Origin of the sequence: Caballeronia sp. Lep1P3 (genome assembly GCF_022879595.1) — a bacterium.
Classification (GTDB): Bacteria; Pseudomonadota; Gammaproteobacteria; order Burkholderiales; family Burkholderiaceae; genus Caballeronia.
The window spans coordinates 1024289-1081959 of the sequence record NZ_CP084266.1 but is presented as its reverse complement, the minus strand read 5'-3'; the positions used below and the strand labels follow the sequence as shown (position 1 = coordinate 1081959).

The 57671-nt window shown below is 62.6% G+C and carries 43 protein-coding genes and 6 pseudogenes (1 of these 49 cut by a window edge); 17 read left to right on the top strand and 32 right to left on the bottom strand.

Translation table 11 applies throughout. The annotated features are described in order from the left end of the window. The 6 genes from LDZ27_RS19450 to LDZ27_RS19425 form a co-directional block, all read right to left on the bottom strand. Positions 1–63: the beginning of an FGGY-family carbohydrate kinase gene (locus LDZ27_RS19450; protein WP_244816496.1), read on the bottom strand. Its footprint begins 1566 nt before the window's first position; the window shows 63 of its 1629 coding nt (coding positions 1–63); its start codon is at positions 61–63; its stop codon lies off the left edge, out of view. Between the two features lie 69 nt (positions 64–132). Next, positions 133–861: an SDR family oxidoreductase gene (locus LDZ27_RS19445; protein WP_244816495.1), complete on the bottom strand. Its 729-nt coding sequence runs from the start codon at positions 859–861 to the stop codon at positions 133–135. A gap of 25 nt (positions 862–886) precedes the next feature. Continuing rightward, positions 887–2170 (bottom strand): sugar ABC transporter permease, encoded by a 1284-nt coding sequence (locus LDZ27_RS19440; protein ID WP_244816494.1) that lies wholly within the window; start codon positions 2168–2170, stop codon positions 887–889. A gap of 14 nt (positions 2171–2184) precedes the next feature. Continuing rightward, a complete protein-coding gene (locus LDZ27_RS19435) occupies positions 2185–2988 on the bottom strand; it encodes an ATP-binding cassette domain-containing protein (protein ID WP_244816493.1) in 804 nt (267 codons plus the stop codon). 71 nt (positions 2989–3059) lie between these two features. Beyond that, complete coding sequence (locus LDZ27_RS19430; protein WP_244816492.1) at positions 3060–4148, bottom strand: sugar ABC transporter substrate-binding protein; 1089 nt, start codon at positions 4146–4148, stop codon at positions 3060–3062. Beyond that, entirely contained in the window at positions 4132–5115 is a 984-nt protein-coding gene (locus tag LDZ27_RS19425; protein WP_244816491.1) for an AraC family transcriptional regulator, read from the bottom strand. The genes LDZ27_RS19430 and LDZ27_RS19425 overlap by 17 nt, the downstream gene beginning before the upstream one ends. A gap of 405 nt (positions 5116–5520) precedes the next feature. On the opposite strand from LDZ27_RS19425, the gene LDZ27_RS19420 reads away from it, so the two are divergent. The 3 genes from LDZ27_RS19420 to LDZ27_RS19410 are packed head-to-tail and all read left to right on the top strand — an operon-like array spanning position 5521 to position 9292. Continuing rightward, the gene (locus LDZ27_RS19420) at positions 5521–6000 is read left to right on the top strand and encodes a (2Fe-2S)-binding protein (protein ID WP_244816490.1); all 480 of its coding nucleotides are present in this window, start codon (positions 5521–5523) and stop codon (positions 5998–6000) included. After that, positions 6000–7028, top strand: coding sequence for a xanthine dehydrogenase family protein subunit M (locus LDZ27_RS19415; protein WP_244816489.1), 1029 nt, complete (start codon positions 6000–6002; stop codon positions 7026–7028). Before LDZ27_RS19420 ends, LDZ27_RS19415 begins: the two co-directional genes overlap by 1 nt. Then, positions 7025–9292, top strand: a complete 2268-nt coding sequence (locus LDZ27_RS19410) for a xanthine dehydrogenase family protein molybdopterin-binding subunit (RefSeq protein WP_244816488.1) — start codon at positions 7025–7027, stop codon at positions 9290–9292. Before LDZ27_RS19415 ends, LDZ27_RS19410 begins: the two co-directional genes overlap by 4 nt. Before the next feature lie 300 nt (positions 9293–9592). Here LDZ27_RS19410 and LDZ27_RS19405 read toward each other — a convergent pair whose 3' ends face one another. Then, complete coding sequence (locus tag LDZ27_RS19405) at positions 9593–10963, bottom strand: hypothetical protein (protein ID WP_244816487.1); 1371 nt, start codon at positions 10961–10963, stop codon at positions 9593–9595. Positions 10964–11251: 288 nt separating this feature from the next. Beyond that, entirely contained in the window at positions 11252–11572 is a 321-nt protein-coding gene (locus LDZ27_RS19400; protein WP_244816486.1) for a DUF4148 domain-containing protein, read from the bottom strand. Positions 11573–11860: 288 nt separating this feature from the next. Between LDZ27_RS19400 and LDZ27_RS19395 the strand changes: the two genes are divergently transcribed. Further along, positions 11861–13690: a hybrid sensor histidine kinase/response regulator gene (locus tag LDZ27_RS19395; protein ID WP_244816485.1), complete on the top strand. Its 1830-nt coding sequence runs from the start codon at positions 11861–11863 to the stop codon at positions 13688–13690. On the opposite strand, the gene LDZ27_RS19390 is transcribed toward LDZ27_RS19395, so the two are convergent. Continuing rightward, positions 13669–14391 (bottom strand): response regulator transcription factor, encoded by a 723-nt coding sequence (locus tag LDZ27_RS19390; protein WP_244816484.1) that lies wholly within the window; start codon positions 14389–14391, stop codon positions 13669–13671. The genes LDZ27_RS19395 and LDZ27_RS19390 overlap by 22 nt on opposite strands. A 461-nt stretch (positions 14392–14852) precedes the next feature. Beyond that, positions 14853–15161: pseudogene (locus LDZ27_RS19385) on the bottom strand (class II aldolase/adducin family protein); the annotation flags it as partial. 99 nt (positions 15162–15260) lie between these two features. Here LDZ27_RS19385 and LDZ27_RS19380 point away from each other — a divergent pair. The 4 genes and pseudogenes from LDZ27_RS19380 to LDZ27_RS19365 all read left to right on the top strand — a co-directional run. Then, positions 15261–15650, top strand: coding sequence for a phosphonate transporter (locus LDZ27_RS19380; RefSeq protein ID WP_244816483.1), 390 nt, complete (start codon positions 15261–15263; stop codon positions 15648–15650). Positions 15651–15655: 5 nt separating this feature from the next. Then, on the top strand, positions 15656–16927 hold the full coding sequence (locus LDZ27_RS19375; RefSeq protein WP_244816482.1) for a sensor domain-containing diguanylate cyclase: 1272 nt from the start codon (positions 15656–15658) through the stop codon (positions 16925–16927). A gap of 89 nt (positions 16928–17016) precedes the next feature. Beyond that, on the top strand, positions 17017–18900 hold the full coding sequence (locus tag LDZ27_RS19370; protein ID WP_244816481.1) for a bifunctional diguanylate cyclase/phosphodiesterase: 1884 nt from the start codon (positions 17017–17019) through the stop codon (positions 18898–18900). A gap of 140 nt (positions 18901–19040) precedes the next feature. Further along, positions 19041–19365 (top strand): annotated as a pseudogene (locus LDZ27_RS19365) (IS5/IS1182 family transposase); the annotation flags it as partial. Positions 19366–19690: 325 nt separating this feature from the next. On the opposite strand, the pseudogene LDZ27_RS19360 reads toward LDZ27_RS19365, so the two are convergent. After that, positions 19691–20317, bottom strand: a pseudogene (locus LDZ27_RS19360) (cache domain-containing protein); the annotation flags it as partial. Positions 20318–20507: 190 nt separating this feature from the next. On the opposite strand from LDZ27_RS19360, the gene LDZ27_RS19355 reads away from it, so the two are divergent. Then, on the top strand, positions 20508–21605 hold the full coding sequence (locus LDZ27_RS19355; protein WP_244814578.1) for an IS5 family transposase: 1098 nt from the start codon (positions 20508–20510) through the stop codon (positions 21603–21605). A 935-nt stretch (positions 21606–22540) separates the two neighbouring features. On the opposite strand, the gene LDZ27_RS19350 is transcribed toward LDZ27_RS19355, so the two are convergent. The 10 genes and pseudogenes from LDZ27_RS19350 to LDZ27_RS19305 all read right to left on the bottom strand — a co-directional run. Then, on the bottom strand, positions 22541–23269 hold the full coding sequence (locus tag LDZ27_RS19350; RefSeq protein WP_244816480.1) for a sulfite exporter TauE/SafE family protein: 729 nt from the start codon (positions 23267–23269) through the stop codon (positions 22541–22543). 490 nt (positions 23270–23759) lie between these two features. Beyond that, positions 23760–24164: a PPC domain-containing DNA-binding protein gene (locus LDZ27_RS19345; RefSeq protein WP_244816479.1), complete on the bottom strand. Its 405-nt coding sequence runs from the start codon at positions 24162–24164 to the stop codon at positions 23760–23762. 66 nt (positions 24165–24230) lie between these two features. After that, positions 24231–24608, bottom strand: a complete 378-nt coding sequence (locus tag LDZ27_RS19340; RefSeq protein WP_244816478.1) for a copper resistance protein CopC — start codon at positions 24606–24608, stop codon at positions 24231–24233. Continuing rightward, a complete protein-coding gene (locus LDZ27_RS19335; protein ID WP_244816477.1) occupies positions 24601–25518 on the bottom strand; it encodes a hypothetical protein in 918 nt (305 codons plus the stop codon). Before LDZ27_RS19335 ends, LDZ27_RS19340 begins: the two co-directional genes overlap by 8 nt. 94 nt (positions 25519–25612) lie before the next feature. Then, positions 25613–26011, bottom strand: a complete 399-nt coding sequence (locus LDZ27_RS19330) for a DUF2946 domain-containing protein (protein WP_244816476.1) — start codon at positions 26009–26011, stop codon at positions 25613–25615. Positions 26012–26059: 48 nt separating this feature from the next. Further along, positions 26060–26314 (bottom strand): annotated as a pseudogene (locus LDZ27_RS19325) (HoxN/HupN/NixA family nickel/cobalt transporter); the annotation flags it as partial. Positions 26315–26640: 326 nt separating this feature from the next. Then, positions 26641–27015 carry a DUF2934 domain-containing protein gene (locus tag LDZ27_RS19320; protein WP_244816475.1) on the bottom strand — a complete coding sequence of 125 codons (375 nt, stop codon included), beginning with the start codon at positions 27013–27015 and terminating at the stop codon, positions 26641–26643. A gap of 472 nt (positions 27016–27487) precedes the next feature. Next, positions 27488–29197, bottom strand: a complete 1710-nt coding sequence (locus LDZ27_RS19315) for a tannase/feruloyl esterase family alpha/beta hydrolase (protein ID WP_244816474.1) — start codon at positions 29195–29197, stop codon at positions 27488–27490. Positions 29198–29209: 12 nt separating this feature from the next. Continuing rightward, positions 29210–30355 carry a porin gene (locus tag LDZ27_RS19310; RefSeq protein WP_244816473.1) on the bottom strand — a complete coding sequence of 382 codons (1146 nt, stop codon included), beginning with the start codon at positions 30353–30355 and terminating at the stop codon, positions 29210–29212. Positions 30356–30401: 46 nt separating this feature from the next. Beyond that, positions 30402–30929, bottom strand: a pseudogene (locus LDZ27_RS19305) (MFS transporter); the annotation flags it as partial. Positions 30930–31015: 86 nt separating this feature from the next. On the opposite strand from LDZ27_RS19305, the gene LDZ27_RS19300 reads away from it, so the two are divergent. Beyond that, positions 31016–31833, top strand: a protein-coding gene (locus LDZ27_RS19300) for an IS5 family transposase (protein ID WP_244816175.1) whose coding sequence is annotated in 2 segments (ribosomal slippage) — positions 31016–31364 and positions 31364–31833 — 819 coding nt in all. Because the reading frame shifts where the segments join, the coding sequence is not laid out codon by codon here. An 11-nt stretch (positions 31834–31844) separates the two neighbouring features. On the opposite strand, the pseudogene LDZ27_RS19295 reads toward LDZ27_RS19300, so the two are convergent. Further along, positions 31845–32525: pseudogene (locus LDZ27_RS19295) on the bottom strand (MFS transporter); the annotation flags it as partial. 389 nt (positions 32526–32914) lie between these two features. On the opposite strand from LDZ27_RS19295, the gene LDZ27_RS19290 reads away from it, so the two are divergent. The 4 genes from LDZ27_RS19290 to LDZ27_RS19275 all read left to right on the top strand — a co-directional run bounded on the left by LDZ27_RS19290 (position 32915) and on the right by LDZ27_RS19275 (position 37810). Further along, positions 32915–33754, top strand: coding sequence for a p-hydroxycinnamoyl CoA hydratase/lyase (locus tag LDZ27_RS19290; protein WP_244816472.1), 840 nt, complete (start codon positions 32915–32917; stop codon positions 33752–33754). Positions 33755–33776: 22 nt separating this feature from the next. After that, positions 33777–35228 carry an aldehyde dehydrogenase gene (locus tag LDZ27_RS19285; RefSeq protein ID WP_244816471.1) on the top strand — a complete coding sequence of 484 codons (1452 nt, stop codon included), beginning with the start codon at positions 33777–33779 and terminating at the stop codon, positions 35226–35228. A gap of 111 nt (positions 35229–35339) precedes the next feature. Then, positions 35340–37238, top strand: coding sequence for a feruloyl-CoA synthase (locus tag LDZ27_RS19280; protein ID WP_244816470.1), 1899 nt, complete (start codon positions 35340–35342; stop codon positions 37236–37238). 74 nt (positions 37239–37312) lie between these two features. After that, positions 37313–37810 (top strand): MarR family winged helix-turn-helix transcriptional regulator, encoded by a 498-nt coding sequence (locus LDZ27_RS19275; protein WP_244816469.1) that lies wholly within the window; start codon positions 37313–37315, stop codon positions 37808–37810. A 268-nt stretch (positions 37811–38078) separates the two neighbouring features. Here LDZ27_RS19275 and pelG read toward each other — a convergent pair whose 3' ends face one another. Genes pelG through LDZ27_RS19240 form a run of 7 tightly spaced genes read right to left on the bottom strand, consistent with a single transcriptional unit; the run spans position 38079 to position 50950 of the window. Next, complete coding sequence (gene pelG / locus LDZ27_RS19270; RefSeq protein WP_244816468.1) at positions 38079–39449, bottom strand: exopolysaccharide Pel transporter PelG; 1371 nt, start codon at positions 39447–39449, stop codon at positions 38079–38081. Positions 39450–39470: 21 nt separating this feature from the next. Continuing rightward, positions 39471–41045, bottom strand: coding sequence for a GT4 family glycosyltransferase PelF (gene pelF / locus LDZ27_RS19265; RefSeq protein ID WP_244816467.1), 1575 nt, complete (start codon positions 41043–41045; stop codon positions 39471–39473). Next, positions 41042–42097, bottom strand: a complete 1056-nt coding sequence (locus LDZ27_RS19260) for a sugar ABC transporter permease (RefSeq protein ID WP_244816466.1) — start codon at positions 42095–42097, stop codon at positions 41042–41044. Before LDZ27_RS19260 ends, pelF begins: the two co-directional genes overlap by 4 nt. Next, on the bottom strand, positions 42084–43541 hold the full coding sequence (locus LDZ27_RS19255; protein WP_244816465.1) for a PelD GGDEF domain-containing protein: 1458 nt from the start codon (positions 43539–43541) through the stop codon (positions 42084–42086). Before LDZ27_RS19255 ends, LDZ27_RS19260 begins: the two co-directional genes overlap by 14 nt. A gap of 3 nt (positions 43542–43544) precedes the next feature. After that, a complete protein-coding gene (locus LDZ27_RS19250) occupies positions 43545–44087 on the bottom strand; it encodes a penicillin-binding protein activator LpoB (protein ID WP_244816464.1) in 543 nt (180 codons plus the stop codon). 49 nt (positions 44088–44136) lie between these two features. Next, positions 44137–48009 carry a tetratricopeptide repeat protein gene (locus tag LDZ27_RS19245; protein ID WP_244816463.1) on the bottom strand — a complete coding sequence of 1291 codons (3873 nt, stop codon included), beginning with the start codon at positions 48007–48009 and terminating at the stop codon, positions 44137–44139. Next, on the bottom strand, positions 47984–50950 hold the full coding sequence (locus tag LDZ27_RS19240) for a bifunctional glycoside hydrolase 114/ polysaccharide deacetylase family protein (RefSeq protein WP_370653444.1): 2967 nt from the start codon (positions 50948–50950) through the stop codon (positions 47984–47986). The genes LDZ27_RS19245 and LDZ27_RS19240 overlap by 26 nt, the downstream gene beginning before the upstream one ends. Positions 50951–52534: 1584 nt before the next feature. Here LDZ27_RS19240 and LDZ27_RS19235 point away from each other — a divergent pair. Next, complete coding sequence (locus LDZ27_RS19235; RefSeq protein WP_244816461.1) at positions 52535–53764, top strand: hypothetical protein; 1230 nt, start codon at positions 52535–52537, stop codon at positions 53762–53764. Between the two features lie 116 nt (positions 53765–53880). Here the strand turns inward: LDZ27_RS19235 and LDZ27_RS29045 are convergent, their stop codons facing one another. Continuing rightward, positions 53881–54483 carry a hypothetical protein gene (locus LDZ27_RS29045; protein ID WP_370653443.1) on the bottom strand — a complete coding sequence of 201 codons (603 nt, stop codon included), beginning with the start codon at positions 54481–54483 and terminating at the stop codon, positions 53881–53883. A gap of 42 nt (positions 54484–54525) precedes the next feature. Between LDZ27_RS29045 and LDZ27_RS19225 the strand changes: the two genes are divergently transcribed. After that, positions 54526–54789: a hypothetical protein gene (locus LDZ27_RS19225; protein WP_244816460.1), complete on the top strand. Its 264-nt coding sequence runs from the start codon at positions 54526–54528 to the stop codon at positions 54787–54789. Positions 54790–54795: 6 nt separating this feature from the next. Here LDZ27_RS19225 and LDZ27_RS19220 read toward each other — a convergent pair whose 3' ends face one another. Together LDZ27_RS19220 and LDZ27_RS19215 are read right to left on the bottom strand one after the other, a co-directional pair. Next, positions 54796–55248, bottom strand: coding sequence for a type II 3-dehydroquinate dehydratase (locus LDZ27_RS19220; protein ID WP_244816459.1), 453 nt, complete (start codon positions 55246–55248; stop codon positions 54796–54798). A gap of 4 nt (positions 55249–55252) precedes the next feature. Then, the gene (locus LDZ27_RS19215) at positions 55253–56536 is read right to left on the bottom strand and encodes an MFS transporter (RefSeq protein ID WP_244817266.1); all 1284 of its coding nucleotides are present in this window, start codon (positions 56534–56536) and stop codon (positions 55253–55255) included. A 187-nt stretch (positions 56537–56723) separates the two neighbouring features. Here LDZ27_RS19215 and LDZ27_RS19205 point away from each other — a divergent pair, with 187 nt between their 5' ends. Then, positions 56724–57509, top strand: coding sequence for an IclR family transcriptional regulator (locus tag LDZ27_RS19205; protein ID WP_370653418.1), 786 nt, complete (start codon positions 56724–56726; stop codon positions 57507–57509). The last annotated feature ends 162 nt before the right edge of the window (positions 57510–57671 follow it).

Here is a 57671-nt window from a genome sequence, read left to right as displayed (position 1 = left end):
GACATCCACGCCGACGACAAACCGCGCGTTGGTTACGTCCTGAGTCGTGTAATCAGAAGTCATGGCTCACTGCCCGTTGGAGCGTTGGATCGGTTTCGAGGGACATCCGCGCCCCTCGAAGGGTTGCCGGTCTCAGAGATCGACCGCGTTCGGAAGGATCACGAGGTCGCGAACGGTTACGTTGCGCGGACGCGTCAGCATGAAAAGGACGCAATCGGCCACTTCCTTTGCCTGCATCAGGCTTCCGGATGCGAGCGCTTCGTCCATCTTCGCCTTGGGCCAGTCGTCCAGCAATGCGGTCACGACCGGTCCCGGCAATACGGAGCCCACGCGCACACCATGCTTCGAGAGCTGACGCCGCGCCGTGTGCACGAAGGCCTGCACCGCAAACTTCGAAGCGGTGTATATCGGCTCCCAGACCACCGGCACCATACCCGCAATGGAGCTGGTGAAGACGATGTCGCCGGACTGCTGTTTCACCATGTGGGGGAGGACGGCGTGCACCGAACGGAACGCGGCATTGATATTCAAGTTCAGCATGCGGTCCCATGCGTCGGGATCGCCATCAATCAATTCGCCGCCCACGTACGCGCCGGCATTTGCGTGGAAAATATCGAGGCCGCCGGCCGCATCGAGAATGCGCGGCAGAAGGCCGGACACTTCCGCCGGATTGAGCAGATCGGCGACGAGGGGCAATGCATCGGGACCGAGTTCCGCGCATAGCGCATCGAGCCGTTCTTTGGCGCGGTCGATCAGCACGACCTTCGAGCCATGCGCAATCAGCTCGCGCGCGCAGGCGAGACCGATACCCGACGCTGCACCCGTGATGGCCGCAACTTTTCCTTTGATCGTGTCAGTCATTCATCTGTCCCCTGGTTATGCGAATTCAAGCGCGACCGTGAGAGACGCGCGATTGACGGGCAAGCGAATCGACGATGACCGCGATTGCCAACACCGCGCCCGTGATCATGAAGCGCAGCGACGACGACAGATTCAGCAGCGTCAGTCCGCTCGCGATCGACTGGATCACGATAATGCCGAGCACCGCCGAATACGCGCTGCCGCGCCCGCCGAAGAGACTAGTTCCACCAATCACCGCCGCTGCAATCGCATTCAGATTGACATCGCCGGTGCCCGCCTGCTGACTGGCCGATGCGAGTCGCGCTGCCGACAGGACGCCGCCGAGCGCGGCGAGACCCGAGCAAAGCACGAAGGCGCTCATATAAATGCCTTTGACGTTGATGCCCGCGCGTCTCGCTGCTTCTTTGTTGCCGCCGACTGCGTGCATCGAACGGCCCCACCGCGTGCGTCTGAGCATGTAGTCCATCACCACCGCAAGAGCCAGGAAGAGCGCGAACAGCAGCGGAATGCCGCGTCCCTGATTCAGATATGCCACCACGACTTCCAGCAGTACGGTAATGACGATGCAGCGCGTGAGCAGACTACTCATCGAGGGCGCCGAAAGATTCGATGCCCGGCGGCGTTGTTGCGTGCGCATCCCGAGAACCAGCATGAGGGCCCCCGGTAGAAGCGCTATCACATACGATACGACTGGCGGGAGCACGATCAGCTGCCCGAGATTCACCATGGCGGAGCCATAGGGCAGGTTGATGGAACCACTGGAGCCGAGAACATACAGTTGGAGCCCGAGTAATGCCAGCAAACCCGCCAGCGTCGCGACGAAGCTCGGCATCCCGAGGCGGTTGAGCAGGAACGCATACAGTGCACCGACGACCGCGCCTACGAGAATGGCCGCAACGATTGCCAGTGCCACGGGCCATCCTTCGTTGACCCACAGCGTGCCGACCAGCGCCGAAGCGAAACCGCTCATCGAACCGACGGACAGGTCGATCTCACCGACCATCAGCACACAGACGATGCCCAGTGAGATCACGCCGATGGTCGAGCAGTCGAAAAGCATGTTGACCAGATTGTTGGCCGACAGAAAGACCGGATTCAGGCTCGTGAACACGGTCCAGATAATGACTAGACCGACAACGACTGGCAATGAACCTAGGTCACCCGACTTCACCTGATCGACGAAAGCGGAGATTGCGCCTCCGACGCCGGTCGCGTGCTTCACGCGCACGTCGCTGCGATCGAGCAATGTGGACGGCTGATCCGGCTTCTGTGGCTTTCCGTGCGGAGCACCCTGGATTTGGTTACTCATGACTGTATCTCCCACTAGGCATTCGTTTGCGCCTGACGCCGATCGGCGCGGCGCGAGACTGCGTTCTCGGTTGCGCCGGTGATCGCGGCGACGAGCTCCTGATTCGACGAGTCCGGGTAGAAGACGCCGTTGTTCTTGCCGAGCCGCAGCACGACGATTCGGTCCGCCACGGCGCGCACGTCTTCCATGTTGTGGCTGATGATGATCACCGCGTGCCCGCGCTCGCGCACTCGTTCTATCAGGTTCAGCACTTCCGCCGTCTGCGCCACGCCCAGCGCGGCAGTCGGCTCGTCCAGCATGATGAGTTTCGGGTCGAGCAGCAACGAACGCGCGATGGCAACGGTCTGCCGCTGCCCCCCGGACAGCGATGCAACGACATCGCGCACATCGGGAATGCGCGCCGAAAGTTCATTCAGAAGGGTCCATGCCCGCATCTCCATCGAGACTTCGTCCAGGCGCATCGGACTCATCTCTCGCCCGAGGAAGATGTTCGCCACTACATCGAGGTTCTCGCACAGCGCCAGGTCCTGGAACACCGTCGCGATGCCCAGATCGAGCGCAGCTGCCGGGTTCGCCAACGTTACTTCCTTGCCGTCGAACGTGATCGTGCCGGAGCTCGGCTGATGCACGCCCGCCAGCACCTTGATGAGTGTCGACTTGCCCGCGCCGTTGTCGCCTACCAGCGCGACGACTTCTCCGGCGTGTACGTCGAGTTCGATGTCCGTCAGGGCCGAGACCGCTCCGAAGTGCTTGGATACATTGCGCAAGCTAAGCACCAGCTTTCCCGGGGCGGGCCGCTTCGTGGAGTTGTCAGTCATGGACCGTACCTCTGCTTGATTGGATGAAAAACGTCGTGCGGCGCCAGTGTTCGTCCGGCGCCGCACCGGTTTCAGTTGGTGATGCCGAGCTTCTTGCAGCCTTCCGCGTAACGGTCCGTACACAAGGTCTTCGCGCTCGCGAAACCCTTGTCGACCACTTCGGCCTTGAGGTTCTTCGCCGTGATGACCGTCGGCGTGAAAAGTTGCGTGGGCGTGTTGAAGAGCGACGTTTCGCCCTTTGCGGCTTGACCGGCGAGAAAGCCAACGGCGACTTTTGCCGCGGCCGCCGCAACGGTTTCGCTCGGCTTCAGGATGGTGTTGTACTCGTCGCCGGCGATGATCAGTTGCAGACCCGCGATGGTCGCATCGTTGCCTGTCACGGGCGGCACCGGATTGACGCCCGCCGCCTTGAAGGCCGCGACCGTTCCGCCGGCCGTGCCGTCGTTCGCCGCAACCACGCCGATGATCTGCGACTGAAAGCGGGTGATTTGTCCGCTGACCCATTGCTGAGCCTTGGGCGGCGCCCATTCCGGCGTGTCGTACTCGGCCAGCGTCTTGTAGCCGCTAGACGCGAGGCCGGAGTGAATTCCCTTCTTGATCAACCCCGCTGCTGCGTCGGTGGGAGAGCCGTTGACTTCGAGAAGACCACCCTTGTTAGTCGGCACGTTAGTGGCTTTCAAATGCTCCACGAGCGACTGCGCGATCATGCGGCCGATGCCTTCGTTATCGAACGAGACATAGTAGTCAGCCGGCGTCGACGGAACCGGACGATCGTATGCAATCACCTTCACGCCCTGACTTTGCGCCAAATGAACGAGCGACGCTGCCGCGGTTGAATCCACCGGGTCAAGCACAATGACCTTTGCGCCCTGTGCGATGACTGAGTTGAACTGCTGCTGCTGAGTCGCAACATCCGCATTCGCGTTCTGATAGAGCACCTTGCAATCGGGACACAGCTTGGACATCGTTGCTTTGAAGCCCGGGAAGTCGTGCTGTTCGTAGCGAGTGGACGCTTGGTCCGGCATCAGGAACGCGACTGTGCCCGAGGGTGCCGCCATTACCGATCCGCTTAGCATGCCTAACGTAATTGCGCTGATGCCGCCAGCGAGTGCCGAAAGCTTTTTCATACAGTGTCTCCTTTGTTTATTGGATGACGGCACTTGCCGCCGACTGTTGTGGCGCGGAGCCGGGCGCGTCGGATCCGCTTGCCGCATTGAGTTGCTGATACCCGCGCCACCTGGAAGGCGACATGCCCTTGAGCAACAGAAACTGACGATTGAAGTTGGAGAGGTTGTTGAATCCGACCTGGTAGCAGATATCGCTGATACTCATTTCCCCGGACATGAGTAACTGGCACGCAAGGTTCACGCGTAGCCGGTTCACATACTGCACGAAAGGCACGCCGGTATGGCGGCGAAAGTAACGGGAGAACGCGCTCACGCTTTGGCCCGCCAGCCCAGCCAGGTCAGTTTCGCGAAGCTCCTGCGCAAGGTTCTTACCAATGTAGGTCAGGACATGATTGATGCGCGTCTCGGCATAGCGCGCCGGATCGGCCCGATAGGCGGCGCTTGCGAGCTTGACCGGCTCCCTGCTATGAAGAAGGAGAGAGAACAGTGATACGAAGAGTGCGATGCGCCGCATTCCCTGCGCGTGCAGCATCTCGCGCATGATCGGCTCGGCGGCCGCGCCCGTATCAGGGGTGAACAACACACCCCAGCCCGATGCCTCGAGCAGGCTAGTAACCTTTCTGAATTCGGGAAATGCATTGATTGCCCGCACGACGAATTCAGAATCGAACTGCAGCACCAGGCAGCGTTCGCTCACTTGCTCGCCCCGTGGCACGCTGCTCACCCAGTTGTGCGGCAGATTGGGTCCGGTCATAACGAGATTGCCGGGCGTGAAATCCCCGATATAGTCGCCGACGAAGTACTTGCCCGTCGTGGCGGTAATAAGGTGCAGTTCGTACTCGGGATGGAAGTGCCAGCGCACCGTGCTGTAAGGATATCCGTGCGACCACACCTTGAACGATTCGTCGCGCGGGACCGCGACCAACTCCAGGTCCGGCTGGGCGACACGTTGGCGAAAGCGAGCGCTGGGCCCCTCCGCACTGGTGCTGTCGTTCGTCACGTCTGTCTCCATGGGCCATCGTCTTTCTCGACGATTGTTCGGCTTGTCACTGCTCTTGAGTTGGAGAATAGCGGTTGACGCAAAAATTCACTACACGCGCTAGGGCGCGTCTCCGATATTTTTTTGCATCGGGGAAAGCCCTATCGCCTGTATTGGTCAAAAATCGTGCAGTGCAGCAGATCGACTATCACCGGATTGAGGGACCACGGTATCGCGCTGCCGGTGAAGGTCAAATTTTTGGTGATGCTCAGGTCTCGCCGTGCGCCGGGAGGCTAGTTCGTACTTTTTCCTCTTTCTGCGTTAGCACAAGATGACGGCATGACGGTCGCTTGCCGCATCGCGCGCGGGGCATGACGATTGCGCGAACGGTGCAACAGTCGTTCAGCCACCGCGACAGGAGCCGCAATGAATGTCGATTTGCGCATCAACGGTACCGCGCACGTTCTCGATCTCGATCCGCGCGTGACACTGCTCGATGCACTGCGTGAACATCTGGCGCTCACTGGCGCCAAGAAGGGTTGCGATCAAGGGCAATGCGGCGCATGCACGGTACTCGTCGACGGACGGCGCGTGCTGTCGTGTCTTACGCTCGCCGCGACGACGCGCGGCGCGGTGACGACCATCGAAGGGCTCGCCGATGGTCCTGCACTCCATCCGATGCAGGAGGCGTTCGTCGCTTGCGACGCGCTGCAGTGCGGGTATTGCACGCCGGGGCAAATTCTGAGCGCGATCGCGTGCATCGACGAAGGGCATGCGAACTCGCGCGACGACATTCGAGAGTACATGAGCGGTAACTTGTGCCGATGCGCGGCTTATCCGAAGATCGTCGCGGCGATCGAGCAGGTGCGCGATACGGCTCACGCCGCGCAGCCGGAGCGCGACTGATGCGGCCATTCCAGCTTTCGACCGCCAACGAACCCTGCGACGTATCCCGCTGCGGGCCGTTCGACGAACAGGCCGAACTCACGGTCGGTTCGCCGGTGCAATTTCTTGCGGGCGGGACCAATCTGCTCGACCTGATGAAGCTCGACGTAATGACACCCGAGCGGCTCATCGATATCGGGCCGCTTGCGGCGGGCCACTCCGGGATCGAAGCAAGCGAAGGCGGCCTGACGCTCGGCGCGTTCGCGCATATGGCCGATGCCGCGCGGCACGCCGCCGTGTGCCGCGACTACCCGGTCATCGCGCAGTCGCTGTGGATGGCGGCGAGCCCGCAACTGCGCAACATGGCGACACTCGGCGGCAACGTGCTGCAACGCACGCGCTGCCTGTACTTCCGCGACACGAGCTGGCGCGCCTGCAACAAGCGCACGCCGGGAAGCGGCTGCGCGGCGCGCGACGGCGTCAATCGCCGGCTGGCCGTGCTCGGCGTCAGTGAACACTGCATCGCCAATTATCCGGGCGATTTCGCGATCGCCCTGGTTGCTCTCGGCGCGCAAGTCGCGGTGCGCAGTCCAGCGGGCGAAATGCGCAACATTCCGTTCGAGACGCTGCATCGGCTGCCGGGCGACACGCCTCACCGTGAGACGAACCTGCGTCCCGGCGAACTCATCGTCGCGTTCCATGTGCCCGCCGGCGCGTGGACGCGACGTTCGCTTTATCTCAAGATCCGCGACCGCGCGTCGTATGACTTCGCGCTCGCGTCGGCGGCGGTGGCGCTCGATCTCGACGCGCAAGGCGTCGTGCGGGCCGCGCGCATCGGGATCGGCGGGCTCGCCGCGAAGCCGTGGCGCGCGCGCGAGGCCGAAGCGTCGCTTGCCGGCAAGCGCATCGATGAACGCAGTGCGCGCGAAGCCGCCGACGCAGCATTCGCCGGCGCGGTCGTCAGCGGCGAAACCGCGCGCAAGCCGGAGTTGGGGCGGCGCACACTGGTCCGCGCGCTCCTGCAAGCCGCCGCGCTGGAGGTTGCATGAGCGACATCGACCGACTCGCCGGACATCAACCCGCGTGGGGCGTGCCTCACGTGCGCATAGACGGCGAAGCGAAAGTCACTGGCCGCGCCTGTTACGCATCCGATGAACCGGTGCAGGATGCGGTGTATGCGTTCCTGCTCACCAGTTCAATCGCGCGCGGGCGCGTGCGGCGAATCCATGTCGAGGATGCTTTCGCGGTAGACGGCGTGCTGGACGTGCTGACGCATGAGAACGTCGGGTCCGAGGCGAAGCCGCCCGAGCAGCAGGCGGGCGGCGCCACGACGACCACGCTCGAAAGCGACCGCGTCTCCCACGACGGCCAGATCATCGGCGTAGTCGTCGCGACGACCTATGAGATCGCGCGGGAAGCCGCGCAGCGCACGCGCATCGAATACGACGAAGAACCGCCATCAGCCACGTTCGGCAGTGTTGGCGTGGAGGGCGAAAGGCGCGAGCCGGGCGAGCACGAGGACTACCGCGTCGGCGACTTCGACGCGGCGTTCGCAGCCGCGGATTGCCGCGTCGAGGCGACCTACGCGACCCCGACCCAGCATCACAATCCGATCGAGCTTTACACGACCACATGCGCCTGGCACGACGGCACGCTCACCATATGGGAGCCGAGCCAGTTCGTGTACGGCTTGCGCGGCAACGTCGCGCAGCAACTGGGCATCGAACGCGAGAAGGTGCATGTGATTTCGCGCTTCGTCGGCGGCGCTTTCGGCGGCAAGGGCAATGCGACGGCCCGCACCGCGTGGATCGCGATCGCCGCGCGACGCGTTGGGCGTCCGGTGAAACTCGTCGCCACGCGCGACCAAAGCTACACCGTCGCGACGTACCGGGCGGAAACGCGCCATCACGTCCAGCTTGGCGCCACGCGCGACGGCAAGCTCGTCGCGCTCAGGCACGAGGGCTGGGAACTCACTAGCCGCCCGAGCATGTACAACGTATCGGGGACGGAAACCACCGCGCGCATGTATGCGTGCCCGAACATCGAAACGGTCGTGAACGTCGTGCATGCCGACCGGAACACGCCCGGCTTCATGCGCGCGCCGCCCGAAACGCCTTACATGTTCGCGCTAGAGACCGCGTTCGACGAACTGGCTGTCCAGTTGTCGATCGACCCGGTCGAACTGCGCCGCCGCAACGACACCGCGGTCGACCCCGTGACGGGTAAGCCCTTCACGAGCCGGCGGCTCGTCGCGTGCCTCGATGCAGGGGCGCAACGCTTCGGCTGGGCCGCGCGCGATCCGCAACCGGGGTCGATGACCGAAGGCGACTGGCTCATCGGCTGGGGCTGCGCAAGCGCGGCGTATCCGTCGAACATCGCGGCCAGCGCCGCTCGTGTAACCCTGCGCGCCGACGGACGAGCGCGTGTCGACATCGCCGCGCACGACATCGGCACCGGCGCGTACACGGTTATCGCGCTGACAGCGGCGCAGTGCCTTGGAATCGAGCCGTCGCATGTGGAGGTGAGGCTCGGCGACAGCGACTATCCGCCCGCGTCGCTCGCCGCCGGGTCCAGCCACACCGCGACGATCACCCATGCGATCGTGTGCGCATGCGATGCGTTGCGCGACAGGCTCGCGCGCTCGGCGGCGCTGGCTGGCCCGCTGATGGGTCGCGACCCGCATGCGATGAAGCTGGCATCGGGCCGCCTCGCCGCGAACGAGGTATCGGAACCCTTGCGCGATGCGGTCCTGCGCATGGGCGGAGAAGCCGTGAGCGCGGAAGCGGAACATATCCCGCAGGGACTCGCGCCGGAGGCGATGGAGAAGCTACGCGCCGGCAAGCTGCCGATAGTGCGCGGACACCAGCGCGAGGATGCAACGGCCTATGCGTTCGGCGCGCACTTCGTCGAAGTAAGAGTGCATCGGCTTACGCGGGAAATCCGCGTGCGGCGCATGGTCGGCGCGTTCGCATCGGGGACGATCGTCAATCCGCTGACGGCGCATAGCCAATACATGGGCGGCATGATCTGGGGCGTCGGCGCGGCGCTGCTCGAAGAGACGGAGATCGACGCGCGTCACGCGCGGTACCTGAACGACAATATCAGCGAGTACCTCATCCCGGCAAACGCGGATGTCGATGAAATCGATGTCATCATGCTGCCCGACGCCGATGCGCAGGTGAACCCGCTCGGCGTCAAGGGGCTGGGCGAGATCGGCATCGTCGGGATGAATGCGGCCATTGGCAATGCGGTTTATCACGCGACAGGACGGCGCGTGCGCGAGTTGCCGATTCGTATCGAAGATCTCCTGTAGCAGGAACAACTGCGAAGCGAAGTGGGCGCGTGACACCGTTATTCGCCGATAGCCTCGTCCTGCTGATCCGGTTCGGGCTCGACGGCGAACGGCAGCGCAAAAACGACCGTTCCGCGTTCTTCTCATTCGTACTCGGACTGGCCGTCGTATCTCGTCAAGCCGACGTTGCGACGGTACCGGTTTGACCGGCGGCTTTCGGTCGTCAAGACTCGGCATGCGTGAGAACCTCTTAGCCATCGCGCCTGCGCAGCAGCCGTACGCGCCGCTGCATCGCAGGCGTCACGAGTCAAACCCCGTTTATCACAGACTGGTAGCAGTATCGATGAACGCATAGCCGAACGGATTACTGACCGCCGTCGGTGTGCCCGCCACGATTGTTGAGCGGTCCTCGTGATGCCACCCGGTTGCGAAGTTGAACCAAAGCGCGTGGATGTGTCCGTTGGCGGAGCGGAACAAGATGTGTTGCTCGACGAGTCCCGTCGCGCTGTTAACGAACGCATAACCGAACGGGTCTCCCACGGCAGGCGGCGTACCCGCCACGATTGCTGTCCGGTCCTCGTGATGCCATCCGTTCGCGAAGTTGAACCATAGCGCGTGGATGTGCCCGTCGGCCGAACGGAAAATGTTGTGCTGCTCAACCACGCCGGTCGCGTTGTTCACCAGGGTATAGGCGCGAGGATTTCCGACGGCGACGGGCGTCCCGCTCACGATTTCCGTGCGGTCCTCGTGGTGCCAACCAGCCGTAAAGTTGAACCACAGAGCGTGGATGTGTCCGTCGGCGGATCGGAACAGGTTGTGTTGTTCCACAAGTCCCGTCGCGCTGTCCACGAAGGCATAGCCGAATGGGTCGCCTACGGCTGTGGGCGTACCTCTTACGATGGTCGTCCGGTCCTCATGATGCCATCCGCTCGCGAAATTGAACCAGAGCGCGTGTATGTGCCCGTCAGCGGATCGGAACAGATTATGTTGTTCGACTACACCGGTCGGGCTGTTCACCAGGACGTAACCAAACGGGTCCCCAACCGACGCTGGTGTGCCCGGCACAATGGCGGTGCGGTCCTCGTGGTGCCAGCCAGTCGAAAAATTGAACCACAGCGCGTGAATGTGACCATTCCTGGAACGCAACAGGTTGTGCTGCTCCACTACCCCTGTCGGATTGTTCACGAAGGCATAGCCGAACGGATTTCCCACTGCGGGAGGCGTCCCCGACACAATGAGCGTGCGGTCCTCCTGATGCCAACCCGTTGCGAAGTTAAACCACAATGCATGGATGTGACCATCGCTCGACCTGAACAGGTTGTGTTGTTCGAGCAGTCCGGTCGGCTTGTTGACGAAGGCATAGCCGGAGGGTGCGGTCACGGCCGTAGGTGTACCGAAGACTAGCGCGCTACGGTCCTCTTGATGCCATCCACTGGAGAAGTTGAACCAGAGCGCATGGACGTGACCATCGGCCGAAAGAAAAAGGTTGTGTTGCTCGATGATGGGGGCGGCCGCTGCATGGGCTGTCGGTTTTATGTTTGGATCAGTAGCATTGTCACTCGTCGAATCACCATACGCGTTGAACGCTACAGAACCGCCAGCGGCGGCGAGCAATGAGAGGAACTGGCGGCGGCCCAAACGATTGGAGAGAATGAGAGGCGTCTCTGAGTGCGGTCTGCGGATGTCAGACATGTTAGTCCCCTATGGATCGGCAAGAAGCCTCCGAAGAGGCGGTGACTAGGAAGATGAACGGAAACCATGTGCTTATCTAAAGCTGGGAATCGGTGGCTAGAAACGAACGAGTGACGTGTAAGCGATTAATTTGCTTCGCTTTCGCCGTCAGCGTTGTCGGGCAAGACGCGCGGAACACACGCGGACAAAGACAAAGCCCGGCACTCAGGACGCGATTGAGTGATTGAGCGATTGCGTTAAAAAGCGGTCCCGAATGTCTCTGGCCACGGAGCGACGAAGGGGAATCTGCTATTGACCGCCGAAATAGAGTTGCTTCATCTCTTCGCTAGACGCGGGCCGAACGACGGCACGGGAGCCGGACGACGATGAGCCGGAGAGCACTCCGCCATACGCGGTCGGGCTGTCAGTCGATGTCCGTGCTGCAGCCGCCTGGATGTCGCCCGGATAAGTGGCATCGTCGGATTTGGCCGGATCATAGCCGGCATGTTCGAACTGCTGTAGCTCCGCACGTACCTGCGCGCGCGTCAGTGTCGACTCGGTCTGAGAAAACGCGGCGAAAGATAAGGAAAGCGCCGACGCTGCGGCGACTGCGATCACGACTGATTTCATGGCAACCTCCTCGTGAATACCAAGCAGCGGAACGCCAATGCACCGTCTCCGCTGGCGTTAATTGTCGGATGGAGCGAGCGCCGTCGACACCCACTTAGGTAGGTGAGTGCCCCAGATCAAGCGGCGAAAGATGTTGGCATCGGGAGGCGGGCGCGCACATTAGTACCGCTACATTTGTGTATTCGAATTCGAGTGGCGTCCTGCTATTCTTTTTGAATGTCATGCCGCCGTACTCACGGACGGCGACATTCCTGATCGGGCAACCCGATGAGATCGTCGGACCTCCGTGTGCGCAGGTTGAGATCGGCGGCTCAAGAACGTGCGTTCCGAAAGGACTACGCACAGCGCTTTTCCGCGCAGCGAAAACTCGCCATCGCAATCTTTACCGCGTTATGGATCGCTTTCTCCATCCGTGATTTCGGACGACTCGATTTACTCGATCCCATCCATCTGCACCACACGGAACTCGTTTTCATGAGAACCGCCGCGGCCATCGGCATGGGCCTGGCGGTCGTGTTGTGGACCCCGCGCGCACTCGACGAACGCTGGGCCGTCGGGCTGCTCAGCCTGTGGACGCTGAGTGCCTGGCTGGCCACGCTGCGAATGCTGCAGATCGTGGACCTGCCGTGGCATGAACACTATTCGATTCTGACACTCACCCTGTTCACGATCTTCATGGCCTTCAGGCTTCGGGCGATCACTGCAGCATGGCTGGTCGGGCTTTGCGTCGCGAGTTACCTGCTCATGCTCTTTCTCGAGCCTCCAGGAGAGAAGTTCGGGATGCATCTTTCGTCGATGCTCGCGCACGCCACGAGCCTGCCGCTGACCTATGCCATCGGAGTGGTAGTCAGTATTCCGCTCGAACGTTCGGCCAGGCGCGAATTCATGTACCGACGCAGCCTGCGTGCGTCGAAGGCGCGCGTCGAAGCGGCGTCGCGTGCAGTCAACGCACAAAACAAACGCATGCAGGAACTCGTCAAGGAGAAGGAGCGATTCTTCTCGGCGGCCTATCACGACATCCAGCAGCCGCTCGCCGCGATCAACCTCTTCATCCGCAGTGCCCGAACGAGTATCAGGGACGGACGCGCGGTGGAACGCGACCTCGATGTCATCGAGGAGACCGCGTCCGACATCCTCGACATGTTCAAGGAAATACAGGACTACAGCGAGCTGGGCTCGTATGTTCCTCGCCTCGCGCCGGTCAATACACTCGACCTGCTGACGGAAGTCATGGGCCAATACCAAGAGATGGCCCGGTCGCGGGGAATCGATCTAAGACTTGCGAGGCGGCGAGCCAAGCCGCCGTTCATCGAGACAGACCGGTCACTGCTCAAGCGGGCCATATGCAACCTCGTATCGAACGCGATCAAGAGCACGCCGTCGGGCGGCGTCGTGCTTGGCTGGGTACGTCTGGATGAGCGGCTGCGCGTCGATGTACGGGACACTGGAATCGGCATTGCCGCGGTGCACCGTGAGGCGATTTTTGCCGAGTATTACCAGATCAACAATTCAGAGCGCGACCGTTCGAAAGGGCTGGGACTCGGGCTTTCGATCGTGCAGCGTGTCGTTCGAATCCTGCCGGGGCACGCGGTGACTTTCGCATCAAGCGAAGGGCGTGGCTCGCGCTTTTCGCTCTACGCGAGGATCGCGGCGTCGACGCCGGCTGTCGGGACGAATCAGTATGGTCACGTCTTTTGCAGTCCCGATCTCGACGGCGCGTTCATGCTGCTGTGTGACGACGAGCCCAAGGTCCTCGAAGGCCTGCGCCGCCTTTTCTCCAGCGCGGGCGCGCTCGTGCAGGCTGCGGACTCGATGGCCGGCTTTGCCGCCATTCTCGCCGATGACAGCCGTATTCCCGATCTCATCGTGACCGATATCCGGCTGCGCGATGGCGCTTCCGGCATGGCGGTTGCCGAGCGGATAAGGCGTCATTTCGCGTGGGCGGGCGTTTATTCCGGTCGCATTCATCACCGGGGAACTGTTGTCCGTTCGCGTGCTTCGCGATTTTCCGCAGCCGTTTATTCTGCTGCGCAAATCGTCGGTACCGGAAGACTTGCTGGCGGAAATCAGCCGATTCGTTGCCGCCCGGCGAAAGATCAGTCTCGATTTTGCGGATGATCGGTGACCGACAGCGCTCCGAGCGTGACGCCCTTGTCGGCCAGCATCACGATGAGTTCAGTGCGGCGCCGCAGGTTGAAGTGCGCGAGCAGATGACTGATGTATTTGCGCACGGTGATGTCTTCCAGCCCCATCTTCGACGCGATGGCTTTGGAAGGGAGTCCGCGTGCCAGCCACGCGAGCGTTTCATATTCGCGTGGCGGCAGTCCGAGCCGCGGAGCATCCCAAGGTTCGACGCCGCCGTTCGTCGGCGGTGCCTTTCCTGAGTCGCGTGCCGGTGCCTCGGCGATGTCGATCGCGCGCCGCAGTCCGGCGATGCTACCCGCAGGCAGGAAGACGCCGCCCGAGAGCACGGCAACGATCGCGGCATGAAGTGCTTCCGGCGACGACGATTTCGGCACGTAGCCCATTGCGCGCAACTCGAGACATCGCCCGACTGTTTCAGTGCTTTCATCGCCCGATACTACGACCACGGGCAAGGACGGTCGTGCGTCCTTCAACCGGCAGAGCGCGTCGCAACCGTGCCCGTCAGGGAGTTCGAGGTCCAGAAAGACGATGTCGGGGTGCCCGGTCATCGCCAGATCGACTCCATGCGACAACGTACTCGCATGCAGGAGTTCGGCATCCGGATAAAGCTCCTTGATGAGCAGTGCGAGACCGGCTCTGAAGAGTTCGTGATCGTCGACGAGCAGTACGCGCATCGCATCGTCTCCCTGCAACCCACGCAGATTCGGACAGCCTAAGCACGCGGCGTTCGAGCTACATCGATGTGCCGCGCGAACCGCATTCGAATTATCTTACACGCGGTTTTCGGTGGACACAGGCCTATGTCACCCGATACGAAAAGTGTACGAGTGTGTCGGAGTCTGAATTCAGGGGTGAATCGGCTGTCAGTGCTGGTGACGGCCCACGGATGGACTCTCACTAACGTGCGTTGCACGGACAGCCAGCAGTCGGCATAGATCCGAGAACGGCCGGTCGATGGGCGATAGCCAGCGCCAGACGGCACTATCCGCAATCGTCGGCGCCGCTCGGCAAAGGTGTCAATGCGCCTTCACCGCGCGCGGGGCGTGCGCAACGGGAACGGTATCCGCTGCACATCGGAAAACGAGGCGGGGACACGCCACGCAGCATTGCAAGTCGATCGCCACTTGCGATGCCACTACCAACAAACGCCAAACGTGCCGCACAACTCGTCAATCGCGGACGGATCGAGTGGATCGGGGCGTGGCGTCGTCATGAGCCACAGGCGCGCGGTTTCTCCGAGTTGTTCTAGTGCATTAGAGGCGTGCGAGACGCTGCGCTCCCACACGACCGACCGGGCGTTTCAGCAATACGGCCCGCACGGATGCCGCGCGCGCCGCGATTTCCGCCGCCGCCCGCGGATCGCCGGCTTGCGATAGCGCACGAGCGGGACGTGTCCGGCCTTCATCACGTAATACGGCGTGATGCGCGGCAGTACGTCTTCATCGTGCTCCTGCAGCCGCCTCCAAGCCGACTGACGATAAAGTATTCCAATCTGCTGCCGTTATAGCTTGCGTACAACACCCTTCACGCGGAGACAAGAGCAATGGTTGGCCAGCCTACCTTTAAGCATACGTTCGATTCTGTGCTATTCGACGACCTCGTTGCAGTCGATAAACGAGGGCTCGATGAATTAGAGTTCGGGGTGATTGGGTTCGACCCGGCCTACGGCGTGACTCACTACAATGCCGTCGAATCTTCGAGCGCCGGGCTTAGTCCAACCCGCGTTCTGGGCAGGCATCTTTTCGAAGAAGTGGCGCCCTGCATGAACAATTTCATGGTGGCGCAACGGTTCGAGGACGAGGCCGAACTGGACGAAGTGCTGCCGTACGTTCTAACTCTGCGCATGAGGCCGACGCCAGTACAACTGAGACTCCTGAAGTCCGGTCGCAGCGAAACCCGCTTTCTACTCGTTCACCGGCAGGGCGACAAGTGAACGTAATGACCACGGCGGACGGTCCATGCGAGGCGGAGCACGAGGCGCTGCTATCGTTCATGTATATGTCGCCCATCGGCATCATTCGTAGTGGCTTGAATGGCGACGTGGACATGCTCAACCCGGTCGCGGTTCAACTGCTTATGCCGGTTGCCGGCCGGCTGGGCGTGGGTAACGTCTTCGATAGCCTGACTAACGTCGCACCGGAGCTGCGCAATCTCGTGTCGAGCTTTTCGGCCGAGCGCGGGCGAGTCTGCGAGGGCCATCGAATCGTGATTGCGCCAAGCGCTGATCGTCCGACGGTACTGTCATGCAACATCATCAAGGTCAACAGCAGTACCTTGATGACGACGCTGTCCGACATATCCCGTCAAGTCGAGGCAGAGCGACGCGCGAGACAGCACGAATCGTGGCTCGCGGGGATCTATACGAGCGTTAACGATTTCGCCTTTTTCACGCTCGACTCTGCTGGCCGTATCGATAGCTGGAACGCGTCCGTGGAGCAACTGACCGGCTTCGGCGCCGATGCGGTGCTCGGCCATAGCCTCGATCTTTTCTACGCTCCCGAGACTGTCGACCCGTATTGCAGCCCGGAGCACATCTCGCTGACGCGCGAAGAGGGTTGGCACGTCCAGGAGTGCTGGTGTGAAAGCAAGGAGGGTCGCCGGTACGCCGCGCAAATCCTGGTTGCCGTCTTGCGAGAAGACAGTGGCGAGATCGCGGGATACTCGGTCGTTATACGCGACGTTTCCGAACGCAAAATCTCGAGCGACGAACTCACTCGCCTTCTCACCACCGACCACTTGACGGGCGCTGTCAATCGCGCGCATTTTTTCAAGCTCGCCGAAAAGGAGCTTGCGAAAACGAGGCGACTGGGCAAGCCCCTGTCTTTCGTGATGATCGATGCCGATCACTTCAAGCGGATCAACGACACAGCCGGGCATCAAGCGGGAGACCTTGTTCTGACGCAGATCGTACAGAAAGCAAAGGCGAATCTGCGGTCAATCGACGTGTTGGCCCGCCTTGGCGGTGAAGAGTTTTGCTTGATGCTTCCGGGAACGTCTCGCGAAGAGGCGCTCGTCATCGCGGAACGTGTGCGCGCGACGATCGCGGACTTTCAGATAGAGACGGGCGGCGGTCAAATACGGGTGACGGTAAGCGCGGGCATTGCCTCCGTAACCGAAGCGACGTCTTGCGTAAACGACCTGCTCGCTGCAGCGGACAAAGCACTATATGCCGCCAAGACGGCCGGTCGGAACTGCGTGGAACTCGGATGAGCGCGAGCACTCCTGTTGTGCTCGGCTTCTACAGTCTTCCCTGATGTGTCCGTCGGTTGTCGAGGAACTATGAAGCTCGACGATTGAGAATGACTAAGAATCGATGCAATGGCGTAGCGGTGTTACGCCGCGGTCCAGAAAGCAGCCCGACATCGCACGGGCTAACAGGCGATGAAGCTCTCCGCGAGCAACCGGTGGAAGGGGTCCACAAGCCTTCAGCCGACTCCGTCTCCGCGAACGAAGCATTGATGGAGTTTCTGTATCGAGCGCCGATAGGCCTTTTACAGATCTCGGCGCTCGGGGCGATCGAGATGATCAACCCGATGTCGGCCAGGTTGCTGATGCCACTTTCACCGGATGGGAGCCTCTTCAACCTGTTCGACGTGCTGGAGGCGACTGCGCCGCAATTTCGGCGAATGGTCCAGGAATACAGGGAACCTTCGGGGTCTGTTTGCGAGGCCGTGCGCCTCAAGGTTCCGCCGTCTTCCAAAGCCAACCTGCCCCCGCAGGTCTTGTCGGTTAGTCTGCTGAAGCTCGACGAGAACCATCTAATGGCAATGGTGAGCGATGTAACGCTCGAGTCACAGCGCGAGCAGTCTCTTCTGGATAAGAAGCTCGGCGAGGCGGCACGACTGGACAAGCTGACGATGATGCCGAACCGTACATCGATATGTGAATTCATCGAAAGGGGCATGCAACGTCAAGATCGCGATCAGTGTCATCACTTCAGCGTTCTGTTCATCAATTGCGATCGCTTCAAGCAGATCAACGACTCCCTCGGTCACTCCGCGGGCGACGAGGTTCTCGCAGAGGTGGCGAGTCGATTGATGAGGACGATGCGTCTGCGCGATTCGCACAACGGCCAATATGAAAATGGCCTGATGGCCGGTCGCCTCGGGGGCGACGAGTTCGTCGTGGTGATCGGCGAACCACAATCCGAGTCGGATATTTTCTTGGTTGCGGAACGGCTACTCCGTGCGTTGAGTGAGCCTTACCGGGTCGCTGACCAACAGTTGCACCTTAGCGTCAGCATCGGAATCGTGCACTCTACGACCTCGAGCGCGCAGCCTGATGCGATGCTACAAGACGCTAGTATCGCAATGGTGGAGGCCAAACGCCGTGGCGGAGCCCGGTCTGTGACTTTCGAACCTTCCATGCACGAGCGTGCGGCGGGTCGAGCGCAGATGGAGAATGATCTGCGTCGTGCCATCGTCAACCAGGAACTGTTCGTCGTCTATCAACCGGTAGTCATGCTTGGGCCGACTGTGGATCAGTGGTCTTTTCCGCGACATGCCGCCGCTGTCGAAGCACTCGTGCGTTGGCGCCATCCGGTCAGGGGCGTCGTGCCGCCCGCCGAATTCATCGGCGTTGCAGAAGAGTGTGGCCTGATTGGCGCACTCGGCGAATTCGTGCTGGACACTGCATGCCGCCAATTCGTCGCATGGAAAGCACAGCTTGGGCGGCTTGCACCGCGCCTACTGGCGGTTAATCTGTCTCGCGCCCAGCTCAGCGATCAAGAATTCGTCGCCTTTGTTTCCCGTACGCTGCGGGACAGCGGCATGGATCCTGCCGAACTGCAACTCGAGGTGACTGAGAGCCTGGCTGCTCAGGACGAGTCCGTCCAGGCCACGTTGCGACAGCTCAAGGCGTCTGGACTTAGCCTGGCGCTCGACGACTTCGGGACGGGTTACTCATCGCTCTCGAGCTTGCACCAGCTACCGGTGGCTACCGTCAAGATCGATCGGTCGTTTGTCAGCCAGGCAGTGCAGAGCGCGCATCACCGCGTATTGATAGAGGCAACCGTCCGTGTGGCTGCCAGCCTGAACATGAACACCGTTGCCGAGGGAGTCGAAAGCGAGGCGCAGGCATCCGTGGTCCGCTCGCTCGGCTGTGAGAAAGGCCAGGGCTACTTTTTCAGCAAGCCACTCTTGCCCGAGAGTCTTGTCGATTGGTTGAAGAGCAATGACAGCTGACCCGATCTCGCCCGCGGGCTCTGTCACTTGTCGAGCCTGAGTTTGGAAGGCAGCGGGACACGCGTATCGCATAGCGCGCAGGATGGATTCTGGGTGACTCCGGCGAGTTCATGCCAGGCGACGAATCGCGCCGCGTTACAGTCGCCATCGACGGCAGCATGTTCAGGGCTGTGAACAGCCGCGACAGAAACTACACGCCCGGCAAGATCGGCAAGCGTCAGCAGCAGGTCGAGGAGAGCCTTCAGCGATATCTCGACGCCATCCAAACCGCAGGCCGGACCAGTCCCACGGGTTTCGATATGGAGACCTCTGCCTATACGAGAAGACCGCCCGGTCGCGGCGGCAGATGCGGGAACTCAACAGGATCAAGAAGCACTGGTCGAGCAAGCGTACAGGAGTTGCCACTTACGGACCCGGTCACACTGCGTGACCAGCGGAGGAGAAAGGACCGGAGTGGTCGGCTATCAGTCATCGTCTCAACTACTTTTTGAACGATACCGGTCCCTTCATGCGCTACCGTCCTGGCGTCGTCAGCGAGGCTACTGGCGTGACTCGCGTGCTCGGCATTCTGCTTGACCGTCGCAGTCAACTCTTCCATGCTCGCTGCCGTTTCCTGCAGTGAGGCCGCTTGCTGTTCCGTGCGAGACGATAGATCTGTGCTGCCCGCGGCCACTTCCTGCGCCCCTGTGCGCACTCCCTGGCTCGACTTTCCTATCGCCATGACCGTCTGTGCAAGCCTATCCCGCATCCCGCGCAGCGCGATCAGCAACTGGCCAATTTCGCCCGGCGCGGACGTAGGCAAATCGCGCGTAAGATCGCCGGCGGCTATTGCCTCGCATGCCTTCATCGCTTCGTCGATCGGAGCGAGAACCATGCGCTGAGCGCCCACTTTGACCAGGACAAAAAGCGCGGCCACAATGACCGCAGTCATTCCCATTTGCTTTGCAAGCGATTGACGAAACGCCGCGTCGACGTCAGCGAGGTATACGCCGGTCGCAATAACCCAGTGCCATTTCGGCTCGTAGAGGTAGTAGGACAGCTTGTGTTCAGCGACTGCCGCTCCGGGGCGCGGGAAGTTGTAGTCGTACAGACCTTGACCGTTACGTTGCGCGAGGCTCACGAAGTCGCGCCAGATGAACTTGCCATCTGTCGATTTGAAATCACCGACGTTCTTTCCGATCATTGAAGAGTTCGGATGCGCCAGGATGACCGCGTCCTCGGTTTCAGTAAGGAAGTAGCCGTCGTCGCCGTAACGCATGTTAGTGATCTGCTTGAGTACCGTCGCTTGCGCCTGCTCATCCGTGATTGCGCCGGATACAACCCTGGCTTGTTCCGCGACTATCAAACTGCGTAACGACTCGGTGAGGTGCCGCAGCTCCGTCGCGTGACTGGTGATGAGAGACTGGCGCAACTGCATCGCGGACCAGATGCTCGACGCGGCGAATGCTACGCCGATTGACGCGATCAACATGTACAGCCGGAATCTCAGACTTGTTCTTTTTGACATTGTTTCCCCTTAACAGGCCGCTGAAATACTGATCGCAGAGGTCATCGCGGGATGTGCCTGAAGCGTTGATAGAAGGACCTAACTTGCCCCCCCGGAGATCATGCGCGGCGCCGACACGTTCACTGAGAGTTTGTTTTCCTTTCGCAAGCTCGACGACTTCGTTCCGGCGTCGCATCCGCTGCGCTCGATTCGCGTCATGGCGAACGAAGCGCTCGCCAAGATGGATCGGCTGTTCTCCGAGATGTACGAGGTCGACATAAAAGGTGGACGGCCGAGCATCGCGCCGGAGAAGCTGCTGCGGGCAATGCTGATTCAGATCCTCTACAGTGTCCGCTCGGAGCGACAATTGATGGAGCAGGTGCAATACAACCTCCTGTTTCGCTGGTTCGTCGGCTTGGCAATGGATGATGTGGTGTGGGTGCCCACCGTGTTCACGAAGAACCGCGAGCGGTTGATCAAGCACGACGCGGTCATCAAATTCTTCAACGAAGTGGTGGCCATTGCCGAGAAGAAGGACCTGCTCTCAGGTGAGCACTTCAGCGTGGACGGCACCTTGATTCAGGCGTGGGCGGGCCACAAGAGCTTCGTGCGCAAGGACCGTGACGATCAGGACAACGATGACGGCAGCGCGGGCGACTTCAAAGGCAGCAAGCGCAGCAACGAGACGCATCAGTCCAAGACTGATCCTGATGCGCGGCTCTATCGCAAAGGCAAAACGGCCAGCCAATTGCGGTACATGGGCCATACGCTGACCGATAATCGGCACGGCCTGGTGGTCAACGCTCGCGTGACACACGCTGATGGGCATGCCGAGCGTGAAGCGGCCAAGATCATGATCAACGATGCGCGGCAAGCGGCAGAAGATGCGAACGCAGAAATCACGCTGGGTGCAGACAAGGGTTACGACGCACAGGAATTCATTGAAGCCTGCCAGCAAATGAAGGTCACCCCGCACGTTGCGCAAAACACTTCTGGGCGGCGTTCAGCGGTGGCCGACGCGATTGCATCAAGCCTGGGCTATTCCATTTCGCAGCGAAAGCGCAAGTTGATCGAACAAGGCTTCGGGTGGGCCAAGACCGTGGGGCGCATGCGCCAAGTGATGGTGCGTAGTTTGGAGAAGGTTGACCAGATGTTCGTGTTGAACATGGCCGCCTATAACCTCGTGCGCATGCGGTCACTGGGACAAGTCCGCCCATAGTGGCGCAATGAGTAGTCACGAGGCCAACAATCGGCCTCAAACCGTCGAAAAAGACGGTGAATTCGCGTTGAAATTGCACACTGCGAAAAATCGCGGCAAAGGCCGCGGCGACAGACCAAAGCTGCGTCGTAAGCACCTGTATTTCAGCAACCTGTTAAGCAGTGGTGACGCGTCCTCGAGGAGGCCGTCTTGTTCTTCGTCTTTTGTGCCTGCGTGTGGCGTCGGCCGAGTGACCATCAATGGGCCACGACATGTGCATTGCGGATGCCGACGCCGCCGCTTGTCTACGACATCATTTTCGAACGCTGAAGATGAACAGTCGATGGACATCGCAAGCAAACGTTTAACACCTACGGGCAATAGGGAAGACCTGCCGCTGGTGAACAGCACTGAGCCCTCTGCAGAGGGCGCGACGTTATACGGACGGGCCCAATCCCGGAGCGCAGCGTATCCTCGCCATGGATGATCGTGCCGACGCATTCGAATATGGCGCCGTGCTCGTCGCGTGTGGCGCGGAGCTGGCAACGCCGGAATGTCGACGACGCTGCGTGCCGGCCAAGGTGCGAATGAGCATCGTTCTTTGATCGTGACCTAAGGCTGTAGGACACGGGGCGTAGCCGGCGACTTTCATGCGCTTAATCGGACGCGCCCAAGTGCGACGGCAAGGCGTTTTACCGATGGCGTGCGACGGTGAGCCGGGCAGTCACGATTGAATGGTGAAGCCGGGAAGCATATGTCACGCGTGACGGGCAAGCGCCCAGAACGGGCTCTATTTACAACGAAGGATGTCGCGCCGGCTCCCGGCGTCGCGGAAGACGATTCTCAAATCTACGCGTCGTATCGCGCTAGTCATGCGAGCGGCTACTATGGCACGCTAAACGTTGTGAGAACTCCCCGCGTTCGCGCTTCACAGATACAACGGTGAATCTGCGCAGCTAACGCGAGACCGCCGCCCACAACAACGAGGTGCCTGACGCCAGCATCAATCCATCGACCAGGAGTCTGAACATCGACGGTCTCATCCGGACAACGAGGCTCTTGGCGAAGAAAGATCCCGACATCAATGCCGCGCCGGCTATCATGCCTTTAGTCCACACGCTGAGCGGCAGGGCGCCGAACTCTTTGAACGCTGCGATCTTGGTCACATAAACCGCCAACGACCCGGCGGCTTCGGTCGCAAGGAAAGCACCTCTCTCAAGGCCATAAGATGTGAAGACGGGCACGGTAATGGGGCCCGTCGAGACGACTATTCCTGTCAAAAAGCCCACCGGACCGCCGATCATCGCCAGATTCCACAAGCTAAGTTTCGCGGAGCGACGAGCGAGCCATCGGCGCGTCGGGATCATGGCAATAAAGAACGCGCCGAGCGCGACATCCACGACGTGTGCAGGAAGCGCCAGCAAGGTATGAACACCGATAACTGCGCCAGGAGCGGCAGTTAGAGAGTAAGCACTGACCGCTCTCCAGTCGATTTCACTTCGCCAGGCGCATGCCTTGCCAAGGTTGCCCATAACGGCCCCGATCGCCATGATGGGTACCGCCTGCTGCGGTCCGAAAGAAATGACGAGAACCGGCATGAGCATCATTGACGATCCGGTACCGACAATTCCGCTTATCGTACCGGCCGCAATGCCGACGAACAGAACCATTAAGTAACTCGTCATGGGCGCTGCACGGCGTCAAACGCCACACCGGAGTCTGCCTGACGAGCGGACAGTAGAGCATGCAACGCGGAAGACAAATCGACGCCCATATACGTTCGGATGAGCGAAAGTCCGCCCAAATCGCTTGGTGATCTTTGTGTGGTTACTGCCATCGATGACAATCCTATGTTTGGGGGACGAATATCTCAATGAGTGGAATTGCTCATGAAAAAACGTTCCGTCATGAATGGATTGCCGCCGCTCAGTATTCGCCATGTCGAACTGGGAGCCTGGCACGCTAGCTTGACGGCCGCTGCGGTTACCTGCACGTCATGCACTGAATTGTCGGCGAGCCATTAGGCTGTTACAAGACTGGCTGATACATCCGGCGCCATCACTTACAGGGACCGCCGTTGCGCTAACGGGCTGGACGTATTCGCTCTCGCGACATGTTTGCATACAACGGGTGCGATGCAATCAAGCCGTGAGCTATGCTCACAGTGCGAACGGCTCAGGCGTGAGAGCCGCTTCGGATCACCAGTTCCATGAAGCCTGTCTGGGCGTCCGGCTCGCGAGAAAAGCGATGACCCGGCAGCAGCGCGAGCAGCAGTTCGGCCGTCGTGCGCACGCGGCATCCCTGCGCCACGTGGCCGCCGAATACGCGACCCTGCGCGTCGGAAATTGACATATGCAAATGCGCGCCGTCGGGCGAAACCGAACCGGCGAGCGTCAGTATTTCCAGGTCGCCTGTGAAGGCCGTGGCATCGTCGGTGCCAGCGAATCGTAAGCGAGCGACGCTCAGGCTGCCGATTCCCTGAATGACGAAAGCGGCATGCAACTGGCGCTGAACCAGCACATCGGTGATGGCCGCGCGCAAATCTTCGCCGGGCGAAAGGCGCAATGGATGAGCTTGCATGTGATGTCGGCGCTCCATGGAGAACTTACTCGCCGGCCGTTGGAACGACCGGCGACCCGCATTACATCACTTCACCTCGAAACTGTAGTCGCCGTGAGTCCGGTGCCCGTCCGAGGCCACCGCGACCCAGTGCACGGTGTATTTGCCCGCCTGCAAGGTCGGCAGCGCGACCGAAATCGCATCCGCATCCTGGGCGTCGATCCTCGCTTTCGCGGTGTTCACCGGCTTGCCGCCCGCATCGGTCACGGTGACGGTGGAGAACGCGGGTTCAAGCGGACCATCGAAGACGATCCGCACCTGAGCCGGCGAACTTACGGTTGCGCCGGCGGGCGGAACCTGCGTGCGCGGGAAAACGTGCGCGTAAGCCGCGCCCGACCAGCCAAGCGCGAGGAGAAGGGCGAAAGCGGCATTCTTCAAGCCGCGAGAATGGATTCGTTCAGTCATGCGGACCTCCGCTTGTCCGGAAAAGCGGCTTGCCGATGGATTTCGGTGCGATGTCGTCGAGGAAAAGATGCGCCTGAACCAGCACGCCGACGCGCGAGCCGCTCGCGCGGTTGATCGGAATCTGCGCTTCGATGCCGAACTGGCCGTAGCGATTGATCCAGATGAAGCCGGGGTTCACCGTTCCGGTCGTCTGTCCCTGGCTGCGCGAAAGCGGGATCTCGACAATCGGAATCAGATTGGACAACGGCTGCGGCAGGCCGAGTGAGTGCACATGCTGCTCCAGGTAAGGCAGGCTGTACTGAATCGTGAAGCCATAGTTGAACGCGTTCGGTTGTCCCGCGCCCGTGGTGAGGGCAGGTCCCGCTTCGCCGGTGATCGCGATCGGCCGCAGATATGCGAGCGTATCGGGCAGATCGCCCATGCCCTTGCCGACGAAGACTGTCGGCGAAATCGTCGAAAAGCTGTCGCCAATGGCATGGCTGCCCGTGCCGCCCAATTCGGCGTCGACACCGACGGACGTCATGAACTCGTGAGCTTCGTTGACGTAGAGAAGGTACTTCAGCCCGACGTCGAAGTTGTCGAAACCGTGCGCGGTGGGATTGTTCTGCATCACGTAGGTACCGCCGATCGAAACCGCGAGGCGCGACGTGATGAGCTTGTTGTATTCGAAGTCGAAGGTATTGATGCTTTGATCGCCATTGTCGCCGGGCGCGCGGATATGCCCAAAGACGAGGTTCGCTTCGTCGCTGACGCCGGGATCGTCGACGGCCATCGTCGCGGGAAAGACGCGGTCGCCGGCGATTGCGTGTGCGCGGGCGGAATGCGGAAGCATCGCGATGACGCCGAGCGCGGCCGCAATGAGTGAGCAAGCGGCGCGCGCAGTCGCGCGTCGTGTGGATTGAGTGTTCATCGTTCGTCCTGTCTTCTTGAAGTCGGGCGAGCGCGTGGAGCACGCGCGAGCGTACGCCTGTGCCTGCGTGGCATGGCGGCGCGATCGAGACGAGTCAGGAAAGCAGGAAAGGCGGCGCCCGCGGCTGTCCGGGGCTGGGCGGCGCGACGACCCGCACGCTCTCGAAGCGCGATGCGCTCCGGTGCAACACGGCCTGAACGACCATGAAGAAGAAAATTTGCGGCGCGACGACCGCCGGCGTATGCGCGAAAAGACTGCAATAGGCGCAGGCGTCGCCGCTGGACGTCGGCGGATGCGAGGCGTCGTGCGGCTCGCCGTGCATCGAAGGCATCGACATCGAAGGCATCGACTCCATCTCGCAATGCACCGCGTCTTCGCCGTCGCGCGCGTGCAGGCCAGCGAGCGACTGCGAAACGACCGGCGCGAGCGTGGCCAGCAGGATTGCGAACAATCCGAGGAGGCTGCCCGTGAACCGGACGATTCGGCGTCGCATGGCCCGGTGCCGTCAGCCGCGATTGACGGGAATCGCGTCGTATCGGCGCTTGCCGCTCTGCATTAGCTTGCGCGTAGTGTTGTCGATGGCGGCGATGTAGTCGGCATCGACCGCGTGACGCAGGCCGAAAGTGTAGGCGAGCAGCGCGGCGCTCAGCAGGCCTGGTTCGCCGTGCAGCGCGGTCAGCGTCCACATCCAGACACCGAGATTGGTTGCGATCAACAAGAAAAAAAGACCGGCGACCTTGCCGCGAAGCGCGTCGGGACCGTCGTCGAAGAGATGGAAGAACTCGAATCGTTGCATGAACGGTCCTCTCATGCGGCTCGTGCCCGATGCGGGCGGCGCGAGCCGGAACGTCTCGCGTGATTCCGGGCGTGGGCGAATCGGCCGCTCGCGCACCGACGTGGGCTATCACGTTGCCGAACGTTCGTCGACATGCGGATGCCCGCTTCGCTACAGGCCCCGTGCGCGGCGCGGCCCGTGCCTTACAGCAAGCCAGCCCCGGCGATTATCGCTGAAAAGAATCCGGCGGGCGCGGCCTCGATGCGCTTATTGATGTATCGCGGCGACAGACGAGTGTCGACGATTTCATTCTGTTCGCTCTCGACTTTGGGATGAGACGTTGCTTTTCACGCCGCGGCTTTTTTCTTTCCTGCAGCGACGCGGCCCACTGTCGATCCAACCGCTCGGCGTTGAACCTTTTCCGCTTTCTTTGCATCGGCAGTAGGCGTTGCCTGCACGCGGCGATCGGCGTCGGCTTGTGCGTCTGTCAACCCTGATAATTTTTTGGGGGCGGCTTGCTTGGACGTGGCAACTTTCCGTTCTCGCACGGAAGGCGAAGCCCCGATTGATTCGGACATTCCTTCAGAAAGCCGAGCCTGTTCTTCAAGGAGCTGAATGGCGAGGTACCAGTAGTGGTCGTCGCGGCCTTCGCGGCGTCCGTCCGCTTCCCAAAGACGGTAGGCGCACTCGCGCACTTCTTCTTCGTTAAAAGTCGCTGCCATTTAGTTTCCTCATTGCGATTCAAAAACAGGCCGATCCGAAGGATGCGATGAACGGCCATCACTCGATGCAGTTGACCAAAGTCGCGTGGGCCCAACTGTCCGGCAGCAGTACGCGATATGCCCGAAGCGGAATTGATGCCCAAGGTGCGCGTCGTCATGGGCCGGATTGAGTTCGCCCTGCGCACTAGTATTGCACGATCTGATCGCCGAACGGCACCTTCGCGTGCGCTTCAGCAGGCGAACCTGGCTGCGGCCAACGTCGAAAAGTCCAGAGCAGATCGGTATCAGCACCGCGTACGCGCCAGGGCGTATGCACGCCCCGCAAAAGGCCCCAGATGCGCCACCCTCGTCGCAGCTCGACTCTTGGCGGGGTCAGTCAGAACCGGCGAGCAACTTACAACCAGACGCCACTCGCCGTTCAAGCTTTTGGAGCAATAAGAACAGGGTAGAAACAGTCCCGCTAACCAACTCGTCAACTACAGGCGAAGCTCGATGCCGCGTTCATATCGCCACCCTTGTAGCGCGCGACCTTGGGATAGGTGCACAACGGCCGCGTGCGATTCGCGCCCCAGTCAGCCGGCACTTCCGGATTCGGTATGGCGTTGCTTGCATCGCGAGCGGTCGCGACGACGCTATCGGGCGCCTTGCCTTGTTCAACCCAGGCAATCATCGGCGTCAGCATGTCGAATTGATCTGCGGTAGGACCGCCCGAGCAGTGGTTCATACCCGCAACCGTGTAGAGGCGCGCAAAATTGCTCGCATCGCCGCCGTTCACCGTCATCAGTCGCTGATACCAATCTGTCGTGTCGTTCGACGAGAAAACCGGATCGCTCGTACCGTGATAAACGATTAGCTTGGCGCCCCGGTTCTTAAGTACCGACAGATTTGTTTCGTCAGGCGGCGTCATGAACGACCACGACGACTCGCTATAGACACCGCTCGTCGCAAAGATCTTGGGCGCATCGGTATCCATGTTGAAGTTGAGTGCGTAAGCCGATAACTGACTGAGTACGGATGCACTTTGCGGCGGTGTTGTAAAGGTGAAGGCTGCGGCGCCGGGGTCGAGCGTGACCGAATTGTTTTGCTTCCACTGCGCCCAACCCGAACCGCTGATACCGGCATCGTACGGAAAGCTTGCATAGAGCGCGGTGCCGGCGCTGTTGTGCGCGCCGGAAAACACATTGCCGAGCGCGTCCTTTTGCGCGCTGGTGAGACAAGACCCATCGCGCGCGTTAGTGGAGCACGTCGGGACGTCTCGGGCGAGATCGAAATTGGCTTGGCAGGCCTTGATATCGTGCACCATGCCATCGGTCGCTCCGTCGAGCGCATCGCATTTAGCAATGATGTGCGACGCAATCATTTGCCGCTCTGCCGCCGTCAACCCTGTCGTGATGTCGGGCAGTCCGCTTGCCGTGGTCGCCGTCGCCACCTTGGCGAATTGCTGCGCGCTCCACATCTCGCCGATCGCCGCCTTTGGCAGATGAACACCTGGATCGCCAGCAATGATGCCGTCGTAATCGGCGGCGTAGCGCGCTGCCGCGACCATCGCGTGGCGCCCGCCGTTCGAGCATCCCTCGAAGTAGCTGCGATCGGGGCCTTTTCCGTAAGCCGTCTTGATGACTTGCTTGGCCATTGGCGTCAGCTTGGCTACCGCCTGATAGCCGTAATCGAGCCGTGCCTGAGGATCGAGTCCGAAAAGCGGATTCTGCGACGATGAATGCCCAGCGTCCGAGCTAATGACCGCGAAGCCCATGCTGAGCGCATTATTGAGCGGACCGCCGCCACTGATGACGCCGGTCGCCGGTACGACACTGCCGTCGAGGCCACCGTTTGCCTGATAGAAGAAGCGTCCGTTCCATGCGAGCGGCAATCGCATCTCAAAGCCTATCGCGTACGTCTTTCCGTCGACGGAACTGACGCGCTGATTCATCGTGCCTTCGATTACACAGTGTTCGGGCACGGCCTTGCCCGCGATGGTCAGCGTGCCCGCCGGTACGTCCTTGACTGACGTATAAGTCGTATTGGCGAAGGTGAGCTTCGCTGCCAGCGCGTCGCAAGTTCCGGCAAGACCGGCGGGGCTCGCGGCACTCAATTGCGGCAGTGACGAGTCGTGGTCGTCCGAGCCGCCGCCGCATGCCGCCATCATGGTCGATACGAGTGCTGCGATTATCGTCTTTTTCATGGGACGTCTCCTTTAGAAAGAATGCCGTACGCCGATCATTGCGCCTGTCTGTCCGACGCCGGCCGCGGGCGTCGTGCCGCCACCGCCGCCGCTCACCGAGAAGCGCGCTTTCGCGCTGTTGGCGAGGTACGAAGCCTGTGCATAGACCGCGGTGCGCTTGGACAACTGATAGGTCGTACGCAGTGTGCCCATCGTTGCACGCGTGTCATGGTCGCTATTCACGATGCGATAGACCTCGCCATCGACGATGAACGAGGGCGTCACGAAATAAGACGCGCCCACGAAGAACAGATTGGAACGCGCATTCGGTAGAGCGGGAGAATCGGTGACAACGCGACGTCCGAGCCAGCCCAATCCGATCTTCGCGCCTGCGTATTGCGCATAAGCGCTCACATGCGTGCGCGCATCCTTGTCGGCAGGATTGGTGAGAGGAGTCGGCGCGACGCCATCGAAGAAGTTGGCGGCGGCCGTGGCTCCGCCGCGTTGCTCTTCATATGACGCTGCCGCGCCGAAGTACTGCGCTTCATACTTGAGCATCACGGACCAGTCGCGGCACTCCGTTCCGTGACCTGGCACCGAGCCCATACAAGAACCTTGTCCCGGCGAGTTGTTGCCTGCGGCATCGCGGCCGAACGAGTATCCGGCGCCGAGCGTCACGCCGCGATACGTGTCCATGTACGTCACGCTATTGTCAGCGCGGGCGTTCGGTACGTACGCGTCCAGCGATCCCATCCCGTAGATGTCCGGCCCGATGACGTCCGCATTCATCAACGCGAGATACGTCATGGTGTACTGCCGTCCGAAAGCCACCGTGCCGTAAGGGCTCTTGACGCCAACGAACGCCTGCCGGCCAAACAACCGTCCACCCTGGCCGAGGCTGCCATCGCGGATATTGGAGCCGTTCTCCAGTGTGAACACGGCGCTATATCCACCGCCGAGATCTTCCACGCCACGCAGCCCCCACCGTGACGGAAACTCGCCAGTAACAGCGGGCATGCGGAACACCGCGTCGCCCGCCGCATTTGCGTGCGACACGTATTCGATGCCCGTATCGACGATCCCGTAGAGCGTGACGCTGGACTGCGCTGCAGCACTTGCCGCAAACGCGAGCAGGACGCCGCCGAGAACGATGGTCTTCTTATGTTGATTCGCTCGCATTTCCTCTCCAAACCAGTGTGTTGTATCCATGTGTTGTTGTGCGAATTTAGTCGGTCACGCGCGGGCGGCGGATCAGCATCAGCGCCGCGGCTGCCGCAATCAGGGTGACCGGAATGCTCGCGCCGATGACGACGGATGCGCTGCGTCCCATCGCAAGCAACTGCCCAGCGGCGAGCGGGCCGACGACGGAGCCCACGCGTCCTACCGCGACGGCAGCGCCGACGCCGGTGCCACGCATCGAGGTCGGATAGAAGGCGGCGGAAAGTGCATACAGGACCGACTGCCCGCCGATCACGAACATTCCCGCGAAAAACGCGGACACGGTGAGTGCCGCAAAGCCTGGCGCGATGGAGAGCGCAGCGAGGGACGCGATGATGCCGATATACATGCCCGACACGACGATGCCGCCGCGCAAACGGTCCATCAGCATGCCGATGCAGAGCGCGCCGAGACCGCCGCCGACGTTGAAGAAGATTTGCACGATGCCCACTTGGGCGCGCCCAAGACCGCGCGCGGCCATGAGGGAAGGCAGCCAGTTGAGCAGAAAGTAGAGGACGATCAGCGTGCAGAAGTAAAAGGCCAGTTCAAAAAGAGCTCGGAAGGGCTGTTTACTTTTCTTCGAAACGGTTAACCTTGGATGCCTGAACAACGGATCAAGGAATGCCGGCACCTATCATCGATGACGAACTGTGGGCACTGATCGAACCACTACTTCCAGCGCCCAGACCGCGACGCAAGCGTTACCCCGGGCGCCTACCGGTCTCGGACCGTGCAGCATTGAATGGCATCCTGCTCGTTCTGAAGACAGGTATCCGTTGGAACCATCTACCGACGCGGCTAGGCTTCGGCTCTGGCGCGACCTGCTGGCGTCGGTTGCACGACTGGCAGCAGGCCGGGGTGTGGGACAGATTGCATGGGCTGCTGCTCGACAAGCTGCGCGAGTCGGGCCAGCTCGACTTCTCACATGCGGCTGTCGATTCATCGTCCGTGCGAGCCGTTGGGGCGGGCCAAAAACTGGGCCAAACCCCACCGATCGTGCGCGACCAGGCTCCAAGCACCACGTCCTCGTAGACGCCAACGGCGTTCCAGTCAGCGCGATTCTGACCGGTGCAAACCGCAACGATGTCACCCAACTGCTTCCGCTGGTCGACGCCATCCCGCCGATTCGTGGCACTCGCGGCCGACCGCTTCGCAAGCCCAAGGTCATCTACGCCGACCGTGGTTACGATTCTGACTCGCATCGCCGCCGGCTTCGCGAGCGCGGCATCCAACCGGTTATCGCCAGGCGTCGCACGGAACACGGCAGCGGCCTCGGCAAATTCCGTTGGGTCGTCGAACGGACTCATTCTTGGCTCCATGGTTTCCGTCGCCTCCGCACTCGCTTCGAACGCCGCGCTGACATTCACGAAGCTTTCTTAAAGCTAGCCTGCGCACTCGTCTGCTGGAACATCTTCAGCCGAACGGAGCGCGCTTTTTGAACTGGCCTTTAACTGATCCAGATTTGCGCCGTCGAAAGGGCGCGATTCTCACCGAACAGCACCTGCATGACGGGCTCGGGCCTGCCAGTCGCGCCATGCGTGGCGTGGCTGAAGGCTTTCGACTCAGGCAGGAACACGAAGAGCAGCGGCACGAGCACCAGCGGTCCGGCACCGCCGACATAGAAAATGTGCCGCCACTCGATATCGCCCGCGCTGACAATGCCGATGACCGAAGCGATCACGCCGCCGAACGGAATGCCGCAATACATCACGCTCACCGCCGTATGACGCGCCCTGGGCGACACTGCTTCCGAAGACAACGCGATAAGGTTCGGCAATGCACCGCCGAGCCCGATTCCAGTGAGTACCCGAACGGCGACCAGCGCGTTGAAGCTCGTGACGAGCGCGGTCGCGATTGACAACAGGCCGAAGATGGCCGCGGAAAGAATCAATACTCGCTTGCGGCCGATCCGGTCTGCCAACCGGCCGCCAAACATTGCGCCGGGAAGAAGGCCGAAAGTTCCGGCGCTGAACGCAAGGCCCATCTGTGCGACGGACAGGCCGAACTCGCGCGCCATGCGCGGCGCGGCTACGCCGACCGACTGCAAGTCGAGTCCTTCCAGCAACGCGATGGCAAAACAAAGACCCAAGGTGGCGAGCGCGCCGGTGCTCGCAACGGACCGTGTGTTCATGCCGTCTCCCGGCAATACTGTTCTGGTGGTTTTCATGTCGGTTGTTTAATCGGTGACTTTCCACTGTTAATCAGGCTTCCTGATATCGAGCGCTAAAAAAAGGGACCTGTGTCGTCCGTTCGGCTGGATGGGCATATTTCATATCAGGTCGCCTGATTCGGGCAAGTCAAATGAGTTCGGTGAATACCCTACGTGCGGCGCGAGGGCCAGCACTGATCGCATCGCATGCCAGCCGAGGGTTTTTACCGAGTGTGCGCCGCTTGTTTCATCAGGCTGCTTGATACTAGAATTGGTGTCAGGCTACCTGATACAAACAACGGTGCATTCGGCAGCCGCTGCGATCAGGGGACACACTCACACTTTGCGTCGCGAGGCGCTGGAGAAAAGGCATGGCAAGCTATGAAGGTCGCTGGAAAACCGTTGACGTGAAAGTGGAGTCGGGCATCGCCTGGGTGATGTTCAATCGTCCGGAAAAGCGCAATGCAATGAGTCCCACGCTCAACAGCGAGATGATTCAGGTCCTCGAGACGCTTGAATTGGATGCGGATGCGCGCGTGCTGGTGCTGACCGGTGCAGGCGACGCCTGGACCGCCGGCATGGATTTGAAAGAGTATTTCCGCGAAGTCGATGCAGGTCCGGAGATTCTTCAGGAGAAAATTCGCCGCGATGCCTGCCAGTGGCAATGGAAGCTCTTACGCATGTACGCGAAGCCGACCATCGCAATGGTGAACGGATGGTGTTTCGGTGGCGGCTTCTCGCCCCTCGTTGCGTGCGATCTCGCCATGGCGGCGGACGAAGCGGTCTTTGGCCTGTCTGAAATCAACTGGGGCATTCCGCCGGGAAATCTCGTGAGCAAGGCAATGGCCGATACGGTCGGTCATCGTCAGGCACTGCATTACATCATGACGGGCGACACCTTCACGGGTCAGGAAGCCGCAGCGATGGGCCTCGTCAACAAGAGCGTGCCGCGTGCACAACTGCGTGAGGAAGTCGTGAAGCTCGCTCAGAAGCTGCTGGAAAAGAATCCGGTCGTTCTGCGCGCAGCCAAGCACGGCTTCAAGCGCTCACGTGAACTGACGTGGGACCAAAATGAGGATTACCTGTACGCCAAGCTCGATCAGGCGCTGCTGCGTGACCCGGAGCAGGGCCGTGCAGAGGGCCTGAAGCAGTTCCTCGACGACAAGTCGATCAAGCCGGGACTGCAGTCATATAAGCGCACGGAACAGTAAGCGCATTCCAGGAGACAGCACCGTGAACGAAGTGAGCATGTTGATCGGCGGGCAGAGTCGCGCCGCATCGAATGGGGCGACATTTGACCGCCTCGATCCTGTCGCGGGTGTCGTGGCCTCACGCGCGCCGGCAGCAACGCTCGAAGACGCCGATGCCGCCGTCGAAGCCGCCGCTCGCGCATTTCCGGCTTGGTCGGCGCTGACGCCCTCCGAGCGTCGCGCGCGCTTGCTCAAGGCTGCGGACATCATGGATGCGCGCACCGGCGATTTCATCGCGGCAGGAATCCCCGAGACGGGCGCGATGGCTAACTGGTACGGCTTCAACGTCCATCTCGCCGCGAACATGCTGCGTGAAGCGGCGGCGATGACCACGCAAATCGACGGCAGTGTGATCCCCGCCGACATGCCCGGCAATCTCGCACTCGCGGTGCGCCAGCCATGCGGCGTGGTGCTCGGCATTGCGCCGTGGAACGCGCCGGTGATTCTCGGTACGCGTGCCATCGCGATGCCGCTCGCATGCGGCAACACCGTCGTGCTCAAAGCATCGGAAGTGTGTCCGGCGGTGCATCGCATGATCGGGACGGTGCTTCACGAGGCGGGTCTCGGGGACGGCGTTGTCAACGTCGTGACGAATGCGCCCGAGGACGCGGCGGCCATCGTTGAGCGGCTGATCGCTCATCGCGCGGTGCGCCGTGTGAACTTCACGGGATCAACCCATGTCGGGCGCATCATCGCCATGCATGCGGCGAAACACCTGAAACCCGCGCTGCTGGAGCTCGGCGGCAAGGCGCCGGCGCTCGTGCTCGACGACGCGAATCTCGATGCTGCGGTCGAGGCGATCGCCTTCGGCGCCTTCTTCAATCAAGGCCAGATCTGCATGTCGACGGAGCGCATCATCGCGCATCGAAGCATCGCCGATGAGTTGATCGAGCAGCTCACAGCCAAGGCGCGCACGCTCGTCGCCATGGCGCCGACCGCCGCCGAAGCGAAGCTCGGGGCGCTCGTCGATGGGAAAGCCGCACAGCGTATTGCGGCGCTCGTCGAGGACGCGCGCAGCCACGGCGCAAATATCCGGGCGGGCGGCGCAATCGACGGCGCGATCATGCAGCCGACCATCGTCGATAACGTAACGCGCGAGATGAAGCTGTACGCCGAGGAATCGTTTGGGCCGGTCGTCACCGTGCAGCGCGTCGGCAGCGACGACGAAGCCGTGGCCGTCGCGAACGACAGCGAGTTCGGCCTGTCGGCAGCCGTGTTCAGCCGCGACATCGCGCGCGCGTTGAATGTCGCTAAACGCGTCGAATCCGGCATCTGCCATATCAATGGCCCGACGGTGCATGACGAAGCGCAGATGCCTTTTGGCGGCGTGAAAGGAAGCGGCTATGGCCGCTTTGGCAGCAAGGCATCGATCGCGGAATTCACCGATCTGCGCTGGATCACGGTTCAGACGGGCGAGCGGCACTATCCGATCTGATTCGGCGCGTGGGAATAATCAACCCAAGGCCAAGCGCCGAGAAGGCGAATAGCGTATCCGCGCGTCATGCAACGCGCGGGACGATGCCGGGACATTCAGCGGAGACAAACAATGAATTTCGAGCCAACTCGAGAGAATCGCGAAGACGCGCGGGACTTGGCGGACTTGCCGCATCGCGAGGTGCGCATCGGGCGCCCCGGCATCAACGTTCGCTCGAACGGCGACATCTGGTATATGAGCGCACAAGAGCCGCTCGGATCTTATCCCGATCGATTCACGGACAAGCTCGTGAGCGGCGCGAAAGTTCATCCAGAGCGCTGGCTCGTCGCACGTCGGGATGCCAACGGTGCATGGCGTGGCATTAGCTACGCGCAGATGCTGGACCGGGCGCGGGCCATCGGGCAGGCATTGATCGATCGCAAGCTGTCGGTCGAGCGGCCTGTCGCAATTCTCTCGGGCAATGATCTCGAACATCTGCAGGTCGCGCTCGGTGCGATGTGGGCCGGCGTGCCATATGCGCCGATCTCGCCGGCATACTCGCTGGTGTCGAGCGACTATGGCAAGCTGAGACATACGCTGGAACTTCTGAAACCCGGCCTCGTCTTTGCGACTGACGGTGATGCTTTCGCGGTCGCGATCGATGCCGTCGTGCCGGAAGACGTGGAAGTCGTGTGCGCATCGGGGTCGTGCACGCGGGCATCGTCATCATTCGCCGATTTAATCGCAACGCCGCCCACGAGCGTCGACGATGCGCAGCGCGCGGTCGGACCAGACACCATCGCGAAGTTCCTGTTCACATCGGGGTCGACGAAGCTGCCAAAGGCTGTGCCGACGACACATCGCATGCTTTGCAGCAATCAGCAGATGCTGCTCGAGACCTTCCCCGCTTTCGCCGATGCACCACCGGTTCTGGTCGACTGGTTGCCCTGGAATCACACGTTCGGGGGCAGTCATAACGTCGGTATCGCGCTGTACAACGGCGGAACGCTTTATATCGATGACGGCAGACCCGTTCCGGGAAAATTCGAAGAAACAGTACGAAACCTGCGCGAGATTGCGCCGACGATTTTCTTCAACGTGCCGAAGGGATGGGAAGAATTGACGGCTGCGCTCGAAACCGATGCGCAACTGCGCGAGACCTTCTTCTCTCGCGTCAAGGTGTATTTCTTCGCGGGCGCAGGGCTGTCGCAGGCAGCGTGGAACCGGCTCGAACAGGTGACCGCCCGTTACTGCGGCGAACGCATACGGATCATGGCAGGACTCGGTATGACGGAGACGTCGCCGTCGTGCCTGTTCACGACGGGCTCGGTCATGCGGGCAGGATACGTCGGTGTTCCGGCTCCCGGCTGTGAAGTGAAGCTGGTTCCGGTGGACGGCAAACTGGAAGCGCGGTTCCGCGGCCCGCATATCATGGCCGGATACTGGCGCATGAACAGCAATCAGAGAGCGCAGAGTTTCGACGAAGAAGGCTACTACCGCAGCGGCGACGCGCTCAAGTTCGTCGATGCAGAACGACCGGAGCTAGGCCTTATGTTCGATGGCCGCATCGCCGAGGATTTCAAGCTCAGTTCCGGGACGTTCGTCAGCGTCGGGCCCATGCGCGCCCGTATCATCTCCGAGGGTGCGCCGTATGTTCAGGACGTCGTCATTACGGGAATTAACCGTGACGACGTAGGCGCATTGGTCTTTCCAAGATTCGACGAGATACGAAAGTTCGCAGGTTTGTCGCCCGATGCGAGCGCGCGCGAAATCGCCGAAGCTCCTCCGGTACGCGAGTTCTTCGTGACACTGCTTGCACGACTGAACAAGCAGGCGACGGGCAGTGCAAACACCATCGCGCGCATGCGCTTGCTGGAGATGCCGCCTTCACTCGACCGCGGCGAAATCACCGATAAAGGTTCGATCAATCAATCGGCGGTGTTGACACACCGCGCGGCGATTGTCGACGCTTTGTACGATTCGAGCGGACCTGATTCGCAAGTGATTCTCGCGAGGGGAATGCGCGATTGAAAGTTGACATTGACCCGGCCGGGCGCGCCGACACGGTAACATGGGCAACTTCCCAAGCTCACTTTAGCGTTGCGATGCCGACCAAAGCGCCAGCAAGAAAAGCCCCGTCGACGACGAAGTCCGCGCATGTCGCGTCACGTCCGCGCAAGGCACACGCGAGGCCACGCCTGACCTACCTGGTTGGAAGCCTCGATCGCATCTTGCGCCGAAAGATGACAGAGGCACTCGCACCTGTGGGGCTTACGCTTGCCCAATTCACCGCCCTTTCGGTGCTCGACGCGCGCGGCGAAGCGTCGAACGCGCAGCTTGCGGAACGATCCTTTATCACGCCGCAGTCGGCCAACGAAGTGATGAGCGCAATGACCGCGAGGAACTGGATCACGCGCGAGCCGGACCCCAATCACGGGCGCATCGTCGTTCTGCGGCTGACAGAGGAAGGGCGTCGCGTGCTGCGGCTGGGCATGGACGTCGTTCGTACGATCGAAGACCAGATGGTCAAAGATATTCAGGCAGCCGACACGACGCTCGTGCAGAACTGCCTTGAAATGTTCGCGCGCAATCTGCGCGGTTGACCGTGGGCGAGCAATGCCTCGTCCGGCACCACGCCCGCATGACCTTCGACGATCCCGAAGCCGTGGCCGCCGCCGCCATGCAAGGGCCGGAAATCGCGCTGATACCCATGCCGCATGCCGCGCGCTAGCTTCAGCAAGGCAGCCTCATGCGCCTGCTGCCCGTCTGACTGCTGGCAATCCAAACGCGCGTGTTCGTCGATTTCGTGGTGAATGCGTTCCGCGCGGGGCGGATCGACGCGCGCCTCGCCTGCGTTAGCACGTGCGCCGCTTACTGGATCATGAACGTTTCGTATTCGAGCGAATCGAGCTTCCGATCCAGCCAGACGAGACTCACCAGCACCACGCACAGTAGCGATCCCGCGAAGCCGAAGCCGTACCATCCGGGATTCGCCATGAGCGTCATTCCCGTCAGCACGACATTCGACACCACGAACAACGCGACGAGCGCAAGCACCACGCGCCGCTTGTCCAGATAGAAGAACACGTTGATGACGCCCATGAAGAGCACTTGCAGGCTCGCGGCGATCACATCGACGTAGAGCAGCGGCGAGTAGAGCGTCGAAATGCGCAGCCAGCCGAGCAGCACCGCGCTGACCGCAAAGAGGAGCAGGGCGGCCGTCGCCTGCACCTTGACGATCTCATAGAGCCCGTTGCGAAGCGCCTCGACCATCGCGTTGCGCATGCGTTCGATATGCTGCAACGACGCGCCTTCGCGCACCGCTGCATAAAACGCGTCGTAGTACTCGACGAAGTCCGTCTCGATGCGCATCAGAAACACGGCCATGCCGGGAATGATCGCGAGGTAGGCGAGAAACACGGGAATGTCGTAGATGATCGACGCTCGCAGCGGCCCGATGACCGCCTGCCCCGTGCCGGGCGCGTACCAGAACATGAACTTGTCGGCCCAGATGCCGAGGTTGTAGAGAAAGCCCGTCGCCATCAAGGTCGGATAGCGGTAGCGCCGCGAAAAGAAGTCGTAGGCGATGAAGCGGTCGCTCGTGTAATCGCGATAGATCAGCGTCAGCAACCCCGCGAGCAGCACCGTCTGCCCGAACACGAAGCCGCCGAGCAGACCCGTCAAGCCGAACACGTTCAGCGTGATTGCGGCGCCCGCCGTCAGCGTATAGCCGATGAAAAACACCCAGAGAATGGACATGTACTGTTTCATGCCGGACAGGAAGATGGTGGCGAGCCAGATGTTGCTCATCACGACGAAGCCCGCCAGCATCAGAAGCCGGTATGCGGCCGTCTGATCGGGAAACAGGAAGATCACCGCGACGCCGCCGAGCAGCATCGCCGCGACGGTCGAAACGAGCGCCGCGCCGTGATAGTTGGGCAGCACCATGTCGGCGCGTTTCTCGAAGAGCCGGTCGGAGGTGAAGCGCGTGAAGCCGAGTTGCAGCGGCCCCGTCAGCACGAGCGACAGCGAAATGAGGTACGTCACCGACACCTGAAACTGCGTGATGAGTCCAGTCGGCAGCACGAACGGCAGGCTCAGGATGCCGATCAGCAGCATGCCGATGATCGACAGAATCCACGGTCCCGCGCTGATGAGTCCCGCGTAGGCGTACGCCTGCATCAACCCGACGAGCGTGTCGCGCCTGAGCATCTTGCGCAGTTCGAAGCCGATTCCCGCCATGACGTTTGCGTGTCCCTGAATTTACGTGCGCGTTGCGCCGCCGATGAGCCGCTCGTACAGCACGCGATACGCGCCCACCATCCGCTCCTGCGTATAGAAGCGTTCCACCCGCGCGATGCCCGCCGCCTGCGCCGCGCGCCAGTTGTCCTCGTCGAGGAGATCGAGCGCGGCGTCGGCGAGCGCGCGCGGATCGGCGATCTGCACGACGCGGCCCGCCGCACCGAGCGCCGCGTCTTCGCCGGGCAGTCCGTGGATCAACTGACGGCACGATCCGACATCCGTCGTCACCGAAGGCACGCCCGCCGCGAAGCCTTCGAGCACGACGAGCGGCAACGCTTCCGAAATGGAACTGAGCACCAGCACGCCGCATTTGGGCAGCAGTTCCTCGATCTTCTGGAAGCCGAGGAATCGGACCTTGCCCTCCAGCCCGAGACTTTCGACGAGGCTGCGGCATTCCTTCGCGTATTCGACGTCCTCGTCCTCCGGTCCCGCGATCCACGCCTCGGCGAGCGGTTCCTTGCGCACGACGGTCAGCATCGCGCGAATGAAGGTCTTGATGTCCTTGATCGGCACCACGCGCCCGATCAGGCACAGCGTCTTCGGCACGCCGGGCGCGCGTTTCTCGCGTAGCGGCGCGAGTCGCGGCAGGTTGACGCCGTTCGGAACGCTCGCGGTCTTCTGCAAGGGCGCGCCGTCGGCGACTTGCCGCTGGCGGTTGCCTTCGTACAGCGCGACGATGTCGTCCGCCGCGTCGTAACACACGCGCCCGAGCGTCTCGAAGAAACGCACCCACAGATCGCGAAAATACCCGACCTGCGACACGTCGCGCTCGAAGATGCTGCGGTTATCGCGTATCCACTGGCTCTGAAACAAGTCGATCTTGCGTTCCTTCGTATAGATGCCGTGTTCCGACACGAGCAGCGGCCGGCCCGTGCGGTAGTGCGCAAGCGCGCCGAGAAATCCCGCATAGCCGGTGGACACCGTGTGATAGACGCCCCCATCCGGCAAGCCTTCGGCAATGCGCGCGAGCAGCCAGAGCGGTTTGTGCATCACGCGCACGGTCCAGAAATAATCGACGAACGAAGGGTCCGTGCAGCGTTCGCGATACTGCTCCGTCACGTAGTTCCACGCCTCGCGCGAGTAGAGAAATTCGCTCTCCGACAAACGGCCATCGGGCGCGAGGTCCTTCAGCATGTCGCGCAGCATGGAGCCTGCGGCGGCGCGCATCGCGGGATTGCGCATGGCTTCGTGCAGTTGCGCCGACTGCGCGAAGGCCGCGCGGTCGCCGCGACGCTTCGCCACTTCGGGGTTGGCGGCGAAGTCGTAGAGAAAGTGATTTTCCTGATGCACGACGTTCTCCGGCAGCGCGTACGAAGCCTTCGGATAGTCTTGCGGACGGCTGCCGAGAAAGCACAGCGCGAAGCTCAGGTCCGGGAACGCGCGGATCATCTGATTGACCCAGCTCGACACGCCGCCGCTTACGTACGGGAACGTGCCTTCGAGGAGCAGGACGACGTCGGCGCGCGATGCCTTCGGCAGTGTTGTCGTCAACGCCGGCCATGACGTTTGGGCAATATCGGCGATGTTCGCGTTCATGAGACGCCTTTGCGCAGCGTAGCGAGCGAGCCGCGCCAGTAATCGAGCACGGGTTTCATGACGGGCAGGACGGCAGACGGGCTCATCTGTCCGAGAAGCGTCTTCACGCGGGCGAAATCGCCGCGCAGATAAGCGGCTTCGGCGAGATAAGGCAGCATGCGGTCGCGGGCGAAGCCGTGTTGAATGGCGCGTTCGAGCAGCGCGTCGGCGGCGTCGAGATCGCCGCCGTCGAGCGCGAGGCGTCCGCGCATGCGCCACAGCGCGGCGTCCGACGGTTCGATGCCGAGCGCGGCGGCGGCGTAGGCATCGGCTTGTTCCGCCGCGTTGCGATAGACGTCGCCTTGCACGAGATGCGCGTAGATCAGTTCGCCGTAAAGCTCGGCGAGCGTCTTGTTCGCCTGGTAACGCTCGCGCGGCGTGAGCGGCTCGGCAAGGCGCGGACGCGCGGCGAGGATGCGCTGCGTGAGGCGCTTCTCCTGGCTGTCGAGCATGCCGTAGGCGAGCAGGCGAATATCGTCGAGCGGATCGGCGAGCATGCCGCGCAACAGCGGACTGATGGTATGCGCGGGCATCGATTGCATCGCGAGCAGCGCCGTCATGCGCAGCGACGTGCCCGCTTCGGCGTTCTGCAACTCGGCTTTCAGGCGCGCGCCGCGTCCGTACGACACGTGCGGAATCAGATGCGTCGCGAACTCCGGTTCCTCGATATACGCGATGCCCTTCGCTGCCACGCGTCGCGGCAGCGCCGCCGCGAGCGCCATCGCGCCGACCGAGGCCAGTGCGCCGCCCACCGGCACCGCAAAAACGAAGAGCCACAGATAGCACCACGCGCCCGTCGAACGATAACGCGCGGGCAGCGCACGCCAGCCCGCGAACGCGATGAGCGTGGCCGCCACCGCCTGGGCAGCGAGGCAGGCGAGCAGCACGCGCGTCGGCGGCCCGGTGTGCGAGGCGAGCGCGAACACGTAGATCTGCACGGCCACGCCGAAGAGCGCCGCGAGCCATGCAAGGAAGGCGGTCGCGCGATGTGCGGGGCGCTCAGTCGTCGGCATGGCAGAGCCTCAGGAACTGACGCAGGGCGTCGATCGGCGAATCGGCGGACAGACGCATCGAATGCGTCGCGATACCGGCCGATTCGAAATCCGCGCCGAACTGCGCGCGCAGGTTGTCTTCGATGCGCAGCAGATAGCCCGCCACAGCGCTTTCGCCGGACAGCGGCATCAGCGTGAGCACGACGCGCTGCGTCGGCGTGACGATCGGCCATTGCGCATCCAGCGAGCGCCGCAGGCGCAGCACGTGTTCATGCAGCGAGACGCCGAACTCGCTCGCATCGAAGACGAGCGCGACGAGCGACGATTCCACGCCGGTATCGCGCAGCAGACGCACGAGACGCGCGTAGTCCAGCGCGAAATCGTACGGACAGCGCGGAAACGCCTGCAATACCGATCGGCTGATCTCCGCGTGGCGCACGCTGTCCGCGTAATAGCCGCTGAGCACGAGCAGGAACTGCAGGTTGTCGCGCGTCATCGCGAGAAACGGCATGCGCTCGACGACGAGCAGCGCGACGTGCCGGCCGCCCGCATCGAGGAGCGGCACGACCGCGCGATAACGCGTGTTCGCCTCCGCGCCCGATGCGGCGCTCGATTCCGGATGCGTCAGCGCAAGCGTTTCGCGCGCCTCGGTGACGAGCGGATCGGCCGTATCGAGCGTGAACGGCTCGCCGACGCTCGCGACGGGCGTCGTTTGCACGGTGTTGCCGGTCCACGCGAAGAGGCTCGCGGTTTCGAGCTGGCACGCCTGTGCCGCGGTCTTCAAAAAGCGCGCGGCGCCGGTGAGCGGGCCGTCGTCCTCGTCGTTGAGCGCGAGCGAACGCAAGCGCGCGAGCGAATCGCGCAGCGTGGCCGGGCGCGCGAGCACGTCCTGTTCGAGCCGTTCGTGCGACAGGCGCAGCAGGAACTGGTTCTTCGTGAGAATGGAGAGACGCTCGGCGAGATAGTCGTTCGCGATGCGCGCCTGCCGCTGACGGCCGATCCAGATATCGCCGAACTGCCCGCACAGGAGCGTCAGCACGAAGCCGCCGAAGAAGAAGCCGCCGGGAAAAACAGCGTGTGCGGCGTGCGCCCGAGCCGGGCCGACCGCGTTCGACACATACCACGCGAGCAGCAGCAAAAGCGCGCTCGCCATGCCCGCGAGCGTGCCGTAGCGCAGTGCGAAGACGACCGGAAGAAGCCACACCCAGCCGAAGCCCGTGCGCAAGAACAGCGGATCGGCCGGGTCGACGAACCAGCAGACGCCGGCCATGACGATAGTCGCGACGGCGACTTCCATCGCGATGAACGCGGCCCGCCTGCCCGAGATGCCCGAAGGCGCGAACACGCGCGCCCACGGCATGTCCTGCGAGACGGATTGGCCGCTTTGCGCCTCGCGTTGCCGCCGGGCGCCGGCCACGCCGACGGGCTTGCTCGATGCCTGCGGTTTGCGGTCCACGGTTCTCATGACTTACTTCGTCAGCGCGCCGAGCAGCTCTTTTTCGAGCTTCTGCGCGACGCCCGAGAGCGCGTCGCGGCTCCATCCGGTGCGGCTGCCCGCCGCGCTCCAGACGACCTTGCCGCTTGCGACATCGATGACATCGAAGGTCAGGCCCACGGCGGGCTCGCCGTCGACGCCGACCTTGTAGCGCCATTCCGTCACCGTGCCCGTCAACGCGTAGCGCACGTTCTGCGAGCGCGCCCACGCGAGCGCCTTCGTGTTGATGTCGGGCTTCGCGGTATCGAAGAGCGTTTCCTCGTCGCCGGTGTCCGGATAGCGCGTGAGTGCTGCGCCGCCCGACGCGAGCAGGCTCTGCGCGATGGCCGACGCGCGCAGTCCCGCCTGCGGCGTTTCGGTGCGATTGCTGATCGGCAGCACGGTCCAGCTCGCGTTTTTATCGAGCGCCGTCGCGCTGTCGCTGCGATCCACCACCGCGCAGGCGTTCAGCGTGAGCGCGATGCACAGGCCGCCCAGCAATCCAGCGCATCGTTCGAATTGTCGTGTCGTTTTCATGTGTGCTCCGCTTGCTTCGTTTTTCGATGCCCGTGACGCGGCCGCGCCGCTAATACAGCCAGCGATAGCGCACGCCGTACTCCGTGAAAGCCTGCGTGCGCCCGGACGTGACGCCGGCGTGCTCGTAATACATGGTCGCCTGATCGTTGCCAAAGACGCTGCCCGCGAGTCCCACGCGCACCTGCGCCGTCCAGCCCTGATTCGAATCGTGGATCGGCCCGGCGGCGAGGAACGGCCGCCACGCGCGTGTGTAGCCTTCTTCGAGGTCGTCGCCGAAAGAGAACAGCACGCCTTCCTGCGTGAACGTCTGCGGCATGAACTGCTGCGCGGCGAGCGGCGTGCCGGCCGGCAAGAGGCGCGCGAGCTGGCCGCCGGGATTGCCCGACGCGCTGTATTGCCCGTGCGTGAGCACCGCGCGAATGGTGTAGTCCGGGTAATCGACGCGCAGCTTGTAGCCCGCGTTGAAGTCCGCGACGGTGCCGGTCCCGAGAAACGACTTGTCCTGTCCGTAGAAGCGCGCGTATTCCACGCGGCCACCGACGAACACATGCGGGTCCGGCCGATAGTTGACGCCGACGCTCGCCAGATGCTTCACGCCGCCGACGATCAGCTGGCTCGTCTCGGTGGCCATCTGGTTGAAGCCGAGCGCGTAGTTGAAGCTCAGGTTCTGCTGCTCGAAAAGCGTTCCGTCGAGGCGAAACGTCGTGAAGTCGTCGAGCGCGTCGCGCCGGCCGAGGCCGACGCGCTCGGTATCGTCGAGGCCGAGATGCCGCCACGCGAGCGACAGCTGGCGGTCGTGCTGCGGCACGTTCGGCAACGACGCATCGCCGTGCTGATTGCGTTCGGCGTAATCGAGCGCGAGCGACTGCGTGGGCGAGAGCCGCAAGCCCGCGCCGATGCCCGCTTCCGTGTACGACAGCCCGCCCTGATCGATCACGCGAAAACGCGGCGCGATGGCCTGCGCATTGCGCAGCAATTGCTCGCGCAGAATCTGATTGACGATTTCGTCATCCGGCAGCGCGAACTGCTGCTCGTAGGCGTGCGTCTGCACGTCGCCGAAACGACCGGTCGCGGCTTCGGCGTCGAGGCGGTTTTGGCGCGGAATCCAGTCGGCTTCGGTATCGAGCAGGCGGTTGAGCGTCGCCCGGTCGTGTTCCGCGAGCGCAATGGTCACTTCGGCATACGCGGGGCGCGTCGCGCTGTCGATGTACTGGCGCAGCAGCCAGAGACTTTCGGCGTCGTAGGCGTCGTGCGATTGCAGCCAGCCGAGCGCGGCCTCGCGCGCCACCGCCGAATACACGCGCTGCCGTTTCTCTTCGCGATGCGCGGCGCGGCGCATCGCATCGTCGGTCGAGGCGAAGGGCGCCTGGGCTTGTTCGTTGCCGTGCGCATCGTCGTCTGAAACGTCGGCCGCACTGCCGCTCCGGTCGCCACGCAGCAGTTCGATCAGCACCGCGCGCGACGCGTCGCCGCCCGCGAACTGGTCCGTGAGCCCGACCAGGCGTGCACGCAGGTCTTCGCGCTGCTCGTCGTCGAGACCGCCGGGTTGCTTGCCCGCGGAACGCAGCGCCATCTGTTTCTTCCAGACGGCGTTACGCACGCGCCATGCGTCGTCGATACGGCCGTTCAGTTCCAGCGCGTCCGCGAAGCCCAGCGCCCACAGCGGATCGTCGCGGCGCGAGGCGGCCTCCTTGTGCATCATGTGCAGCGCGCCGCGCGCATCGCCTAAGCGCAGATACGCCGCCGCATACGGTCCCCAGAGCGTGCTGTCGCGTTCGGCGTCGCGGGCATAGCGGGCGAGCGTGGCGCGCAGTTCGGCAGTGCTGCCGCGTCCGTCGAGCGCCCAGATCAGCGCGGCGCGCGCTTCGTCGTCGCCCGGCGAAAGCGCCACGGCGGCCCGCGTGTCGGCGAGCGCGCCGTCGGGGTCGCCCGCGCGCTGCAGATACTGCGCGCGGGCAAGCAAGAAGCGCGGCGAATGCTCGGCCGCGGCTAGCGATGCCGGATCGAGCGAGGCCAGCAACGCTCGGATGCGCCCGGTCGCGCGCGCCCGCAGATAGTCGTAGACCGCGAGTTCGAGCAGGCGCTCGTTGCCCGTCTTGCGATACGCGAATTCCGCGATGCGGCCCGCTTCGAGGGGCTGATTCTCGTACAGGGAGACCATCGCGGAGAGATCGTCGGCAGACGCGTTGCCGGATCGCACGAGCATGCCGTAGCCTTCGCGCGCCTTGCGGTCCTGCTGTTCGACGGTTGCGAGCATCGCATAGAAACGCCAGAAGTCCGCGTCGGATGCGGGCGCGCGGCTCTTCGCGGAATCCAGCACGGCGAAGGAGCGGTCGAAGCGCGTGCGCGTGTAGTACATCAGGCCCAGCTTCAGCGCGTAAGCGGGAGCGGGACCGAACTCGTGCATCAGGCGCTCGTAGGTCTCGATGGCGAGATCGTCGTCGCCCTTGCGTTCGGCGAGCTGCGCATAGCGCTCCAGCACCGGCCTGCGGTACGGACCGTTCGCGCGGGCCTGAAGGAAACGCAGCGCGGCGTCGGGATCGGCCTGCGATTCGTACGCGCTCACCACGCGGTCGAGCTGCTTCAGGTCGCCCGGTGCGCGGTCCGATTCGTGGATCGCGGCGGCGAGCATCGCGTCGTTGTCGCCGAGCGCGGGCGCGAGACGCTCGACCTGCTTCCAGTCGCGCTCGTCGTTGCGCGTGCGGGCGAGCGCGAGATAGTTGGCGAGCGCGACATCGGGCGCGTGGTTCCATTCGGCGACTTGCGCGAGCCGCTCGCGCCATTCGGCCGATGCCGGATCGCGGTTCACCGCTTGCTGCGCGACGCGCTGGGCGCTCGCCAGATCGCCGTTGGCGAGGAACACCTTGAAGCCGAGTTCGTAGTCCGACGCGTCGATGGCCGCCGATGCTTCCTGATTCGCTATGCGCCGGATAGCGAAGCCGTCGCGGGCGGCGAAGACGGCATGCATCCGATGCGCGCGGCCGTTCATGCAGGCCCGAACACACGCGATGCCGCGCGCTTGCCGCCACGCCGCGAGCCTCGGCGCGCCGTCGCGCCGCTCGCGCGACGACATGTCCAGCAAACGGCGCGCGTAGCGGTCCGCGATATCGGGCCGGCCCGCCGCTAGCGCAAGGCGCGTCAAATAGCGCAGCGTTTCGCGGTCGCGGGCGAGCGAGCCGACATGCGCGTCGGCGGCGGCGAGCGCGTCGGCGGGGCGGTTGGCCGACTGCAACGCCTGCAATGCGGAGAGGAAGAAGCGCCGCTCGTCGTCGTGTGTCGTGGCATGCGCCTGCGCCGCGAAGAAGGCATCGGCGGCGCCGGCATGATCGCCCGCGGCGAGCTTCAGTTGCGCGCCCTGCGCGAGCCAGCGCGACGCCTGCCCCGGCTCGGCTCGCGCGAGTCGCTCGTAGTACCGGCCAGCGAGCGCGCTGTCGTTCAGCGCACGCGCCTTCGCCGCCAATGCTTCGAGTTGCGCCGCGTCCCACGGCTTCTCGAGGGCTTCGGCGAGCAGCGCGTCGAGTTCCTCGAGTCTCGCGGCTCGCGCCGGATCGCCCGGCTTCAGCGCGTAAGCGTCGGTCTCGGCAAGACCGATGCGCGCCTGCAACGCGCTCGTCTGCGCTTGCGGATCGGGCGAAACGGAGAGCCGCGCGAGCATCCTTTGCGCATCCGCGATGCGCCGCGCTTTCAGATACGCCTGCGTCAGCTCGGTCAGCACCTCGGCGTTGTCCGGCTCGATGCGCAGCCACGCTTCGAGATACGCGACGGTCAGCGTATCCACCTGACCGCCCGCGAGCAGCCGTTCTTCGAGCCGCTCGCGAGGAAACGCGAGCACGAGCATGAGCGCGACCAGCAGCCCGAAAGCCGCGACGACGAACGGCGAAAAGAGCCGCTGGCGGTCAGGTTGCGCAGACGACATCGACATGAACGGCATTCGTTGCGTGGCTGAAGGAACCGGACGGCGAATACACGCGCCGCCCCTGGGCCATGCCGGGCGCGAGCCGGCGGCCATCCGCCTTCGCGATGCATGCATTCGCGCGCGGCTCACCGCCGACGGCGAAATGAGGCGCGACGTGCGACGCGAGATCGAACGAGAAGCCGCGCGGCGTGCGCGCGAAGTGATCGACGACGCCGTTGGCTTCGGCGAGATACGGCAGCTTCGCGGCGTGCGCGGCATCGACCACGCGAAAGCGCGCATCCGCGCCGCTGAGATGGACATACACGCCGCCCGGTCCCGGCAGATAGCCCGCGACGCCCTCCGCACTTGCGAGATCGGGCACGCGGCCCTCGGGCAGCCGCACCGTGCGCAGCGCGCCGCTGCCGTGGATGCGCCAGAAGTCGCCGTCGCGCGAAATGTCCATGCGTTCGAAGTCGAGCACCTTCTGCGCGTATTCGGAGACGTACACGGGCATGAGCGGTTGCGTCGACAGCGTGCGATACACGTCCGTGAGCGCCTTCACCGACGCGTACTTGGTGCCGGAAAACATGTGGTAGTAGACATCGACCGGCTTGAAGCGGATGGGATGCTCCGTCATGTCGAACGTTTCCAGCACGCGTTCGTAGCCGTAGTACGGGCCCTGCCAGAGCGCGGTGTACGCTTCCTCGTTCTGGTCCGGCGCGAACACCTGAAAGAAGCCGTCCTTGTCCACGCCGACCGGCGCGATCGCGGCCCAGCTCGGATAGCGTTTAGTAATGAGTGTATCGCCGCCGTTCATGTTGTAGACGCCGGCCTTGTCCGCCGCTTCGATGACGCTCGCGGGCACCTGACAGTCGCCGCTCCAGAGCAGCACTTTCACGCGCTTGCCGGCGGGCGCGAGCCGGTCGATGTAGGCGATGGAGCCGCCGATTTCGCGGTCCGTGTCGTACCGGTAGCCCGGTATGTCGATGGAAAGGCCGTTGTGGTTCGCGCGCCCGCCGCCTTCCACCGTATCGGTGTCTTCGTTCGATTTGCCGAGCCCGGTCACGCGCATCCACTGCAACGGATGCGTGTACGTGTGACTCGCCATTTCGACGTTCGGCAGCGCGAACATTTCCCGCGCGATGGCCCGCAGGCGCGGCGCATCCTTCGGATACGGTCCTTCGTCCGAGACTTCGCCCTCGATCACGGAGACGGTCGTCGGCAGACCGAATTGGCGGATGACGTTGTAGAGCGCATCGCCGGAATACTCCGGCGGCGCGGAGGAGGACACTTTCATCGGTCCGCCGTTCACGCTGAATTCGGCGCGTGAGGCGAGGCCGTCCCCGTCGATATGCGTCATCAGGAGACGCCGGCCGTTCTCCGTCGTGGGATCGGGCGCGGGCATGTCGTCCGGCAGGCGCAGCGCCGCGCGAAAGAAGCGTATCGGTTGCAGCACCCAGCGCGCTTCGTTGGCCATCGGCATGTCGAAGACGGCGAACGGGCGCATCGCGTAGCCGCCCCACGGCGTGATCGCGGCGGCGTCGATGGCGAAGTCGTTGCCCGCATCCGCCGAGGCCAGCCGCAGCAGCGAACGGCTGTGCGGGCCGGCGCGCACGTTCGTCGTATCGTGCGGATCGGGCTGCGGTTGCATTTCGAAGCCCATCATCGAAGCGTCCATCGACTCGACGCGCAAACGATTGCCCGGCCGCCCCGCGACGGGCACGAGGTCGAGCTTTTGCGCGAGATCGCCCTGGACGTCGATGCCGAAGGTCGTCAGCATCGCGATGGGCATATGGCGCTCGACCTGTGCTTCGAGCCAGTCGCGAAACGCCGCGCGATCCGGCACCGGCGAGTCCAGCCACATGACGATGCCCGCGTAACGGCCCGACAAGTCGCCTTCGGGAAGTGGCTTCGCGATGTCGGCGAACTCGACGCGGTAGCCGAGCCAGTTGAGCGGCATGGAGACGTAACGCACGCCGGGCGTCACGTTGAGGCTCGCGCCAGGCTGCACGTCCTGCACGACGAGGATCGTGCGCGGCGCGGCGCGGCGCGACGCGGCATCCGGCGCAGAAAGCGCGGCGGCAAGCGGCGCGGTCGGGGCCTCGTTCGCTGCCGACGCCCGCGCGGGACCCGTGCCGACGGTCTGCAACGCACCGTCGGTCACATACGGAATGATCCCTTGCGCGCTGATCTTGCGGACCGCGTCGTTCGCGCAGGCGCGGTCCGCGGGCGCGCAATAGTCGATGGAGAGCACCGGCAGGCCGTATCGCTCGCGCAGCGTCCTCGCTTGCGCGAGCAGCCATTCGCGGTCCGCTTCGGGCACGGCGACGTAGCGTTTCTTCGCCTGATTCCAGCCGCGATACAGCGACTCGAACGCGACGGCATACGCCAGATCGTGCACCTCGGGCATCAACTCGAAGCCGCGATTGAAGATGAGCCGCGCGTCGGGGTAACGCGCTTTCAACGCGCGGATGACCGCGACGAGCCCCGCTTCCTGGCGCGCACGCTGGTCGTCGGTGGTGGCGATCGACTGGTAAGAATCAAGCGTGTCGAGAAAGAAGCCGCGATAGCCCTTGTCCCACAACGGCGCAATGACGTGCGCCACGAAGAACTGCGGCCATCCGGGCGCGGACTGGTCGATCACGCGCGACGCCCACGTCGCATTGCTGCCCTTGAGCCACGCGGGCGGCATTTCCTTGAAATAGGCGCGCGAAGGCGTCACCTCGCCCACGCTCACGTAGGCGAGCCATTGGGGAGCGCCCGAAGCCGGGGCGTGCGCGGCGGGATCGAAGCCGCTCTCCGGCTCGACCACGACGTTATCGAACGAAGCGAACTGGCCGACCGGCACCGGCGCGCCGTAGAAGAGCGCGATGGACGGCTGGGGCCGGGGCTCGGGCTGCTGCGGCGGCGCCGTATCGTCGGCGCGCGCGCAGGCGAACGTCAACGAGGCGGCGAAGAGCGCCGCCATCTTGCGCCACACGACGCTTCGGAAGCCAACGCCGCGCATTATGCGGGGCAGACGCCGCCCCGTTCATCGGCGGCTCCTTGCATTGCAACGTGCTCGTAGTGACTGTGCTGTCGTCTCATCTGTCGGGCCTTCACGGTTTGCATCTACTCGGATTCGATGTGTCACGCTTGCGGGCCGCTCGGCGTCGGATCGGCATGGCAGAGGTAAGGCAGTAGCGGGGCGAGCTTGGCGGCGTCCGTCGGCTTCGAACGGTAAGCGCGTCGAAACCGGCCGCCTTCGCGGCTTACAGATTTCCGGGAGCCCAAAGCGCCGAATGGCGGACCAGTAAGCGCAGACAGGCGGCAATCTGGAGTCTCCACACGTCCGACATCCAGAATCCAGTAGCACGATGTCGGCCCGCCCGCGTTCCGAAGCCTCGATGGCCTGTGGGCCACTATAAACGACTTCGGTCGGGAGGCCATGGACGGCGAGCGGGGCGGCATGGCGTCATAGCATCGGCGGCGCCTCGGGTGCGTCATCGGCGAGTCGTTCGCGACCGGCGCGGCGATTACCGCCAGGACGGTGGGCGCACGGACTGCGCGCAAACGGTTTAGCAAGCGAACAGAGCTTTCGCGAACACGGGCACGCCCGTCGCAATGCCAACGGCCTGACCACGGCGCACATGAGCCAACGAATCGTCTTCAGCGGATATGACTTCGACTCGGGCGGCGCGTGGGCGATGCCCGCCGGCGCTACGCATCCGGTCCATAACTGGCAACTGACCAAGCAGTGACGAGCGCATAGTCAACAGCGCAACGGCGGCAACGCGGTCGTTTCGCTGTCCGCACATCCGAATGCAAGAGTGTCGACCTTCGTGTTATCCGTGGAAGGAAGCTATGTGTTCTTGCAAAGCCCCGAAGACCGGTAACTGTCGGGCACGTCAAGAATTCGTTCATCGTGACGTCCGCTTGTCATCCCGAAGCGGTCCATCGTGCAAGCGACACGCGAGGGTCCGTTTCGGGGCGGACAGGGACCGCTCGACTGAGCGCAGGATTGATCTCCCTTCGTCGAAGAGGAGGTTGCCATGGAAGCGTTTAATTGTTCGCCCGCTCGTCAAACGGAAGTCTAAGTGCCGCGGCCGGCGAGCGTGCGCTTGTCGGCCATCTCCTGCCGTTCAGTTACGTGCACACACGGACATCGAATAGCGCCTGCCGGAAATCACCTGCGAGCTGGCGGCGCCGCGCGTTGTACTGTTTGTACAGCAGGCAGAAGTCATTTGCCGTGGCGAGCACGCTCGAACTGCTGCCGCGCTTCTTCGTTGTGCCCTCGAAAACTGAGGCAGTCGGCCATCCAGCAAGAGCATGTGAGGAAGGCTTGTTCGGCCGGTCACCACCAGTCTTTCTCGCGACGCCCGAGACGACCTCGTTCTGGCGAGAATGACAGTATCGACTCTCCAGCCTTATGACTTGCTTAACTTAAGCCCATCCACATGCCGGTGAAAACGATAGCAATCTTTCGCGCCGCCTCGTCCGTATCCTGTGCAAGCGTCCGTGATTCGCGACGCGCGCTGGATGCAGGCTATTCAACTGTCCAAGGGGATAAGCGATGCAAACATACAGGTGGAAGCAAGCGTTGGCGGCCGTCGCCGCCACGGCGCTCGCGGGCTGTGGAGGTCACGACGATAACAACAGCGCGCCGCGCTACGTGTCGGATATCGCCGTGCCGAACATCAAGGCCGGCGTAAATTTTTCGTTCGATATCGGCGCCATTTCGGGCAGCCGCTACGTCTTTACCGATCGCAATAATGCGTCTCTCGATGAGATCGATATCGCTTCGAAGACGTTCGTCAAGGCGATACAGGGCAGCGGCGATCTTGCTTTCGCGGGGTTGGGCCCAGGCCCGAACGCTTCCGCCGGACCGGACGGCGCGGTCGCGGTCGGCAGTCTCGTCTATGTCGGCGACGTGAACTCCGTGAAGGTCGTCGATCCTGTGGCGGGCGCGGTGCAGAGCAAGATCACGGTGAGCAGCACCGGCGTTCGCGCCGACGAAGGCTGTCTCGATGCGACGCACGGCGTCTTCATGATTTCAAGCCCCGAAGAACCGGTCCCGTTCGCCACTTTCATCGACACGGCGACGCAGCGCATCATCGCGAAAGTGACTTTTACCGATGCCGCTGGAAAGCCGACCGCGGGCCTCGAAGCGTGCCGGTACGATCCGGCTGGCGACAACTTCTACGTGAACGTCGACGGCAGCACGGCCAACCCGCACGGCGAACTGGTCAAGTTGCCGGGTGCGGCCATCCGCGCGATTCCGACCGGCGGTACGCAGAACTACACGACGCTCGCGGGTGTCGCCATGTACGCGGAAGGCAATTGCGATCCCACGGGACTCGCGCTTGGACCGGGAACGGATATCGCCGTGGGATGCAGAGAGGCGACAACCGGCGCACCCTTGCTCGTGCAGATCATGAACCGGTCGAGTGGCGCGCTCGTCGCATCGCTCAACGCGGGCGGCGGCGATCAACTGGAATACGATTCCGGGACGAACCGCTATTACAACGCGGCAAGCCGCTGGACTCAGTCGGGCAATGCGTCGACCAACGGTACGTGTTCGACGGCGTCGCCCTGTACGCCGGTGCTCACCATCATCGATGCCGCAAAACGCAGTGTCGTGGCGCGGCTCAATGCAGGCAACAACGCGCACTCCGTTGCCATCGATCCGGCAACGGGGATGATCTTCATGCCGTACTCGTCGGCGACGTCGCCTGCGGGATGCCCGAATTGCGCGGCGAACGGATTCGTCAACGGTGGCGTATCGGTCTTCGCGGCCAAGTGATCGACGCTGCATAGTCAGCGCGAAAGAGGGCGGTGCGCGCCGTGCCGCGCCGCCCGTCGGATAAATTCAGGCGTTGTTACAGCACTCTCATGAGCGACACGGCGAGCACTCTGGGTTCATCGAACATGGTGGCCAGTTGACAGAAAAACAGAAAGGCCAGCGTCTGCCTGACGGCAGGCCGATGCTCCGTAAATCAAACGACGCGCGGCGCGAATGGTGTCCGCAACGGAGCCCGCGTTAAAAGCGTGACCATTGCAGCGCCGATGATGGGACCCGCAATGACGTCGGTCAGAATGTGCAGGCCGAGGTGCACCCCCGGCAGACGGATCAACAGCACGCAGTGCGGAATCGCCAGCACGCCGATCCAGCGCCAGACAAAAAATGCCCACCGCCACCGACGTCCACAGCGCTGGTTCGACGCACGCGCGGTGACAGGCGATCAACGAACCCCACGGCGCCGGGTCCTTGTCGCCGTGGAAGTCGCGCACGCGCTCGGGTAGGTTGCCGGGCGTGAAGTTCATGTCGAGCACGCGATCGTAGAAGGCTAAATGGCCGACGGGCACCAAGTCCAGGCGCGCCAGTTCTTTCCAATGGTGCTCACGCAACTCAGCAGTGGTCGCCTTCAAGTCTCTTCCCGCGAAGACTCGCCTTTCCCATATTTTTCGAGTGCGAATGATCCAGTGCGCCGGCCCGAATACACGCGGGAAGCGTTTCAACACTGGTGGTTGGAAGTGCACGTCGATGCCCTGCTATGGAAAGCCGTGACCCACAGCTACGTGCGTCGCCACGCGCAACTGCATACGATCGGGACGACGCAGGAAAATCCCGAAGGTGAGGCGATAGACGGCAATTCGGTGCTTTCTTTCGCCTCACTCAACGACGTCGAAGACCATCTCGTGGCCGCACATTACCGCGACATCGAATTACACGAACGGGAAGCTTGCAGCGACGCGGGCGAGTTCCGGACCGCGCTGAATCACAGCGTCATCAATCGGCTCATGCCGGAACTCGCAACCGCGCGGTGATGCGCCTCATGCATCGGATTTGGGGCTCCAAAGATCCTCGACTGCGCGGATCGCCAGTAAGTAGCCGTTCGCACCCGCTCCGCAAATCACGGCGGTCGCCGCCACCGAAATCGTCGAGTGACGGTACTCCTCGGAGCGCCGGTGGATGTTCGTGATATGCACTTCCACCACCGGCCGATGGATCAACTTGACTGCATCGAGCACCGGAATCCGCCCGAACGAAAAGCCGGCCGGGTTGATGATCAGCGCGGCGTCCTGCAGAAACGCTTCCTGAATCCAGTCGATCAACTGACTCTCGCTGTTGGTCTGACGGAACACGCAGTCGAACTGTAGATCTTCGGCCAGCGCGAGACAATTCTGTTCGATGTCTTTGAGCGTCGTATGGCCGTAGATGTGCGGCTCGCGTGCGCCCAGCATGTTCAGATTGGAGCCGTTGAGAATGTAGAGTTTGCGAGTCATGGTTTCAGTGAGCGGTGCTGCGTTCGAGGGCGATGTTTTTCGTTTCCCGCGACGTTGCGATCATGAGAAAGGAAAGCAGATTCAGTGAGCCGCAGACAGCCACGATCGCCCACGGCGAACCATGAAAGGCATTGAGCAGCGCCACCGCGACGATCGGCATCGGCCCGCCGGTGAGCAGGTTCGCTCCCGAGTACGAGAGTGCCGACCCCGTGTAGCGCGCTTCTGTCGGAAACGATTCCGCGAACCACACCGGCTGTATGCCGCTTTGAAACTGCGTGAAGCCGAGGAACGCGCCCATGACGGCCATCGTCATTGCGACCGAGTGCTGATTGAGAATCGGGAAGTAGATCAGGCAGCAGACCAGCGTGCAGAACGAGCCGATCAGAAGCGCGCCTTTACGCCCGATGCGGTCGCTCAAGTAGCCGCCCGCCAGCGCGCCGACGATGGCGCACACATTGGCGACCATCAGCAGCATGAAGCCGGTCTGTTTCGGCACGCCAAGGTTCTTCGTCAGATAGCTGAGCGAGAACACTACGATCAGGTAAAACAGCGCCGCAGGGCCGCAAAAAAACAGTGTTAGGCGCAGCGCTGTGCGCCAGTGAAACCTGAACACGACGCCGAGCGGGTTCGCAGCACGCGCGCCTTCGCCGTTCTTCTTCAGCGCCTCGAACGCCGGCGTCTCGCTCACCTTCATTCGGATATAGATGCCGAGCAGCACGAGCACGAAGCTCGCGAGAAAGGGGATGCGCCATCCGAACGATTCGAAGTCGTTGGCCGAAAGCAAGCCGGACAATGCGAACAGCGCGAAGTTGGCCATGATCTGGCTGAGCGGCGAGCAGACGCCAAGAAGGCCCGAATACAGCCCGCGCTTCGCCGGCGACGCGTGTTCGACCGCCATCAGTTGGGCACCTGTCGATTCACCGCCGAGTGCGAAACCCTGAATGATGCGCAGCGAGACGAGCAGTATCGGCGCAAAGATGCCGACTTGCTGATAAGTGGGCAGCAGGCCCATCAGAAACGAGGACGCGCCCATCACCGAGACTGTAACGAGCATGAGGTTGCGGCGGCCCCATCGATCGCCGAGCATGCCGCAGATCACCGCGCCGAGCGGACGCGCGGCCAGCCCTGCCCAGAAGCTCGCCAGCGACGCCAGCAGTGAGGCGGTCGGATCGAGCGAGGGGAAGAACAGCTTTGGAAAGATCGTGGCAGCGACGACGCCGTACAAGGCGAAGTCGAACCACTCGAGCGCCGTGCCGACGGTCGCGCCCGCCACCGCGCGACGCGCCATAAGATGAGCCTGCGCGGATTGCTCGCCCGCAACGATGTTCGGGTCAGCGGTAACTGACATGAGGTGTCTCCTAAAAGCCTATGTGGTGTGACGTCCGCTTCTCACGAGGAACAGATGCTATTGTTTGCGCTGTCAAAGCGGACCGTTCCGGACCGGAACTGCGTTTCATAATCCGAGATAGCCAACGATGTCGCTCAAGAACGGCCTGCGATTGCTCGACTTTCTCGCGTCACAAGGCGAAGGCGCGGGGCTCGTCGAAGTCGCGGATGCGCTCGGGATGCCGCGGAGTTCCTGCCATCGCGTCCTCGCCGAACTGGTCGAGAGCGGATATGTGCGCCAACTGGCGGATCACAGCCGCTACATACTGACCATGCGCATGACTTCGAACGGCTTGGAGTTTCTCAGTCTGACCGGCATCGCGGATATCGCTCAGCCAATCATCGAACGCGTCGCCGCGCACACGGGCGAACTCGCGCGGCTGTCGCTGGTGGACGGCGAAGCGATCATCTGGGTGGCAAAGGCGGACGGACAGCGCACCGGCTTCCGCTACGATCCCGACATGGGGCAGGCAGCACGACTTTCATGCACATCGACCGGACACGCCTGGCTGATGACAATGGCCGATGAAGAAGCCGCTGCGCTCGTCCTCAAACAAGGTTTCGGTCAGCCTAACGAGTTCGGACCGAATGCGCCGACGACGCTCAAAGCGCTGTTTGGTTTCTTGCACGCTGCGCGTGTGCGTGGCTACGCGATGATCGACGAGGTGTTCGCCCCGCGCATGTCGGCGGTTGCGGCGCCCGTCGTGAGCGGCTCGCGCTGCGTCGGGGTCATCAGCCTGGCCGGTCCGCGCAAGCGGATGACGACAGAGAAGATTCACGGCTACTCGGTGCTGCTGCGCGAGGCCGCCAATGAACTCGCCCAGTTGAGCAACATGGCCGGATTTCCGTCTCGGCCACCGCTTGGCAAAGGTTGAGAAGGAACGAGTTCAACGCTGAGTAGCCGGTCAACTCACGCGCTTCGAACGACTAGCTCTGCCATATTGGAATTAACAGCCGGACCATTCTTTCCATCGCCGTCTAAGTGTCTGACTGGATGGACGGCCGCAGTCGCGCGGATGGTCGAAAACCGGGCTCCT

Bases quoted from the DNA above. Each gene is read 5' to 3' on its own strand.
- LDZ27_RS19445 (WP_244816495.1), bottom strand. From the start codon at position 861: ATGACTGACACGATCAAAGGAAAAGTTGCGGCCATCACGGGTGCAGCG.
- LDZ27_RS19440 (WP_244816494.1), bottom strand. From the start codon at position 2,170: ATGAGTAACCAAATCCAGGGTGCTCCGCACGGAAAGCCACAGAAGCCG.
- LDZ27_RS19435 (WP_244816493.1), bottom strand. From the start codon at position 2,988: ATGACTGACAACTCCACGAAGCGGCCCGCCCCGGGAAAGCTGGTGCTT.
- LDZ27_RS19420 (WP_244816490.1), top strand. From the start codon at position 5,521: ATGAATGTCGATTTGCGCATCAACGGTACCGCGCACGTTCTCGATCTC.
- LDZ27_RS19415 (WP_244816489.1), top strand. From the start codon at position 6,000: ATGCGGCCATTCCAGCTTTCGACCGCCAACGAACCCTGCGACGTATCC.
- LDZ27_RS19410 (WP_244816488.1), top strand. From the start codon at position 7,025: ATGAGCGACATCGACCGACTCGCCGGACATCAACCCGCGTGGGGCGTG.
- LDZ27_RS19405 (WP_244816487.1), bottom strand. From the start codon at position 10,963: ATGTCTGACATCCGCAGACCGCACTCAGAGACGCCTCTCATTCTCTCC.
- LDZ27_RS19400 (WP_244816486.1), bottom strand. From the start codon at position 11,572: ATGAAATCAGTCGTGATCGCAGTCGCCGCAGCGTCGGCGCTTTCCTTA.
- LDZ27_RS19390 (WP_244816484.1), bottom strand. From the start codon at position 14,391: ATGCGCGTACTGCTCGTCGACGATCACGAACTCTTCAGAGCCGGTCTC.
- LDZ27_RS19380 (WP_244816483.1), top strand. From the start codon at position 15,261: ATGGTTGGCCAGCCTACCTTTAAGCATACGTTCGATTCTGTGCTATTC.
- LDZ27_RS19375 (WP_244816482.1), top strand. From the start codon at position 15,656: ATGACCACGGCGGACGGTCCATGCGAGGCGGAGCACGAGGCGCTGCTA.
- LDZ27_RS19370 (WP_244816481.1), top strand. From the start codon at position 17,017: ATGACTAAGAATCGATGCAATGGCGTAGCGGTGTTACGCCGCGGTCCA.
- LDZ27_RS19355 (WP_244814578.1), top strand. From the start codon at position 20,508: ATGCGCGGCGCCGACACGTTCACTGAGAGTTTGTTTTCCTTTCGCAAG.
- LDZ27_RS19350 (WP_244816480.1), bottom strand. From the start codon at position 23,269: ATGACGAGTTACTTAATGGTTCTGTTCGTCGGCATTGCGGCCGGTACG.
- LDZ27_RS19345 (WP_244816479.1), bottom strand. From the start codon at position 24,164: ATGCAAGCTCATCCATTGCGCCTTTCGCCCGGCGAAGATTTGCGCGCG.
- LDZ27_RS19340 (WP_244816478.1), bottom strand. From the start codon at position 24,608: ATGACTGAACGAATCCATTCTCGCGGCTTGAAGAATGCCGCTTTCGCC.
- LDZ27_RS19335 (WP_244816477.1), bottom strand. From the start codon at position 25,518: ATGAACACTCAATCCACACGACGCGCGACTGCGCGCGCCGCTTGCTCA.
- LDZ27_RS19330 (WP_244816476.1), bottom strand. From the start codon at position 26,011: ATGCGACGCCGAATCGTCCGGTTCACGGGCAGCCTCCTCGGATTGTTC.
- LDZ27_RS19320 (WP_244816475.1), bottom strand. From the start codon at position 27,015: ATGGCAGCGACTTTTAACGAAGAAGAAGTGCGCGAGTGCGCCTACCGT.
- LDZ27_RS19315 (WP_244816474.1), bottom strand. From the start codon at position 29,197: ATGAAAAAGACGATAATCGCAGCACTCGTATCGACCATGATGGCGGCA.
- LDZ27_RS19310 (WP_244816473.1), bottom strand. From the start codon at position 30,355: ATGCGAGCGAATCAACATAAGAAGACCATCGTTCTCGGCGGCGTCCTG.
- LDZ27_RS19290 (WP_244816472.1), top strand. From the start codon at position 32,915: ATGGCAAGCTATGAAGGTCGCTGGAAAACCGTTGACGTGAAAGTGGAG.
- LDZ27_RS19280 (WP_244816470.1), top strand. From the start codon at position 35,340: ATGAATTTCGAGCCAACTCGAGAGAATCGCGAAGACGCGCGGGACTTG.
- LDZ27_RS19275 (WP_244816469.1), top strand. From the start codon at position 37,313: ATGCCGACCAAAGCGCCAGCAAGAAAAGCCCCGTCGACGACGAAGTCC.
- pelG (WP_244816468.1), bottom strand. From the start codon at position 39,449: ATGGCGGGAATCGGCTTCGAACTGCGCAAGATGCTCAGGCGCGACACG.
- pelF (WP_244816467.1), bottom strand. From the start codon at position 41,045: ATGAACGCGAACATCGCCGATATTGCCCAAACGTCATGGCCGGCGTTG.
- LDZ27_RS19260 (WP_244816466.1), bottom strand. From the start codon at position 42,097: ATGCCGACGACTGAGCGCCCCGCACATCGCGCGACCGCCTTCCTTGCA.
- LDZ27_RS19255 (WP_244816465.1), bottom strand. From the start codon at position 43,541: ATGAGAACCGTGGACCGCAAACCGCAGGCATCGAGCAAGCCCGTCGGC.
- LDZ27_RS19250 (WP_244816464.1), bottom strand. From the start codon at position 44,087: ATGAAAACGACACGACAATTCGAACGATGCGCTGGATTGCTGGGCGGC.
- LDZ27_RS19245 (WP_244816463.1), bottom strand. From the start codon at position 48,009: ATGTCGATGTCGTCTGCGCAACCTGACCGCCAGCGGCTCTTTTCGCCG.
- LDZ27_RS19240 (WP_370653444.1), bottom strand. From the start codon at position 50,950: ATGGCGGCGCTCTTCGCCGCCTCGTTGACGTTCGCCTGCGCGCGCGCC.
- LDZ27_RS19235 (WP_244816461.1), top strand. From the start codon at position 52,535: ATGCAAACATACAGGTGGAAGCAAGCGTTGGCGGCCGTCGCCGCCACG.
- LDZ27_RS19220 (WP_244816459.1), bottom strand. From the start codon at position 55,248: ATGACTCGCAAACTCTACATTCTCAACGGCTCCAATCTGAACATGCTG.
- LDZ27_RS19215 (WP_244817266.1), bottom strand. From the start codon at position 56,536: ATGGCGCGTCGCGCGGTGGCGGGCGCGACCGTCGGCACGGCGCTCGAG.
- LDZ27_RS19205 (WP_370653418.1), top strand. From the start codon at position 56,724: ATGTCGCTCAAGAACGGCCTGCGATTGCTCGACTTTCTCGCGTCACAA.